The sequence below is a fragment of the Pseudoalteromonas sp. TAP-3C genome (assembly GCF_059888565.1).
Map to the genome: position 1 here is coordinate 519041 of NZ_JCBFEM010000002.1, position 57671 is coordinate 576711.

The following is a 57671-nucleotide window of genomic DNA, read 5'->3' on the forward strand; positions in this document are numbered from 1 at the left end:
GTTCAAGAAAATTTAACCACAGAGTTCACCGAGAAGTGAATAAGAGAATAACTCTGTGCAGCGCGAAGCGCCTTTGTGTTCTCTGTGGTGAATAAAAAGATAAGTTGTTCCTATAAGCCCGCAGGGGATATCTCAGGGTCAGCCCACAATTTGATAACATAAATCAATAAGATAATGTAAAAAATAGTTGAAGTGCACAGTCAATTTTGATCTTATATGTTTTTTCCGACCAAAGAAATTACAAAGTAAATCGACTATGCACTTGAGTAAATTATTACATAAAACATTTTCTAATACAGCGGGTATTATTGATAAGCGTAACCACTGCACATTAATAAAAGCGGTAGAAACACTCTGCCAACATAAGTTCTTATCCATTGCTGCTTTAGGGCGAAAACTAAAGAGCAACGCGAAGGTTAAACACACTATTAAACGAATGGATAGGTTATTTGGCAACCCTCGCGTCCAGCACTCCCGCTATCACTATTACCAAGAAATCACTCGTCGCGTGATTGGTCAAATTAGACGTCCATGCGTGACGATTGATTGGTCTGGGTTAACACCCTGTGGCGAGTTTCATTTATTACGGGCAGCAGTCCCAGTTAAAGGTCGAGCAATGACAATCTATGAGCAAAGTTTTCGTGAATGTGAATACATGAAGCAAAGCGTGCATAAGGATTTCCTCAAAACACTTAAATCAATATTGCCTTCTGATTGCAAGCCGATCATCGTTACCGATGCAGGATTTCGCAATCCTTGGTTTAAGCTAGTGCTTAAATTTGGTTGGGATTTTGTAGGCAGAGTGAGGCATCAAACACAATATCAAAAGCCAGAAGATGATACATGTTGGTCACCAGTCAAAACACTTTACTCAAAAGCAACTGCAAGACCCGCTTATCTATTTGAAACACAACTCGCTAAAGCCAATTCATTGAGTGGTCACTTTTACTTATTTAAATCAAAACCTAAACAAAGAAAGAAGAAAAATCTTCGAGGAAAAACTATTCGCAGTAGCGTAAGCTTGAAACATGCTAAAGGTGCGACGGAGCCATGGTTATTATTTACCTCATTGTGCAATATTAATTATTCAGCACAAGATATTGTTAAAATTTACAGTCAACGAATGCAAATAGAAGAGTCCTTTAGAGACTTAAAAAACACACGTGATGGCTTGAACTTACGTCATTGTCGTAGCTATGAAAAAGGCCGCTTGAATGTCGCATTATTGATTGCATTAATTGCTAATTTTATCCTTTGGCTAGCAGGTTTAACGGCAAAAATATTGAATGTGCATAGAAGCTTTCAGGCGAATACGATAAAGGATAGAAACGTGCTGTCTTGTTTTAGTTTAGGAACGCAATACTTCGAAAAATTTGGCTATAAAATAAAATTGAAAACGTTTTTAGAAGCACTCAACCAATTAAATAAGGATTGCCGTGAGTGCCTGTAGCTTGGATAAAAAATGTGGGGATCCCTCAGGACTTGACCCTCGATAGTAAATTTACGCCGTGCAAAAGAAATAAATCGGAAGTTTATAAAGGCGCAAGTAAGCGAGTGTAATTAAATCTTAATATGCAAAAGGTTTTCTTTTACGCCGCCTTGTAACTGTTATGTGTTTTTGTAATGTGTATTCTTTTACTTTTAAAAGGATATTTTCGATGAAAATGAAAAGTGCAATTTTATCAATGGCTATGATTGTTTCTTCTGGTTCTGCATTGGCTGCGGATGTTGAAGCTGGGGTGGTGAAAAAAGTAACCGATAGAAGTCAGCATGACTCCTTCTCTATGAATTACCCTTTAGATTTGTCAGTGATAAATTCATTTAGCAATGGTTATAAATTTGAGGCTCTAAAAGCAGAAAAGCCGGAGTTCACCACGATGGCTGCTTCGAAAGGGATTCAGTACTTTGAGGTGTTTGGTGTAGGTTCAAGCAAATCAGGTGGTTTTGAATACCTTTCTAAAGATCAGTCTAGTACTGCTAATGATAATGGTGGCAATCAAATTCGGGTTGCTGTACTCCAATATGGTTATGGAAATATCAATCAGGCTAGCTTTGATGGTCAAAACAAATCGCCATCTGAGACCGTAAGGCTTTGTGGTACTTTAGGTGTTGATGTTCATGCGTGCCGAGTCGGTGAAACGGTTACGGGTTGGTTGTATTATTTTGACTTTTACGGTTCTGAGGGCGGGTATTTCTCTGTTTCTTCGAACTCAATTGCCTCTCCTTTTGGTTACTGGAGTGACTCTGTCGGCATCCTATAACGATTATATAAAATGCTCCAGCTAAAGCTTTGACTGGAGCATTTTTCGTTTAAGCGGTCACATTAATTTTCTTAGGTAAAATATAGCCCTGATAACTTTTGAGGGCAGCTAGGGTTTCTTCATAGCCTTTGGTTGGTTGGCCGATACTACGGTTATACTCAATTCTACGTTCTAAAGCGCCCAAATAGTCTTTATTTTCTACTCCGACAAGAGTGTCACCTTTAAATTCAAACTCTTCAAAAGGGATATATTGCCATACACGATCATCTCCAGTGACTTTCGCTAGAGTTCTTATGTCTTCTTGAGACACGTTCCGCATATCAAGGACATTGGTATTCGATTCCTTATTTTCAGAATCTAAAGAAAGTGATTTTTGATTGGTAACATCTTGCTTTTTAACTACTTCGATAGCGTTGTAGTTACTAGAAATAGCTTGGGTATTTGATATATTCATATCGAGAGCTCCTTTTGTTTTGACGTAGATTTACAAGCAAGAATCACGCCCTTTTGTTGGCTAACGCGCTGCGCTTGTTGGCTCCCAAAGCCGTTCAGGATTCGTCAGGGTCACCCATTAGAAAGTTCCGGTCACAAGAGTAGGGTCAGGTCCTGACGAATCCCCACAATTTGATAATATAAATCAATAAGATAATGTAAAAAATAGTTGAAGTGCACAGCCAATTTTGATCTTATATGTTTTTTCCGACCAAAGAAATTACAAAGTAAATCGACTATGCACTTGAGTAAATTATTACATAAAACATTTTCTAATACAGCGGGTATTATTGATAAGCGTAACCACTGCACATTAATGAAAGCGGTAGAAACACTCTGCCAACATAAGTTCTTATCCATTGCTGCTTTAGGGCGAAAACTAAAGAGCAACGCGAAGGTTAAACACACTATTAAACGAATGGATAGGTTATTTGGCAACCCCCGCGTCCAGCACGCCCGCTACCACTATTACCAAGAAATCACTCGCCGCGTGATTGGTCAAATTAGACGTCCATGCGTGACGATTGATTGGTCTGGGTTAACACCCTGTGGCGAGTTTCATTTATTACGAGCAGCAGTCCCAGTTAAAGGTCGAGCAATGACAATCTATGAGCAAAGTTTTCGTGAATGTGAATACATGAAGCAAAGCGTGCATAAGGATTTCCTCAAAACACTTAAATCAATATTGCCTTCTGAGTGCAAGCCGATCATCGTTACCGATGCAGGATTTCGCAATCCTTGGTTTAAGTTAGTGCTTAAATTTGGTTGGGATTTTGTAGGCAGAGTGAGGCATCAAACACAATATCAAAAGCCAGAAGATGATACATGTTGGTCACCAGTCAAAACACTTTACTCAAAAGCAACTGCAAGACCCGCTTATTTATTTGAAACACAACTCGCTAAAGCCAATTCATTGAGTGGTCACTTTTACTTATTTAAATCAAAACCTAAACAAAGAAAGAAGAAAAATCTTCGAGGAAAAACTATTCGCAGCAGCGTAAGCTTGAAACATGCTAAAGGTGCGACGGAGCCATGGTTATTATTTACCTCATTGTGCAATATTAATTATTCAGCACAAGATATTGTTAAAATTTACAGTCAACGAATGCAAATAGAAGAGTCCTTTAGAGACTTAAAAAACACAAGTAATGGCTTGAACTTACGTCATTGTCGTAGCTATGAAAAAGGCCGCTTGAATGTCGCATTATTGATTGCATTAATTGCTAATTTTATCCTTTGGCTAGCAGGTTTAACGGCAAAAATATTGAATGTGCATAGAAGCTTTCAGGCGAATACGATAAAGGATAGAAACGTGCTGTCTTGTTTTAGTTTAGGAACGCAATACTTCGAAAAATTTGGCTATAAAATAAAATTGAAAACGTTTTTAGAAGCACTCAATCAATTAAATAAGGATTGCCGTGAGTGCTTGTAGCTTGGATAAAAAATGTGGGGATCCCTCAGGGTCAGATCTTGTCTTCAGACATCAAACTAATTCCCCCTACTCTTATTGAATAAAGCAGTAAAATTAACAAGGTAGATTAGTTGGTACAATGTGTTAGTTTAGCCTACTGACATGCACTATGGTTAAAAATAAAACGCAGCTGCGGTTTATAATACGCTCTGGTATTTGATATGAATCAAGTGGTGCGTTTAATCTAAATTTATAATACGACCATCTAAATATAAAGGATTTATTAATGCAATCAGTTAACCACTCGCAGGGTATACCTCAGGTTTTGGAAAACCTTCAAACACAACCAACGGGGTTAACCTCAGAACACGCAAAACAGCGTTTGCAACAAATAGGCAGTAACGAAATTGTTTTTCGTAAAACCCCTGCATGGCGAAGGCTTCTCGCGCAATTTTATGATCCTATGGTAATAATTTTACTCATTACAGCAAGCATTACCACGGTGTTAACCTTTTTAGGTGAAAACATGCTAGCTGATACCTTAGTTATTATTGCGGTGGTATTATTAAATGCCCTACTCGGTTTTACCCAAGAGGGCAAAGCCGAGGGCGCGCTCGATGCATTACGCAATATGTTAGTGGAATATTGTACGGTTGTGCGCTCAAACGAGCAACACCGTATAGCAGCACGAGAATTGGTTCCAGGTGACATTATTACACTTCAAGCGGGCGATAAAATTCCTGCTGACGTTCGATTTATACGTGTTAGCAGTTTTTATGTTGACGAGTCGTCGTTAACCGGTGAATCAATGCCTGTTGAAAAAATTATTGATGCAATAAGTGGTAAAAATTTAGTGCCGGGCGATCAACGAAACACGGGGTTTTCGGGTACCTTTGTTACTCAAGGTACAGCAAGCGCGGTCGTTATAGCTACGGGTAATAACACCGTCTTTGGCCACATCGCCAACCTCGTTAAAACCGCAAGTATTAAACGCACGCGACTGCAGCAAAAATTAAACGCCTTTGTACGAAGCTTAATTGTTGCCGTATTAATTATTGGCACATTAAACTTTTTTTATACGCTGTATTTAGGCTTTAGCATTAGTTATGGTTTTCTTGGTGCCCTGGATTCAGATCATAAGTGCATAACTTGAATTGGTAGGAAAAGTGGTCAGCTAAATATATGCTAATCGCTTTTTCTCCGACAAGAGATGCAACAATGAAAACATATAAACAACTGACCTATGAAGAACGATGCCAGATTTACGCGCTAAATAAAAGTGGGATGAGTCAAAATAAAATAGCGAAGCAACTCAATGTTAGCCAATCAACCATTAGTAGAGAGATAGCTCGTAATACAGGGTTACGTGGTTATCGTATTGAGCAAGCTCAACGATTTGCAGCTCAACGCAGAGCCGATGCATCGAAAGCCATTAAGATGACAGCCAAACTTATTGAACTGATCAACCTAAAACTAGACGAGAAATGGAGCCCTGAACAAATTTCAGGTTGGCTAGCACTCAATAAAGCGATCAAAATTAGCTATGAAACGATTTATCAGCACATCAGAAAAGATCGACAATGTGGTGGCCTGTTATTCAAAGCATTGCGTAGGAAAGGTAAAAAGTATCAATCTCGCAATAAAGATAAGCAAGCAGGACGCGGGTTTATAAAAAATAGAGTAAGTATTGATGAAAGGCCGCAAGTTGTTGATGATAAGAGTAGAATTGGCGATTGGGAAATTGATCTTGTCATAGGAAAAGGGCACAGCGGTGCACTAGTCACCATTGTTGAACGGAAAACGAGTTTTACCGTATGATAAATCAGCAGACACAGTTACAGCGGCAACGATTGCTTTATTAAAGCCGTACAAAAAAGCGGTTGTTACGATCACAGCTGATAATGGTAAAGAATTTGCCTATCATGAACGGATGACGGCAGGTTTAGGTTGTGATGTGTATTTTGCGGATCCTTATTGCTCGTGGCAACGAGGGCTAAATGAAAATACAAATGGACTATTACGGCAATATTGGCCAAAATCTACAGACTTCAAAAAGATAGAACAATCAGAAGTACAAGCCGTTTTAGTAAAACTAAATGATAGGCCAAGAAAGAAACTTAATTACAAAACCCCAGCCCAATTAATGGTTGAACACATGGCAGCAATTGCTGCTTAGCGGTTATGCACTTCGGGGTTGAATCTGCCAGTTGCTACACTTGCTAGTAATGCATTACGCTCTTTAGCTTTTGCCATAAAAGATGTGCCTAGTGATCAGGATAGCCTTAAACCCGATGATTTAACACACATGACTTTTGTAGGGTTACAAGGAATGATTGACCCACCACGCAGTGCCGCTATCGACGCAATAGCAAAATGTAAACACGCCGGTATACGTACCATTATGATCACAGGCGATCACCCTGAAACAGCCTTTGCGGTTGCCAAGCTTTTAGGAATTGATGCCAGAAAAGCGGTAACTGGCGCACAGTTAAGTACGCTTAATGAGGAGCAACTAAAGCAGTTAGTTGAAGAGGTGTCTGTATTTGCACGAGTTGCCCCTGAACATAAAAAAGCCATTGCACAGGCATTGCAAGCTAATAAGCATGTTGTTGCCATGACTGGCGATGGTGTAAATGATGCTCCAGCACTAAAAGCCGCCGATATTGGCATAGCCATGGGTAAAAATGGTACAGAGGTAGCCAGAGAAGCGGCCGATATGATTTTGCAAGATGATAACTTTGCCACAATTGTTGCCGCCGTAGAAGAAGGCAGACATAGTTGGAATAATTTGCAAAAAGCTATTTTATACACACTACCGACCAATGCAGCGCAAGCCATGCTTATTATCGGTGCTGTTATCTTAGCAACGCATATACCTGTATTTGGTATACGATTTGTACTCGAACCTGTACAAATATTGTGGATTAACTTACTCGACTCAGTATTGCTAACCATGCCACTAATGATGGAACGTAAAGAAAAAGGCTTACTCAATGCAAAACCGAGAGCGGCAGATGAGGGAATAATAAACTCACGATTTATGCAGCGACTGATAGTAATGGGGTTCGCTATTTCATTACCTGGGTTTGCTATTTATTATTATTTTGGCGCCCCTGGGGTTGTAGAGGGTCAACTTGTTGATGCAATGCTACTAACACAAACACAAACTGCTGCATTTTGGGGTATTTTATTAGCCCATATTGGCTATGTGGTCTCTGCGCGATCACTAGAGCGCTCAGCATTTACTTTCAGCCCGTTCAGTAATCCGTGGTTGCTAGGAGGCATAGCCATAAGTATATTAATTCGTTTACTGCCAACAATTATACCCGAGGCAAACGCGCTATTTAGAACCGCCGCATTTCCAATGCAGTGGTGGCCTTACATTTTAGCGTGTTTTTTACCTAGTTTTATTGCTATTGAATTACTTAAACTTTTTCAAACAAAAAAATAAAGCCGCTATTGCGGCTTTACTACTGTTTAAGGTTTAGGATAAGCAATACGATCCGACAAATAACCAACGCTGGTTGCAAAATAGTAAGAGCGATTCCAGTGCATAAACACTTTGTAATTATCGTACGCTAAATACATGCGTCCATTAATATCGTCAGGCATAACTAATGCCGCATCCACAGCAACATTAGGTAAATCGCTGCCATCGGCACGACGAACACCTAATGCTTGCCAGTCAGCTAAGGACCGTTCAGATTCATTCCAATACTCAAGCCACTGTTTGCGTGTTTTAGTGCCTCGCTTTAAAATATATTGTGTATCAAAATTTGCAGGTAATTTGACTTGACGACCCCACGTTAAGTTGTCATTCCAACCTTCTTGTTTTAGGTAATTAGCAATTGAGGCAAAGGCATCTTCTTTGGTTGTCCAAATATCTTTGCGGCCATCGTTATTATAATCGACGGCATAGGCATTAAATGAGGTTGGCATAAATTGAGTTTGCCCCATAGCTCCTGCCCACGAGCCTTTAAATTTATCAAGCGTGATATGCCCTGACTTTAAAATATCCAGCGCCGCCCACAATTGGCGTTTGTATAACGCTTCACGGCGTCCATCAAATGCCAGTGTCACCAAAGATGAAATAACATTATGACCACCTTGAATCGCGCCAAAATTACTCTCTAACCCCCAAATAGCCACAATAAAACGTGCTTGAACGCCAAAGTCTTTTGCTACTTTTTCTAAAATTTCTTGGTTTTCTTTGTATAGTTTACGCGCTCGGTCAATTTTCCACTGGGGTACGCGTTTTGGTAAATAGGTTTCTAGCGTTTCTTTTACTTCTGGTTGGTTTTTATCTGCTGAAATCACTTTTTCTTTGTAAGATGCGCTAGCAAATGCTTGCTCAATTAGCTGAGTGTCGTAGCCTTTCGCTATGGCCTCTTGCTTTAAATTAGTAAGATATTGTTGAAATTCTGCTTGCGTTTTTGCCATCACCGATGAGCTTAAACATACACCACACAATAAAACCGCTAATTTTTTAATCACTGTCTGCTCCATTTTGTTTTCTTAATTGACTCAGTAAGTTTTCCTCTGGTGGCGGTATTTGTAAATAATAGCCTTGGTCGCTAAGGGACTGTTTTAAAATGTCTAAATCCGCCACACCTAACTGAGTTCGCTTAGCTAGATTGATGATCATCACATAGTGAGGTTGACCAAACATGGTCATTAAAGGTTCCGGAACTTTACTAAAATCATCTCTTTTTTCAATAAATAAGAAAGTTTCTGCTTTTTTCTTACTTTTATATACCGCAGTTAGCATTATGGCCCTATAAAATCTTGCTTAACAGTGCTACACACTATAACATGACAGTAATAATAAGTTATAAAAATTAGCGTGAAAACTCTAATAAAAGCCTTGTTCAGCCTAGGTTTATATAAAGTTTCACGTTAACCAAATAATCCAGTTGAGCATCTATGTCGGACCAAATTTTTGAGTTAAAGGGTAACCTTTTTACCTTGTCAGTTTTACATCTTTACAGTACTGATATTACTCTTTTAGCAGAACAACTGTATGTAAAAATAGCCCAAGCCCCTAGGTTTTTTGAGGGTGCACCCATTGTTGTCAATTTAATTGAAGTAAAAAACAATAGTATTGATTTTATTCATCTAAAATCACTTATTGAACGCATGAGCTTTAATGCGGTGGGTGTGTGTAATGGCTCAGACGAGCAGCACAAACAAGCAAAAGCGGCAGGCTTATCTGTTCTGAACTACTCACAAGACATAAAGAGCGAGCCCACAAGAGTAGAGTCTAATACCTCGGTTGTTGAAAAAACCGTGTATTTACCTGCGCAAATTATTAACGGTGCAGTACGCTCTGGCCAACAAGTTTATGCCAAAGACCGCGATTTAGTGGTTTTAGGTGCGGTAAGCCATGGTGCAGAAGTGATTGCCGATGGCAATGTTCACATTTACGGAACCCTACGCGGCCGGGCAATAGCCGGTGCTAAAGGGCTCGAAAACGCATACATTTTTTGTAATAAATTAGAAGCAGAACTCGTTTCAATTAATGGTAATTACTGGATCAGTGACTCACTGCAAGGTGAGCACTGGGGTAACGCAGTTCAAATACAACAAAAAAATGAATCTTTAGAAATTTCAGCTTTGGTTAAAGGATAAATCTCATGGCAAAAATAATTGTCGTTACCTCGGGTAAAGGGGGTGTTGGTAAAACAACATCAAGCGCAGCAATTGGTACAGGCTTAGCGCTAAAAGGTTACAAAACAGTGATCATCGATTTTGATATCGGCCTACGTAATTTAGACCTTATTATGGGGTGTGAACGTCGCGTAGTGTATGACTTTGTAAACGTAATTAATGGTGAAGCCAACCTTAACCAAGCACTCATAAAAGACAAGCGTGTGGAAAAGTTATTTATATTACCCGCGTCACAAACCCGCGATAAAGATGCACTCACGCGCGATGGCGTTGAACGTGTGTTAAACGAATTAAAAGAAGATTTTGACTACATTGTTTGTGACTCCCCTGCAGGTATTGAGGCCGGTGCAATGATGGCAATGTACTTTGCCGACGAAGCCATAGTGGCAACAAACCCTGAAGTGTCATCGGTACGAGATTCTGATCGCATATTAGGTATTTTGCATAGTAAATCTAAGCGTGCCGAAGAAGGGCTTGAAAACATTAAAGAGCATTTACTGATAACACGCTATAACCCAGATCGTGTCTCTAAAGGTGAAATGTTATCTGTTGAAGATATCCAGGATATTTTAGCAATCGATTTGCTAGGCGTGATCCCTGAATCTCAAGCAGTACTTAGCGCATCTAACTCTGGACAACCTGTTATACTTGATAGCGAGTCAGACGCAGGTCAGGCTTATACCGATGCAATTAGTCGTCTATTAGGTGAAACGGTTGAGTTCAGATTTTTAGATGTAGAGAAAAAGGGTTTATTCAAACGGATATTTGGAGGTTAATGTGTCTTTACTTGACTACTTCCGCTCAGAAAAGAAAAATAGCGCGTCATTAGCAAAAGAGCGATTGCAGATCATTGTCGCGCACGAGCGTTCTCAGCGTGGAACACCTGATTACTTGCCGCAGTTAAAGCAAGATATTTTAGATGTCATTCGTAAGTACGTAAATGTAGGTGCCGATGCGGTTCAGGTTCAGTTTGATCAAAACGAAGACGATTTAGCTGTATTGGAATTAAATGTTACCCTACCGGATGATGATAAAAACGTACGTTCAAGTGAAACATAAAATTGTTTAACTTGCACTAAGCGTTTATGTCCTGATTAGTTAAAGCGATTAATATCATGTACTGATCATTAATCGCTCTTATCTTTACTCGTATACCCATACACTTTGTTTAAAATGACTATACTTTAAAGCGTTTCACTAACTCATTAAGTTGTGCTGCTAAACGTGATAACTCAAAGCTTGAAGCACTGGTTTGCTCTGCACCAGAGGCGGTTGAGTTAGATAGATCACGAATGCTCACTAAATTTTGATCTACATTGCGCGATACATTTGCTTGCTCTTCTGCTGCACTGGCAATAGACATGTTATGCTGGCTAATTTCTGCAACGGCAGTGGCTATCAGTTTTAATGCATCGCCAGCTTCACGGGCAATATTTAAAGTTTCAGTCGCACGTTGAAGGCTGCTGTTCATGGTTGTTACCGAGCGGTCACTCGATTGATTAACCGCTTTGATCATATCTTCGATCTCTACCGTCGACTGCTGTGTTTTATGCGCTAAAGAACGAACTTCATCCGCAACCACCGCAAAACCGCGACCGGTTTCACCTGCTCGCGCAGCCTCTATTGCCGCATTCAGTGCTAATAAGTTAGTTTGCTCTGCTATACCACGTATCACTTCAAGTACCTTGGTAATGTTTTTAACTTTTTCTGCTAACTCTGTCACACTTCCCGATGAATCTTTAATTTCTCGTGTTAGTTCGTCAATGGCTTGCACCGTTTGAGTTACTCTATCATTACCTTGTTGGGTTTGCAGATTAGCTTGCTCAGAAGCCTGTGATGCATTTTGTGCATCGTGTGCAACTGATTCCACTGCTGTAGTTAATTCATTGACGGCGGTAGCAGCTTGCTCTAATTCGCTGGTTTGTTGTTGAATAACACGCGAAGAGTCATCTGTTACGGCACTTAATTGGCTAGAGGTTGCGGCTAATTGCTCAGATGATTCAGAAATTGTGACTATAGAATCTCTTAACTCTGTTTGGGTGAGCACCAATTGTTGTAATAAATGTGCAGGTTCATCATTGCCTGTTATTTTAACTTGCTTAGTAAGGTCGCGTTTAGCAATGCTTTGCGCAAATTCCACAGCCTCAGTAATAGGTTTGACTATGCTGCGCGTAAGTACCAATGCACATAATATTATTAAAGCAATAACAATTATAAGCACAATAATAACAGCGATGGTTGCATTATTAGCATTCTCAGTGGCTTTTTCTGATGTCTCATCAATTTGTGACATTTCTATGTCTAACAATTCACGAAGTTTTGCAGTGATTTTATTGGTAAGCGGTAAAATACGCGATTCACGAATAGCTTCAATTTCTTTTTTGTTACCTGCTGCCACTAATTTATCGAACTCCGCGCTAAGTACTTCGTACTGCCGATTTAGCTGCATGTACTCGTTAAATACTCGCTCTATTCGTGGATCAGCAATAACTTTTTGATATTCACCTTGGTTTCGCTTTAAATTTGCAAGTGCCTCGTTTAATTTAACTTGATAACCTTGTAAACGAGCAGGATCGCCAATGTAACTGCTTACATTAGCAGCATGTATACGCGCTCTAAGAAACTCTCGATTTAAATCGTTAACATTATCAGATGCTGGTACTTTTACATTACTAATATAATTGATGTCATTACTAATATTTACAATACGGTTTATTGCAAAACTGCCTAAAATTACGGTTAAAATACCAATCAATCCAAACGCAATACTCGCTCGAACACCAATAGAATACTGTCTAATCATCATACACTCCTTGATAATAATTTTTAATTATCATTTTACTCAAACATTAAGGAAATAATTAATGCATTACCTAATTTAAAAAACGAGCTATGTTCAACATTTATATTAAATTCTGAGAGATCCCCACGAATTTAGCCTAAATTATCAATTTGTATAGTCAGAAGTGACAACTGGCTATACACATAAATAATGAACTGCCCATCAGGCTCATACCTAGGATCATCAACCACTTCTTTGCCAAGATAAATATAGGACAATACTCGTCGTTTTTTCTCTGTATTCGCTTGTAATGCCGCATCCCCTTGTTGTGCCGACACGGTGTACCCTATGCACCATAAGACAAACAACATTAACGCCGCTATGAGCAATAAATTATCAAACCTTTCTGCGCTTCTTGAATTTGCAAAGGCTAAACTAATGCCAAGTTTTGCATTCTTAGTGTCTCTGAAACTTTCTTCTATTTGCATACGTTGTTTATATAAAGTCACAATCCGTTGAGGCTTATCTGTAAATTGTGTAGGTAAATTAAACACAAGTAGCCAAGGCTCTTTGGCCTTTTGTTGTTGGTATTTAACCGTTGTACATTGAGATTGCCCACCCCGTTTTTTGATTTTTTTACGTCCCTTGTTTTTCCCTCTAAACAAAACACCTTGGCACGCGAAACGAACTGTTTTTCCGTAGTAAATCTGTGTCAGAAGGTGTGGTTTACCTGTTGCTTGCTCAAACCATGATTTACAATTTCGCCATGTCTCAAGGTCGCTAGATAAGGTCACATTGCCTCTGACGCGCCCAAGCCAATACCAGCCTTTATCTTCTATGGCTTTAAACCATGGCGTTCTAAAAATAGCATCAGATAAAATAATAGGCTGACAATCTGCAGGTAAACACTGTGCCAAGCTATCGAGTAAGTGTTGATGAGCCGCTTCGGTATTTAATTCGCTTTCAGGATACACTTTTTCATAGAGCGTTAACGCTCTTCCCCCCATTGGTATGCTTGCCCTGAGCACTTGAAATATTTCGCCGCCATTAATAGGTGACCAGTCAACGATAATAAGTGGGTGTTGTTGCTGGCCTACTAAGCATTCGGTCATATGCTCATAGAAACAAAGACGTTCTTGATGCAGGTTAGCATTACCAATCAAACGGTCTGCGCGTTTAATATCATGTTTTTTATCGGTATTAGAAAATGATTTTAATCCTCGGCCTAGGTAAGTGACAGTAACGCGCTGATCACGCAAGCCTGAGTTAACAAACGTAAAGACTGTATTTAAACGTGTTTTATGAATTTCAGGGTAGGCAATGGCAATATCTTTGTGTAATATTTCGGTGGCTTTCATGATTATGAGTGAGTTTTTTTATAGTGAAAAAATTTGATCACAAATAATCATGAGAGTCTACCATTAATTTTTATTTTGTGGGGATTCGTCAGTATTAAATTACAGCTTTAATAATAGCCCATATAGTTAATAACGAGTTAGGTATATTTGGCACATAAGTTCAAAAAATAAACATTTCATCAAGCGAGCATTTTTTTCACTCATGTATCCCACTCTTTTAGAGCATCTTTAACAAAGTCATAACGCCATGAACTGAGTAAGTCTGGTTTTATATGATGTGCTTTTTGTTTGTCAGTTAACTTCCAATTCCAACTGATCAATTGATTTATTTGCTTTTTAGAAGCCAAAACATCGTCTGGAATATTGTGCTCTTTGGCTACTTTAACTATTGTTTGTTTGATATCTTTGGCTACTTTTTTGTAGCTAGGAAAATCAATTAACCGCTTTAATACCGCCGGATGTTCCTCAAGAGGTATTGATTTAGCCTGCTCGATACACTTTAAAATCTCAACGCCAGAACGATTTACCTCAATAGGTTCTACACCCGGAATCTGTCTTAGCGCACTTAAACTCGAAGGGCCTCGTTTAGCAATTTCTAACATATTATGCTCTTTAAGAACAAAATTAAGCGCCAGATTTTTGCGAATTGCTTTATTTCGTCGCCACAAAGCTAACTCTTTAAGCACTGCTAGTTCATGTGGCTTAAGTTGCCACGCATTTTTAATCTCTTTATAAAGTAGCTCATCAGGTATTTGAAAAGCGCGCTTATTTGCTACTAATTCACTTTCATTAATTACAATATCAAATAAATTAGCCGCTTTTATTCCCTCTATAATTAACTCAAAACACGGCAATAAGTGAAACGTATCTGCAGCAGCGTATTCAAGTTGCTTTTGAGTGAGGGGGCGTTGTAACCAATTGGTGCGTGATTCACTTTTATCAATGTCAATATTCAATAAGGTTTTAACCATTAAGGCAAACCCCATACAGTTGCCCTTACCTAATAATTGTAATGCAAATTGAGTATCAAATAATGGGGCAGGGACAAAGCCAGCATACTTTTGAAATACTTCAATGTCCTCAGAAGGTGAATGAAGCACTTTTAATACGTGTGGATCTTTGAGTATTTGCCAAAAATCAAACAAGGAAAGCTCTGCAAGTGGGTCAATCAGCGCTAAATGTTCGCCATCATAAACTTGAATAAGTGCAACTTCTGGATACAAGGTACGACGGCGCATAAACTCGGTATCAATAGCAAGAATGGGTTTGTTTTTAATTTGTTCTACAAACGTATTAAGCTGATTTTGTGTTTGGATCAATTGGTAGTGCACTGAATCTCCTGCAATAAAAAAGCCGACTTATGTCGGCTTTTTTATAGTTGCTAATCTTTTAGGGCTCTTCTGAGAATTTTACCCACATTGGTTTTGGGTAACTCATCCTTAAACTCCACGAGTTTAGGAACCTTATAATTAGTTAAATTATCACGACAATGTTTTATTATATCTTTTTCAGTTAAAGAAGGGTCTTTTTTCACAACAAAAATTTTAACTTGTTCACCACTAATGTCATGCGGAATACCAATAGCAGCTACCTCAAGTACACCATCGTGCATAGCAACCACTTCTTCAATTTCATTAGGGAACACATTAAAGCCTGAGACAATAATCATGTCTTTTTTGCGGTCAACAATGTAGAAAAATCCTTCGTCGTCATAGGTTGCAATATCACCTGTTGCAAACCAGCCATCTTTTAAACATTCAGCCGTTGCATCTGGACGATTATAATAACCAAGCATCACTTGCGGACCTTTTACCCAAAGCTCACCCGGCTCACCTTTTGCAGCCTCTTCGCCGTTATCAAGCATTAGCTTAATATCAGTGCTTGGCGCTGGCAAACCTATAGAGCCATTGTAAGCATCAAGATCGTAAGGGCTAATTGTTACTAACGGCGAGCATTCAGTTAGGCCATAACCTTCCATTAATTTGGTGTTAGTGACTTTTTGCCATTTTTCAGCTACTGGACGTTGCACTGCCATGCCGCCACCCAATGACATTTTAAGGTGGCTAAAATCAAGCTCTGAGAACCCAGGCGTATTTAGTAAGCCGTTAAATAAGGTATTCACGCCGGTAATGGCGGTAAATTTATGCTGACCAAGCTCTTTTACAAACCCTGGCATATCACGCGGGTTAGTAATGAGTACATTTAACCCACCGTACTTCATAAAAGCTAAGCAGTTCGCCGTTAAAGCAAAGATATGATAAAGCGGAAGCGCCGTGATCACCACTTCCTTACCACGATCAAGTACATTGTCTAAACACCCTGACACTTGTTCAAGGTTCCCCACCATATTACCGTGGGTCAACATAGCGCCTTTAGATACACCAGTGGTTCCCCCTGTGTATTGTAAAAAAGCTAAGTCAGTTAAATTTACCTCTGGTCGCGTGTATTTACTTTCATCGGCTTTCAATAAATCATTAAAGTTGATGATATTAGGTAGCGTGTAGCTGGGCACCATTTTTTTGAAATGCTTAACCACAAAATTAATCAAATGTTTTTTAAAGCCCCCCATCATATCACCCACTTGAGTGACCACAATGTGTTTAACGTCAGTGTTTGGCAGTGCTTTTTCGAGGGTGTCAGCAAAATTAGCAAGAATAAATATTGCCGATGTTTCAGAATCTTTTAACTGATGTTCCAGCTCACGCACTGTGTAAAGTGGGTTAACATTTACCACTGTACACCCTGCGCGTAAAATACCTAAAATAGCAATGGGGGTTTGCAACAAGTTAGGCATCATCACGGCAATTTTGTCGCCTTTTTTTAGCCCTAAATCATTTTGTATATAGGCCGCAACTCGCTTCGTTGCCGAGTCAATTTCGTTATAAGATAAAGCTTTACCCATGTTAGTAAATGCAGGTAAATCTTTGTAATCAGTAAAACTTTTTTCAAACACTTCGAGTAACGAGTTGTAATGCTCAGGATCGATTGTTTCAGGCATACCTTCTGGGTAGCGCTTAAGCCAGATTTTTTCCACTCTTAGCCCCTGTTTATAATTATATTTTTATTAACCTTAATCTAAGTAAGGCACTTTCACAATTGAGCAAATACTCTAATCTGAAGATAATCCCACATTTACAACAAATATACAATTAACATGCACTACTTTGCAGCATAAATGCTTGAATATGTTCAAAACATAGCTCACTACTTTGCATATGGCAATGATGCCCACCAGGTACTTCTAATACACTCAAGTTATTGTAATACTTACTATACTTATCTAAATTTTGTTTTACAAATGGATAACCTTTGTCACCTAATAGTAATTGGCATGGTGCACTTAATTCTTTTATTGCACCAATACATTGCGCCTGATCAAATCGAAAACCTGAATGATTTTTAAGCTTAGGATCAGTGGTTAAATCAAAACCACTGTGCATTTGTTTGATGTTTCTGTCCATTAATAAAGCAATTTGTTTTTTATTTAGATCCGTTGTTTTTGCACGCGCTTGATAAATATGTTGTTTCGATAAGTATAGCCGAGGATTTTTATGAGTAAGCCGCGCTCGGTTAAGTATTGCGTTTCTCAGTTGTGAACACACTTCACTACTCTGTGTGGTAACACAGCCTATTCCTTCAATAAAAGAAACAGACTTGACGTACTCACTAAAGCAACTGGCAAATAACCCCGCGACCATCGCGCCCATTGAATGACCGACTAAGTGCACTTTTTTTATATTAAGCGCAGTAATAAATGCATAAACATCATCTACATAATCAATAAAATAATAATGGGCTTGCGGGCTTCGCCAAGATGATAAACCATGGCCTGCAAAATCAACGCAATACCATGTATGAGCAAGTTTTTGCTTATTAAGCATAGGTACAAAGCTCGCACTGTTATCAAGCCATCCGTGCAACGCAATAACAACCTCATCGCCGTCACCAAATTTTAAGCCATGCATATCAATATTATTTGCTTTAATTGAAAATGGTTGCAAAACAAACCTCACTTTATCATTTTGAATTACGTTTATAACATATAAAAAGTAATGCACAAATGCGTACTTCGCTTTTATAAGTCATTGCGTTTTCACTGCAATATACCGTTAAATTTACTATTTTTTATACATATTCATTTATTTATCCCGCTATCTGTATACAATAATAAATGCTATTAAAACAAGTACACTTAAAGGGTACAAATAATGAAAAAACAGTTCGGCTTACTAGCACTTTTATGTACAACAACAGGTACATTCGCTCAATCAGCGCCTAAAAATGTTATTTATATGATTGGTGATGGCATGGGTCCTGCTTTTACCACTGCTTATCGATATTACAAAGATGACCCAACCACTAAAGATGTTGAAACAACGGTGTTTGATGGTATTTTAACAGGAATGGCACGCACATACCCTGATGATCACACGGTTGTCACTGATAGTGCAGCAAGTGCAACTGCACTGAGTAGCGGCCATAAAAGCTATAATGGTGCCATTGCTGTTAATACAGCAAAAAAACCGGTTAAAACCATGCTAGAAATTGCTAAAGAACAAGGCATGACAACGGCTTTAGTGGCCACATCGCAAATAAACCATGCTACGCCTGCAAGCTTTGCCACTCATAATGAGTCAAGAAAAAATTACGATGACATTGCTAACGACTACATTGATAATAAAATTGTAGGTAAATTACCCGTTGATTTAATGTTAGGCGGGGGGACAAAGTATTTCATTCGTGATGATAGAAACCTAGTAAACGAATTTAAAGCAGCCGGTTATCAGTATGGTGATGATATTAAAAATCTTGGCCAAATTACACAAATCCCAGCCATTGGATTATACGCGCCAAAAGGATTACCATTTGCACTGGATGAAAACCCAACTAGGCTAAATCAACTTACCGCTAAAGCGTTTGATTTACTTAAAGATCAAAACGAAAAAGGATTTTTTGTGATGATTGAAGGCAGCCAAATTGACTGGTGCGGCCATGCCAATGATATTGCCTGTGCAATGGCTGAGATGGATGATTTTGCAAAGTCGATTGACACCGCTAAAACTTTTGTAGACAACAATCCGGATACAATTTTAGTCATCACCGCGGATCATTCTACCGGAGGATTAAGCATTGGCGCTCATGGCCAATATAAATGGGAAACCGATGTTATTAAAGGTGTTAAAGTCACTGCGGATACGCTGACCAATTTATTAATGGAATCAGATAATCTAAAAGCAATTTGGCAAGAAAATACAAATATTGAGTTTACAACTGAGAACGAAATTAAGCTTAATCAAGCGAAAAAAATGGGTGAAAAGGCGCTTAATTTGGCCATAAAAAGTATTATTAATGACCTAAGCTTTACAGGTTGGACGTCGAGCGGACACACAGCCTCTGATGTGCAAGTGTTTGCTTATGGAAAAAATAGCAATGACTTTATTGGCTCGCAAAACAATACTGATATAGCTAAAAAATTAATAGATTACATTAAGCAATAGTCTCTACGCGAAAAAATAAAAAGCCCGAATAAATTATTCGGGCTTTTATTTGATTTAATTAAGCGTATATATCAACACCAATTAAACTTTGAACTTCAGCTCTTCGCTCTAAATTGGCAAACTCAGTGTAAGTAGAAATTGCCTTGCTCACTTGCGCACTGGGTTTATCGTATATGGTTTGGCTGTATTGAGCTTCTTTACTATTGGTTTTTGTAAACTGTTTTGCAAGTTCAAGCCCCTCAGGGCTGCTCTTCACATAATCTGTATTGGTTTTTTGCGGTTGTGATTGCTCTGACACGCGCTCAGGTTGCGCAGGAACTACAGAAGTAGAACGCACCTTAGCAGGAATATCACCTGTAAAAAAGCCAGAACTTATAGGTAGCGTCATCGCGCCTCTCCAACCAATAACCTGAACAAATTATGATTTAAAATCGCTTAATTTGCAAACAATCTAACCTAGCGTTATTCGCGCCCTGGTAATTTTTTCCATGTTACCGTGTCGCGTACATATTTAGGCTGAGCATTACTGGCCTTTACGCCATTGCCCGCTAGGTACTGCGCATCAACTAAGGCTAACATGTATTGGGCATCAGGCAGTGTAATTTCAGCATGTACACTGACATTAGTAAATGCAGTTAATGCATCGGGATAAGTTTTAAATCCTGTTCCTACGCCTGTTGCTACTGTGTTTGTGTCTATTAATAGTGTATCTAACAACTCAGGCTTAAAAACTTGTTCTTCGCCTTGGAGTGTCATCAAACCATTTATGGCTTGGTATTTAGCAAAATATATTTCTCCCATGCGCGCATCAATACTTGAATAAACCACTGTATCGTCAAACTGTGAAAATGCGTGCTGTGCCATGATTGCTAAAGTAGAAACACCGACGAGGGGCAAGTTCGTTGAATATGCCAAACCCTGTGCTATTGCCACGCTAATACGCACACCGGTAAAGCTGCCTGGGCCTTGACCGAAACCAATCACGTCTAAATCTTTTAACTTACAGCCTGCTTTATTAAGTAGCTGGTCAATAAGAGGCAGAATTTTTTGGCTATGCTGCTGCGGGCACTCTTCAAAATGGTGATATATTTTACCCTGATAATGCAAAACAACTGATAGTGCCTCTGTCGAAGCATCTAGGGCGAGAATGTTACTTTTGATCATTTGTGTACTCAATTAATTTGTTTTAAAAATGTATTTGCATCTTCTAAGCTACGTGTACGGCGCATTGGCGGTAAACTCTTTAAAAATACTTGGCCATATTGGCGTGTTACTAAACGATTATCACAAATTACTAATACGCCTTTATCTTTGTTGTCGCGTATCAGTCGACCTACGCCCTGCTTTAAAGCAATAACGGCTTGTGGTAACTGAATGTGCACAAACGGGTCTTTACCCTGCATTTGGCAATCTTGCATTTTAGCTTGCAGCAAAGGGTCATCCGGTGCAGCAAATGGAAGCTTGTCGATAATAACACAGCTTAAAGTACTGCCTCGCACATCAACCCCTTCCCAAAATGACGCCGTACCGAGTAATACCGCATTTCCATGGCGGGTAAACTTTTCTAATATAATCCGTTTAGACATTTGGCCTTGCATATAAACTGGGTAATCCATTTGTGTAGTTAATCCCTCGGCCACTAAGTGCATCATGCGGTAACTAGTAAATAGCACAAAACAACGTCCTTTGGCTGATTTTATGAGTTCTAGGGTTAGCTTTACAATCGCATGGGGCATATTATCGGCGTGTGTTTCGGGTAAATAGCGCGGCAAACACAATAGGGCCTGATTTTGATAATCAAACGGGCTGTCTACCATCATACTTTGCTTTGGCTTTAACCCCAGACTGGCATTAAAATGAGTGAGCTTGTTATCGACCGACAAGGTGGCCGAGGTAAACACAAAACCAGCACCCGAGTCTTTCATCATCAAAGCAAATTTTGCCGATACATTTAAAGGCGTTATGTTGATAGTTAAGTAACGACGTGTGGTTTCATACCAATAACTAAACCCAGTCTGCGCGGTATCAAACACTCTTTCTAACTGGCCTTTAAAAACTAATACCCGCTCAAAAGGGTGTTCGATTTTGTCACTGCGCTCTAAGCAATGTTTTAAAACTTGATACACAAATTCTAAATCACTAATTACCCTATGTAGCGCCGAACAAATAAGTTTATTACTGAGCTTTTCACGCCAATCCCCTCGACTACCGTCAACACCAAACTGTAACCTTAAATCAGCAACACTGGTTTCTAGTTTGGTCAAGCTTTTACCTAACTGCAGCATATCGGGAATTTCTGCACGATAAATAGCCCGTAAATCGTTAATTAAGTCCACCAGCTTTTTAGTACTTATAGTTTCACCAAAGTAATCGCTGGCAATTTCACCTAACTGATGGGCTTCATCAAATATATAGGCATCAGCATTGGGCATTAGCTCTGCAAAACCCGACTCTTTCACCGCCATGTCGGCAAAAAACAGATGATGATTTATTATTACAACATCAGCATCTCCCGCGTTTAAACGGGCTTTTCGAATATAACATTCTTGAAAATCAGGGCATTCTTTACCTAAACAGTTATCCGCAGTAGAGCTTACATAAGGTAACACTTTGGCATCTTCTTCAATACCAATACAATCGGCTAAATCACCGGTGTTCGTTTCGCTGGCAAACTTAGCCACCATAGCAAGCTGATGCATAACATCGGGATCATCTGTGGGGACATGCGCTACATGCTGAGTAAGCCGATAGGTGCACAAATAATTTGAGCGCCCTTTGAGTAATGCGGTTTTTTTAGCAGCACCCAAGGCTTTTACTAATACCGGTAAATCACGGTGGTAAAGCTGTTCCTGCAGTGCTTTAGACCCTGTTGAAATAATGGTTTTGCCTTTAGATTTAAGCGCAGGAGCTAAATAGGCAAAGGTTTTACCTGTGCCGGTCCCTGCCTCAACAACAAGTTGAGCGCGAGTTTTTAATGCATCCTCAACCGCCACCGCCATCTCTATTTGAGGTTGGCGTGGTGTGTATCCATCTATTGATAAAGCCAAAGGCCCGGTTGCACTAAACAGCTGTTTGATAATACCAATCACTTTGTAAAAAATAATAGCCGGATTTTACGTAAGCTAGGCACCAAGGGCAAGAGAATACGCAAAGCAAAGGAGCAATGCACCTTTGCTTTAGTTATTATTGTGCGTCGATGGTCAAAGTAATACCGCTTACAGCGCTGTAGCCTCTTAGGTCAACATACCAGGTACCCGCTTGGGGATTGCTAATGGTGCAGCTTTCATTGTTGCCATTTTTATAAGGCCGACACTGATAAGAAGATGTTGATGATGGAGAGCCAAAATTAACATACAAGTCTGCATCCCCACTCCCCCCTGAAATAGAAATGTTTAGCGACGAATATCCCGCACTGACATTTTGACTAAAGCGAGTCCAATTACCCGCTGCCACACTGACATTCGCCTCAGTACGATTAACCGGTGTCGGCACATTATCGCCAATTTCATAACTACCGGTTAAGGAAACACCGGTAATAGCGCTCCAAGCTTCAACCATCACATGATATACCCCTGCTTGTAGATTAGTAATGGCGCATATTTCATCACTCGTTGCGGTGGTACTTTTACAATCAAAGTCTTGCAAAGTCGGAGGGCTTGCATATTTGACATAAAGATCGGCATCGCCACTGCCACCCGTGGTGGTGAAACTTAAATTACTGCTTCTTGCAGGGACCGACAAAGTATAAAAAACCTGTTGTTTGGCCAGCGCATTGATATCGGTAACTGTCACTGCGTTTTCTAATTCATTGTTCGCTGGAGGGTCAATATCCCCGGCATTTTTTGCCATTTCTGCAAGATAGCTAACAGCCAGCTTTGCAAACTTACTGGCATGATCAGCATCAAAATTACTGTCGCTGGCAGTATGGATCAGCGGATTAATGTCAGCCATGCGTGACTCAAAAGGCATAGAAGCCGCAAACCCCTGCTGATACCAAGACGCATGATCGGAACAACCATAGCCACATTGGTCAAAACCGTATGTGAGTGTTGGTAGGTAAGTATCAATCAATTGTCCTAAAAACTGATTTTGCGCGGCATTGGTATAATCTGTCATCATCACAATATCATCGCTGCTACCATGGTTACCGGTCATATCAAATTGCACCATGCCTACTACGTTTTTGCCCTGTGTTTTATAAGCCGTTGCAATCGCTTTAGAACCACGTAGACCCACCTCCTCCGCGGCAAAGCCCATTATTTTAATTGTTCGTTGTGGTTTATAATCGTTAACCATAATGGCGCGCAGTACTTCAGATAACACGGCAATACCGGAGGCATTGTCATCGGCACCAGGTGCTCGGCCATTACTCGGGTTCGATTGATTAATAGAGTCTAAATGGCCACCAATAACCACTATTTCATCCGCTTTTTCACTACCTGGGATGGTCACAATAACCGATGACTGCGCCCAACTATGGCTAAAATAGTCAACACTCATATCCGTACGGCTACTGGCTAACTGTTGCCAATAGTTTTTTAACCACTGCGAGGCATCAACGCCACTTTGCACTGAATAATAGCGATTATGAAAATTGCTCATTGAGTTAACGGTATTGGTTAGATCATTGGGGCTAATTGTATTAATAAGTTGCTGCACAGTTTGCCCATTATCGATGCTATAAGTAGCTGCAACGCTATTTTTAGCCAGGTTTTGTACTTGTGCTAGTTGTTCAGTATATAGCTGTGCTTCAGCCAATGAATCATGTGCTACAAAGCCACCGCAGCGATGGTAATTGTCGTGCATAAATTCACTTAAACTGGCGACCTCAGCTTGAGTGATACGCATAAAATTCACGGTTGCTAAACCAGAGTCTTGCACAGTAAGACGTTCTGCCTTGTGGTGATGAGCTGTTTGATGCAACTTATAATGTTTAGCTGCGATAGGGTCTATCGTGACCCAAATATTTTCAAAATCTTGGCCGATGCTCAGCGGACTTAGCAACAGTGACACTATACCTAGCAATGCACTGGGTGCAAAAATATTCATAAATATTTCCTTTTATAATCTGTGTTTATTAAATTTATTTGATAAAACAAACAGGTAAATAAGGGAGCGGATGCTCCCTTGGGTGAGGGGTTGGTTAATTAGCGGATATAGTCAAGGTTATACCGTTTGCAGCGCTGTAGCCTCTTAGGTCAACATACCAGGTACCCGCTTGGGGATTGCTAATGGTGCAGCTTTCATTGTTGCCATTTTTATAAGGCCGACACTGGTAAGATGATGTTGACGATGGTGAACCAAAGTTAACATACAAGTCTGCATCACCTGAGCCACCGGCAATCGATACATCTAATGATGAATACCCTGCGCCAAGCGCTTGCGTAAATCGAGTCCAACCATTTTGGCTTACGCTGAGGTTAGATTCAGTACGGTTAATAGGAGTCGGTGCGCCATTCCCGCCGTCAAAACTACCCGTAAGTGATACGCCTGATATTTGATTCCACGCTTCAACCATTACATAGTAAGTACCCGCTTGAACATTGCTGATAGCACAGCTTTCAGTGCTTGTTGAAGTTGTACTATTACAGTCATAAGTAGTGAGTGTTGGTTTAGCACCAAACTTAACATAGAGATCAGTATCACCAGTGCCACCTGCAGTATTAAACTGTAGGTTAGTCGCATTGGCTGGTACATCTAAAGTGAAAAACAATTGTTGTTTTTCAGTACCACTGATGCCGGTACGTGGCACACCATTGGTAAGTTCTTCATCTGCTGGTGGTGGGGTTGTTCCGCAACTACTGCCTGCACTAAGGCTTGAAGTAACGCCAACCGCAGCAAGTGCACTTTGCACATCCACTGGCTCATAGCTTAAATCACAGGCCGCATCCATTGCGCCATTACCCGCTAAATCCCAGTTGGTACTGGCAGTCCAATACAATTGGTTAGCGCGTGCCATTACCACAAATGCTTTTTTAGTATCCCAACCAGCTGTGGTTGCTAGGTTATAAAACGCTTTATTAAACACGCCAGAGCTGTAATGAACATCCATGCCTGAATAATAATTTGCTTGGTTATCAATCGAGCTGCCATCTTGGGTCGGATTATTCATATAACGCAATGCGCCATTGCCTTTGAAAATTTCTTGCCCAACTAACCAATCATTACTGCCTTTCATATAAAACTCAGCAGCTTCACCTGCCATATCAGAAAATGCTTCGTTTAAGCCACCTGACTTACCGCTGTATATCAGCCCTGAGTTTTGCTCAGTAAAGCCATGACTTACTTCATGGGCAGACACATCTAAACTAACCAACGGATAAAATGTATTTTGGCCGTCACCGAATGTCATTGCACTGCCATCCCAAAATGCATTTTCATAATTGTTGCCATAATGAACACGCATTGTTAATTGAAACGATAGGGGCGCGGTGCCAAGCCAATCGTTATACATATTGTAAATTACATTACCAAAAAAGTGGGCATCGTTAAGTGGAGAATACGCCCCATTAACTTCCTTAAAGGTGTTTTCGGGACACGTAAATGAAAACGCCGTTGAACCACTAGTCCCACCGTTTAAATTAATGGTTTTTACATTAGCACTATTCATCGTGCAGTTATTGCCAGATTGCGTCACATCCAAACTATCAAAGTCAGTACCATAAATGTATTTGCCTGTTTTTAAATTACCGCCAGGACCTGTTGCGCTGGCATGTTGCAGATTATCGAAGCTATGTAACAACTCACCTGAATGCGCATCGATGATCTGATACGGACGAGCAGGCTCTGCGCCATAGGTTACATACGTTACTTCGTAGACTAAATGGGCAATATTGTCTTCATCAATCCAAATTGCCAAACGAGATTGTTCGTTGTGTTTTTTAAGACCGACAGCTTTTGTCGCTGCGGATGAGCTTTGTTGACCACGTGCGATTGCCATTTTTTTAGCTAGTTTAGGCACAACCGTATTTATATCACTGCTGATATCATAAACCGCAGCACCATGGGCATGTTTTAATTGCCCATTATTGTTAAATGTTAAACTCACGGTATCACCAATGACTGGCAATCCTTTATATTGCTGTTGATAACGACGAGTAATATCACCGTTATTGCTTTTTAGTTCTTTTAAAACGACCAAGTCGCTACCATCTTCTAAGCCGATTAACTGCTTTGGACTTGCCAAAAGAACAGCCGAGGCACGTGTTTGTAGTGCTTTATTTAAGTCTACTTGCTCATTTAGGTATTGTTTATTTGCAGCCATTGCTGTGGATATTTGTGTTAAAGCCAGAACACCCATAGTTGCTAATGTGATTTTAGATAAATTCACGGTTACACTCCATTATATTTTGTTAATAGTATTTTTATACTAACCGGCACTACCTGTTCCCGATTAAGGATCAGCGTAGTTCACAAAATAACCAAGTGAAAATTAAACAAAAAATTTACAATTAAAGTATGAGCTAATAAAAATAAGATTATAAAAATCAAAGGAAAGGGAATTAGAGCGGATAAATAGAAAATTTTAATGATGGGATTTGTAAGATTAAATTTACAATTTGTTATTAAAGTGTAACGAGGAAAGAGAAAAGATGGGCATTAATAAGGCTATTATGCCCATGTATCTAGATGTTTATTGTCATCTTCATCTGGTTTGTTGTCTTTATTATCGGCGGCAGAAAGTAATTTTTTCTTTTTTTCTATCTCCCTCTTTTTTTGCTCTTCTAGCTCAATTTGCTTAGCTCTGGCGCCGTGCTGCACCCCCGCAATATGAAAAGCACTTTTAGATTCAACCGCTAAACGTGTAATAGGCCCTAAATAAGGGATCATCATATCCATTTGTGCCTCCAGGGAAGTAAAAACACTATTTTAATTATTATCGACAGTTATAAGATATTCTTTAATTAAAGGATATTTTACTTGCCATTACATTAGATAATATGTTTTTATAATGTCAATTAATTGATAATTACACAAACAATTGCTAATTACAAAGCGATGTTTGATTAGGATAAAAAATGCTTAATTCACTGACAGTAGTACATCACCACCATCATTCATCGGAATAACCTGTCAGGTCTTTCGCTGAGAGGTTGTTCCTAAAAGGAAACCTCTGGCGAGTCAACATACTAAGATTCATTTTCGCCCTGAGGTTTCCCTCGGGGTTTTTAGTTTTTAAATTAAAGGAAAATGAGTAATGAATAACAGTAATCGTCTTCGTATTGCCATCCAAAAAGGTGGCCGCCTATCTAAAGATTGTCAAGACTTGCTTAAACAACTGGGTGTAAAACTCAACCTTCGTGAGCAGCGCCTCATCGCACACTCAACTAACATGCCAATTGACGTACTGCGCGTGCGCGATGACGACATTCCTGGTTTAGTCATGGATGGCGTATGTGATTTAGGTATTGTTGGCGAAAATGTATTAGTGGAAGTACAAGCAGAAAGAGCGCGCCAAGGTGTGCCTAGCGAAGTAACTAAATTATCAAAATTAGACTTTGGTTACTGTCGTTTAGCCCTTGCATGGCCACAAGAGCTTGGTAAACAAGATAAAAGCTGGTTTGAAGGCAAACGTATTGCAACCACTTACCCTGAAATTTTAAGCCAATACTTAAAAAATGAAGGTATTAACGCCAGCACGGTAATGTTGACAGGCTCTGTTGAAGTGGCGCCACGTGCGGGTCTTGCTGATGCTATTTGTGATTTGGTATCAACAGGTGCAACACTTGAGGCAAACGGTTTAATGCAGGGTGATACCATTTTAGAGTCGAACGCCTGTTTAATTCAAAACACCCAACTGCAAGATACTGACAAACTGGCGCTTATTAATAAACTTATGCCTCGCTTACGCGGCGTTAAACAAGCTAAAGAAAGCAAATACATCATGTTACACGCGCCAAAAAATAAGCTGGATGAAATTTGTGAAATTTTACCAGGCTCTGGGCAGCCTACATTATTGGCACTGGCCGGCAATGATGACTATGTAGCACTTCACATGGTGAGCAGCGAAACCCTATTTTGGGAAACCATGGAACAGCTTAAAGCGCTTGGTGCAAATTCTATTTTAGTTATGCCTATTGAAAAAATGATGGAGTAGCAGCCATGCTTCGTTGGAATGAGCAATCAGCACAAGTTCAAGCAGCGGCGCTTATGCGCCCTGCTGTATCAGCAAGTGAAAAAGTACAAAGTATTTGCCAAACAATTATGGCAAAAGTAAATGCGCAAGGCGATGCGGCTTTAATAGCGATGGCTAAAGAATTTGATAACCGAGTAGAGCCGCGTTTACGCGTTCCACTTGATGAAATTAATGCCGCTGAGAAGATGCTAAGCCCTGAGCTTAAATATGCAATTGATACCGCTTATGCAAATGTAAAATGTTTTCACCAAGCGCAACTGCCTAAAGATATTAAGTTATCGACTCAACCAGGGGTTGAATGTGAACTGAAATATCAAGCCATCGAAGCGGTTGGTATTTATGTACCCGGTGGCAGTGCGCCATTGCCATCGTCGGTTATAATGCAAGGTGTATTAGCGCAATTAAGTGGGGCTAAAACGGTGGTACTGGCCACCCCTGTACAGGGTGATAAAGCAATTAATCCGGCTATTTTATACGCGGCTAAATTATGTGGTATTACCACTATTATTGAAAGTGGTGGCGCAGGCGCTATTGCCGCAATGGCTTATGGCACGCAGTCGGTGCCTAAAGTAAACAAAATATTTGGTCCTGGTAATAGCTTTGTCACTATGGCAAAGCAATTGGTTGCACAAACTATTCCTGGGATGGCGATTGATATGCCCGCAGGTCCATCTGAAGTGTTAGTAATAGCAGATGAACGCGCAAACCCTGAGTTTATTGCTGCCGATTTACTCTCTCAAGCAGAGCACGGCGCTGACTCACAAGTTATTTTGTTGTGCAACAGCGAAACCATTATTGAACAAACGCAAGACGCACTTGCTCGTCAACTTGCTAAATTAAGTCGAAAAGACACCGCTGAGCAGGCGTTGGCTAATTCGTCACTAATTTTAGTTGATTCAATAGCGCAAGCATTCGATGTATCGGCGCAATATGGGCCTGAACACTTAATTTTACAATTGGCTGATGCAACACCTTATTTAGATAAAGTGAAAAATGCCGGCTCTGTGTTTGTAGGCGACTACACACCAGAATCAGCAGGTGATTACGCATCAGGAACGAATCACGTATTACCTACTTATGGCTATAGTGCGACCTATTCAAGCCTTAATTTACTTGATTTTTTTCGCACGTATACCGTACAAACTATTAGTAAAAGTGGCTTAACTGAGCTTTCAAAAGCTATTTTACCCTTAGCAGATGCAGAAGGCCTTGATGCCCACGCTAATGCGGTTTCAATTCGTTTAGAGGCTATAAAAAATGAGCAATGAAACCTCCCAAGCAACCGGTTTGTTGCCTGATAATATTGCAGCACTTGCAGCTTATAGCTCAGCTAAAAGTGAAAAATTAACAGGCACCACGTGGCTCAATGCCAACGAAAGTCCGTATGCAAAAAACCTTGAATTAACAATTGAAGACTTAAATCGTTACCCCGATCCACAGCCCCAATTGGTTATAGACCGCTATGCAAATTATGCCGCTCTTGAGGGTGAAAACGTATTAATGACCCGCGGAGCAGATGAAGGCATAGAGCTTTTAGTGCGCACTTACTGTAAGCCAACAAAAGATAGTATTGCCTTATTTTTACCAACCTATGGTATGTATAAAGTAACGGCTGATACGCACAATGTGGCTATTAACGCCCTAACACAAGCACTTTTACTTACAGGCAGCGTTGATGAAATAGTCACAGCCGTTGGTAGCTCAAAACTGGTGTTTATTTGCAACCCAAATAATCCAACGGGCAGCCTAACACCACTGAATAAAATCAAAGCCATTGCAACAGCACTAAAAGGTAAAGCGCTGGTAATTGTTGATGAAGCCTATATTGAGTTTTGCCCAGAGCACAGCGCTACGGCACTGATCAGAGAATTTGGCAATGTGGTCGTGCTGCGCACCCTCTCAAAAGCGTTTGCACTAGCAGGCCTTAGAACTGGTTTTACCCTTGCTCAAGCCAGTGTACTAGCACCTATTCGTAAAGTGATTGCACCCTACCCGGTTTCGAGCGTGGTAGCGAGTATTGCAGCGCAAGCCATTGCACCCGATGCCATCACGTCAATGCGCCGCCAAGTGAGTATTTTAAACAGCTTAAAGTTAAAGCTTATCTCTTGGTTAAACGCCTCCCCTGCCGTATTAAAAGTACTTGCTGGGGAAGGTAACTTTGTCACTTTAAAATTAGCCAACAAAGATTACTTTAAACAAGCGCTTAAACAAGGCTTGGTAATGCGCGCCTTCACTTTATTTAATGAAGACGACTGGCTACGTATTTCAATTGGCAGTGAGCAAGAATTAGAACAAGTAAAAATTTGGTTAGATGGCCTGCAATTGCCAAAAGCCACAGCACAACAGGAAGTATCATGAGTAACCCCTATTTATTTATAGATCGCGATGGCACTATTATTGAAGAGCCAATCACCGACAAACAGGTAGACAGCCTAGAAAAACTGGCGTTTTTACCGGGTGTCATTCCTGCCCTATTGCAACTGCAAAGTGCTGGTTATCGCCTAGTGATGGTATCTAATCAAGATGGTTTAGGCACAGACAGCTTCCCCACTGCCGATTTTGACATTGCCCAAGACAAAATGATGGACATACTACAAAGCCAAGGCATTAGCTTTGATGACGTTCTTATTTGCCCGCACTTCGATGAGCAAAACTGTGATTGTCGTAAACCTAAAACAGGTTTACTCACTGAGCTTATGCGCTCTGGCAAAGTAGATTTAGCACGCTCGTATGTTATTGGCGATCGCCAAACCGATATTGGCCTTGCGCAAAACTTATGTTGTGAAGGTATTTTATACGATGGTAGTTGGCCTGCCATTGTCACTAAGCTAACAACGGCAAACCGTGAAGGTCGCGTAACACGCAACACCAAAGAAACACAAATTGATGTTGCGGTTAACCTTGATCAGACTAAGAATGGCAGCATTGAAACTGGCCTTGGTTTTTTTGATCACATGCTAGATCAAATTCGCACACACGCCAACATTGGTTTAAACATTAAAGCCAAAGGTGACTTACACATAGACGAACACCACTTAGTTGAAGACATTGGTATTGCCTTAGGGGTTGCCCTTAAACAAGCGCTGGGCACAAAATCGCAAATAGCCCGTTATGGTTTTGCGCTGCCGATGGATGAATGCAAAGCCGAGGCACAAATTGATTTATCTGGCCGCGCTTCATTTGTATTAAATGCTAATTTTAGTCGTGAAAAAGCCGGTGATTTAGACGTACAAATGGTGGAGCATTTTTTCAAAAGTTTAAGCGATAACGGCGCAATTAGCCTTATTTTGTCAGTAAGTGATGGTAACTGTCATCACCAAGTTGAGGGCTTATTTAAAGCGTTTTCTCGTGCTCTGCGCATGGCAATTGCACAAGACACTAGCCAACAAACAGCCAGCTCTAAGGGATGTTTATGATTGCAATAATTAACACCGGCTGTGCCAATATCAATTCAGTACGGTTTGCATTTGAGCGTTTGGGACAAACCCCTACCGTTATCACCTCACCTGAGCAATTAGCAAACTATGAACGCGCTATTTTACCCGGTGTAGGTCATGCATCTGTTGCTATGAAACGCCTTGTTGATAATGGTTGGCAGCAAGCTATTAATGAATACCAACGCCCACTTATGGGGATTTGTTTAGGTATGCAGTTGCTTTGTGAAAGTACCGAAGAAGGCAACGTGCAATGCCTAGGTAAAATTCCTGGGCAAGTAAACGCGCTTAATGTAGGCAATTTAACCTCACCGCATATGGGCTGGAACAACCTAAGCATCAACAAAGCACACCCGTTGACTCAAGGCTTGCATGAAGACGATCAGGTTTATTATGTGCACAGCTTTGCGCATACCGTAAACAGTGCCACTTTAGTCAGTAGTGAATACGGGCAAACATTTTCAGCTATTGTCGCTAAAGATAACTATGCCGGTATGCAATTTCACCCTGAACGCAGTGCAAAAGTCGGCACCCGTTTATTACAAAACTTTCTAGATTGGCAGTTATAAACGACTGTAAATATAAATAAAAGAGACACACAGTGATTATTCCAGCATTAGACGTATTACAAAATCAAATTGTACGATTGTATCAAGGTAAATATGATACCGCACAGTTTTACCCCTTTGAACTTGGCGCTCGCTTAAAAGAGTATGCCGACAGTGGCGCAATTAAGTTGCACCTTGTCGATTTAGAAGGCGCACGCGATCCGAGTAAAAAACAGTGGCAGCATATTCAAGCAGCCACAAAATCGCTCAATGTTCCCTACCAAGTTGGTGGCGGTATTCGCGCAGAGCAAGACGTGAGCGATTGGTTAAATACTGGCGCCAATCAAGTGGTGATTGGCTCTATGGCGGTTGAAAAGCGTGAACAAGTAAAAGCATGGATTGAACAATTTGGTGCCAAGCACTTTGTTATCGCCCTTGATGTAAATAAAACAACCAACGGCTGGGCACCAGCAACTCACGGTTGGTTAAACGAATCTGAGTTTGGATTATTTGAACTGATTGATTTTTATTTTGAACTTGGCATTATTGATTTTTTATGTACGGACATCAGTAAAGATGGCACCATGACGGGCCCTTCTTTTGAACTATACGAAGACTTAGTAAAACACAACCCTGATATTAAAGTACAAGCGTCAGGTGGGGTAAGTTCGTTAGAGGATATCAAAAAGCTCAATGAACTGGGAATTGATGGCGTAATTTTAGGTAAGTCTTTATTAGATGGCGCCTTTAGCGTAGAAGACGCGCTTAAATTAGGTTAATTTAAAATTTAAAAAAGGCACAGATGCGAGCGCATTTGTGCCTTTTTTGTATAAAACTCTAAGTTTATTTATGCTTACTCGGTAACATAGAGCCCAATACACCATCTTGTTTTATTAAACCATGATAAAGCGCAGCGCTTACATGCATAAAAATAAACAATAAAAATGCATAGGCAATGAAGCCATGGGCTTCACGAAAAAAAGCATAGATTTCAATGTCTTTACTTACTAAACTAGGTAAAGTAAACAAACCAAAAAAGCTCACATGACGGCCATCAGCGCTTTGCATAAACCAGCCTGAAATCGGCATTAAAACCATAGATGCATATAAACCAACTTGAGTTAAATGCGCTGCCAGTGCTTGTACTTTTGGCACACTTGGCGGCAATGCAGGGCTGGTGGTGACTACTTTATTGATTAATCTGATCGCAACTAATATTAGCGCTAACACACCAAACGACTTATGCAGCTGTATGGCTTCTACTTGCCAAACCGCTAAACTTTGTACCATCGACAAACCAAGAAATAACATAGACAATATAATTAACGCCATTGCCCAGTGAATAAGCATACTCGACGCTGAGTATTTAGTTATTGTTTTCATTACTTGTTCCTGTGATTAATTATTTAAAAGTACTTCTTTAGCACGACGACGAAATGACTCTGCATAGGCAGCACCACGGGCACGTAAAATAGGATCGGCGCTTGGCGCTAAACCTGTAGGTAACACAAGTGGATCAAAGTTCATGTTTTCACATACACCGCCTTCTTGCGGCTGAAGGTTTGAAATAACTAATGTTCCCGCATTAATGGTTTTGCGTGATTCTGGCCATAAAACAGTTGGGTTATTTTCATCATCACCTTCGGTTGCAAAGCTAAACAGCATATCGAACTTAACCGGTGCTTGTGCTACTTGGTCTTTAAGTTGTAACTGTAATGCATCGGCTGAATCATTATTAAGTGGTTGAATGTTTTCATCACTTAATTGTGGTTTAGCAATCCAGCGAACTGCGTGCTTTTCATTATTTTCATCAACCAAATAAAATGCATTAATACTGTGGTATTGCTCAGTGGCAAAACTGCTAGTTGGTTTGTAGCTGGCTTTCCAGTTATTAAAAGCAGCACTTTCTGGGTGTGCCTCAAAAAAGGCTTTTATTTTTTCAGGGCTACGCTTTTTGGTTACCGGATCAGGGGATAGTGCTTGTAACTGTTTAAAAAACGCATCAGGCGTAGCTACCGCCATAACCGGCGGTGTGTTCATTGCTACGCGCCACTGTTGGTTATCATCGGTAGTTATTGAAAACGCTAAACTGCGCACCGGTGCTTTTAAATCAGGTGCGGTTGGGTTGTTACCTGCAATAGAAAAACGACCTACAAAAGGGGTTGCCCCCAAATCAAAGACCTTGGCTTTTGAATACTTTGCAAGTTCGCCAGTTGACTGAAAAGCCCCCGCTAAACAAATACCTTTTGCATGCGCTCGGCGAAACCCCTCATGGGCTTGTTCACCTTGCTGTAAATTAACAAAACGCTGCGCAGTAACTGCATCACGATTAAATACACCGATGAAATACAAAATAGTCAGTGCAAATAAGGTGATAATTGCAATTAAAGTGATTTTTTTACCCATGGTAGGATTTGACCTCGTATGATTATTTTTTTGATGATTATGTTTATAATTTTTCATAGTTAAATTACGTTTTGAAGTAATAGCTAACCATTACTTGGTTTGAAGCGCTTTTATTAAGTTGTAACATCATGACACTCACAAGACCGAGCCCGCACAATTAATATTTCACTTCAATTAATAAAAATCCCACTTTAAGTATTTTAAATTCCAAAAATATAATCTTTATCGGCCTGCGCTTTAAAAATATCTCATCAAATTTGTGCAATAGCATTACACCGTTATTTGTGTAATTTTACTGTTACAAAGGTAGGGTGTATTAGTATGCTTTATCTCTTTAAGTTATAGCTTTAACGATTAACATGGTGAGCGTTTTATTATATAGTGGGGCTAAGAATTCATTGCATAGTAATGCATTTAGATTCATTCATTAAATTAACTATTCATTTTTATTAAAAATATAACATATCAAGTGCAGTCTATGTGTCTTCTAATGAGTTATACCAATAACAAACGTAATCATATTACAATCCAGAATTTTAAAAACGAGGTATTCACATGTTATCAAAACGCATAATTCCTTGTTTAGACGTAAAAGACGGCCAAGTCGTTAAAGGCGTTAAATTTAAAGGCCATGAAGTAGTTGGCGATGTACTAACCCTTGCCAAAGCATACAGCGAAGCCGGTGCCGACGAGCTGGTGTTTTACGAGATCAGTGCAAGCGTTGAAAAACGCTTACTTGATGTTAATTGGGTTGAAAATATAGCCCGCCATATTGATATTCCATTTTGTGTAGCCGGTGGCATTAAATCGGTAGCCGATGCTGCCCGTGTGCTTGAACGCGGCGCGGATAAAATCAGCATTAATAGCCCAGCTATCGCTCGCCCTGAGCTTATTAAAGAGCTACATGATGAGTTTGGTAAGCAGTGTGTAGTTGTTGGCATTGATAGTTTTTACGATGAAACAACGGGTGAATATCTGGTTTATCAGCTTACTGGCGATCCTAATGCTTCAAGCCGCACTCGTTATAAAACTCAAGAATGGGTTAAACGCGTGCAAGATTTAGGCGCTGGCGAAATTGTTTTAAACTGTATGAACCAAGATGGCGTTCGTAACGGTTACGACAACGAGCAACTGAGTAAAATACGCGAGCTTTGCGATATTCCTTTAATTGCCTCTGGCGGTGCTGGCAGCATGCAAGACTTTGTTGATGTATTTCAACAAAGCAAAGTAGATGGTGCACTCGCAGCGAGTGTTTTTCATAAAAATGTGATTAACATCAGCGAATTAAAAAAATTTTTAATCGATAACCAAGTGGCAGCCAGACTATGCAAATAACACTAGAAAACCAAACTCACGTTGATTTCGCTAAAAGCGAGATGATCCCTGCCATTGTTCAAGATGCCCGCTCTGGGGTTATTTTAATGCAAGGGTTTATGAACAGCGAAGCGCTTGCTGTTACACTTAAAAGTAATAAAGTGACTTTTTATTCGCGTTCTAAATCACGTTTATGGACCAAAGGTGAATCATCAGAAAACTACTTAAACGTGGTTTCTGTGCACACCGATTGCGATTACGATTCAATTTTAGTATTGGCAAACCCACAAGGCCCAACCTGTCATTTAGGCACGCAAAGCTGTTTTGGTGATGATGCAAAACCGAGCTTAAGCTTTTTAGCACAACTTGAAGATGTTATTGTTGCACGTAAAAACGATGATCCCGCTAAAAGCTACACGGCGTCACTGTTTGCAAAAGATTTAAGCCGAAGTTGTCAAAAAGTAGGGGAAGAAGGGGTAGAAGTGGCGCTTGCAGCAATGAAACACGACAACAATGAACTTACCAACGAGTCGGCTGATTTGTTGTATCACCTCGTTGTATTGTTACAGCGTCAAGGGTTAGCACTCACTGATGTTGTTACTTGCCTACAAGGGCGGCATAAATAAACACCGCCATTACTGTGCGCGCCATTATGCGGCGCACTTTACTGTTACAAAACGATAAATTCGCTTTAAATTAGCCCTTGCCAATAGCATTTATTCTCTTCCTTAGGTATTCTTAATAGCAATTACAAAAGGATAGCGCACTATGAAAACTTATATATCGCTTATACTCACTGGCCTTATTTTATCTGGCTGTAGCAGTTTAACTCACGAACAAAAAGCTAAGTTAGACAATTTAACGCCCTGTGAAAAAATGGATGGCTTAATAACTGCATTCGATAATCGCTTTGATGCGTTAAAAGACACTAAAGTAAAAAACTCATATTTAGATGTGTGGAGCGCAAAGTACAACGTATTTGGCAATAACTGCCAAGTGACTAGTTTTAACAAACAAACTGTGACCTATCGTTGTCAAGAAAATTACAAAGACCAGCAACAAGCGGTTGCCATGCATCAACAAGCGGTTGAACTTACTCGCCAATGTTTAACTAAAACTAACAACTGGCTAGAAACACAAAAAGAGTCAGAAACATCACTGCGTACTACCTTTGTACTTGATGAAAGCTCACCGGTTATTTCTGTTTATACCAGTAAAACCTTATCAAAAATTAAAACCTGGTCTACTGCTTTAGAAGTCGGTAAGTCCGTTGCCACGAAGTAATCAGTCGTGCAATAAACATTAATAGTGAGAATATATGCGCCAAAAACCCGATAAACAATCCACTCATTTAAAAACAGACTGTATTGGTGAATGTTATAGAATGAATGGCTACTGCAGCGGGTGCGGGCGCACAAGTGAGGAGATATTCGACTGGGTTATTCTCTCAGACGAACAAAAACAGGCTATTTTGACCTCCCCACGCGAGGACGTCAAAAAAGACTCGCCCTAATCTGTTAACCGTTAAGGCGCATTACGTTGCGACGGGTCGCGTTTAAAATCTTTAATTAGTTTTTTAGGATCAAGCTGCTCGCGTTGCTTGCTTGCCCCCTCTGCCCACCACAGTAACTGATTAAACGTGCGCGAAAAATAATCGTGCCACGAGGCCTGCTCTGCCTCATTGCTTACTTTACCATTTTCAATGAATACATCCTGCGCTTTGGGCACATGGATCATTGCAGACACCGGCAAACAACCCAGTTCACTTAAAAAACTACGCATACCTACAGCGGCACGCACACCGCCCCACTGCCCTGCTGAATACGTCACAATCGCACTGGGTTTATAAGCAAATAACGAACTACCAAAATGGTTTAAAATATTCGCCAGTGCGGGGCTCATAGAATGATTATACTCAGGGCTGACCATAACAAAGCCATCGCTGGCTTTAATTTTCTCAGCGAGCGCATCAAGCATTTGTGGCGCTTCGGCCTTGGCATAAGCAAAATGAGGTTTAAACACTGGGTCAAAATCGTAATCAAGTGGATCAATAAGCTCTACGTCATGCTCACTGTAGCGCTCAAGCAAACAGTTTAGGCATGCTTTAGCAACACGCTCACCTAAACGGGCAGGCTTTGGTGGGGTACTTTTTCTGACTGAACCTAAAAAGATGAGTAGTTTCATGTACTGGCACTCCATTTTATTTAAATCAATATACGACTATAAACGTAAATTTTCGGTAGGTCATAAATAAAACCTACCTAACAAGTAAAACATAAAATGCATAGTTAAACATTAATATGGATCACGCTTTAACCCACTAGCTAACGTTACTAAGCTTTATCGAGCGCTTGGCTTATATCGGCAATAATATCGTCGATGTTTTCAATCCCCACCGATAAACGAATTAAATCGCGGCTTACACCCGCATTTGCCAGTTCTTCATCGTTTAATTGACGATGTGTGGTAGATGCTGGGTGACACGCCAGCGATTTAGCATCGCCAATATTCACCAAACGTAAAATCATATTCAGGGCATCAATAAACCGCGTACCAGCTTCAAGGCCACCGGCAATACCAAAACTTAAAATACCTGACGCCTTACCACTAGTAATTTTTTGGCTCATTTCGTTATACGGGCTTGATTTTAATCCCGCGTAATTAACCCACAGCACCTTAGGATGATTCTCTAAATATTCAGCAATTTTTTGCGCGTTTTCGCAGTGGCGATCCATTCTTAACCCTAACGTTTCAAGGCCAATTAAAATATCAGAGGCATTTTTAGGCGCAAGTGCCGCACCGGTATTTCTCAGTGGTACAACACGGCAACGACCAATAAACGCCGCTTCAGCAAACGCATCGGTATACACCACATTATGATACGACGGATCCGGCTCGTTCATCATCGCAAAACGCGTGGCGTTAGCTTTCCAATCAAACTTGCCTGAATCAACAATCATGCCTCCAATCGCGGTACCATGGCCGTTAATGTATTTAGTCAGCGAATGCACCACAATATCAGCACCGAGTTCAAATGGGCGGCATAAATACGGCGTAGCCACGGTGTTATCTACAATCAGCGGCACCCCTTTACTGTGGGCAATTTTCGCAAGGCGAGCAATATCGACAATATTCCCAGCAGGGTTACCAATCGATTCACAAAATACCGCACGGGTGTTTTCATCAATGGCGTTTGCAAAGCCGTCAAAGTCATCCGCTTTAATCATTCGCGCTTCAATACCTTGGCGCGGCAAGCTGTGGGCAAATAAGTTATAGGTGCCGCCATATACTTGGCTGGTACTGACAATATTAGTGCCCACTTCACATAAACATTGAATTGCGTAAGTAATCGCCGCCATCCCCGAGGCCACCGCCAACGCACCAATACCGCCTTCCATCGCCGCAATACGCTGCTCAAGCACCGCATTGGTCGGGTTCATTATGCGGGTATAAATATTACCCAGCACTTTTAAATCAAATAAATCAGCACCGTGCTGGGTATTATCAAACGTATACGATGAAGTGTTATAAATCGGCACCGCCGCCGATTTAGTTGTAGGTTCAGACTCATAACCGTGATGCAGCGCTAAAGACTCAAGTTTCATAATTATTTCCTTCAATATAGTTACCTCTAACGTAGCATTTAATGGTTACAAAGTGCACATGAAATATACTAAAGAATGTTGAAGGAAATAGATTTAGGTTAAAAACGGTAAACAGCACAAAGTTGTTAGCTAATTAAAGTAACGCAAAAGCTAGCGGTCTAGCTTGCCGCATCAAATCATCTAGTTAACCAGCTCAGCTTCTCATGCTATTAGAAACTCTATGCAAAAAATATAATTGCTTATCAAGCAAAATTTAGGTGTAATGGATAGATAATAAATGCTGAGCAACGCAGGGAAAGCTAAATTATAACAGGTAAGCTGATTTAGCTTAGGTCATAAAAGCCTTTCTTTTATATGAAAGTCCATAACATAAATAACGCCAACTCTGACACACCGAGCAGGTAACGCCTCAGCCCAACAAGCGACACTACAACACAAACAGCGTGTCGCATAAATACAAAAATGTTATGTGCTAGTCAGAAAGCTTAGGAGAATTATGGAATTTCTAACTCATGAATGTGGTTACTTACCCGAAAATGTGGTCTCAATTTTTTGTAGCGACGAAGTGAGAGAAGATGATCAGCCTATCTGGCAAATGCTGATTTCTCATAAAGCAAATGAAGATGACTTAGAAAATAACCATTTATTGGAAAATGTAGGTGACTTAATTTGGCAGACTTCAGTCCAGATTCAATGCTGTCCATATTGTGGAGAGAAGTTAGAACGAGAACTTACTCAGCAAAAACAACTTTACTATTATCATTTCGGTGCCTGCTAGTTAGGCTGTTGATCTCTGTTTTTTAAGTATGCCTGTAAATGTCAGATTCTCACATAACAAGGCGCTCAAAGTACAAGGAAGTTTATGAGTCTATGTCCTCGCTGTGAACATAAAATAAATGTTTTCAACCTTTCTCTATCTGCACTCCCATTTTACTTTAAATGTGTCAGTTGCAAGACGAGATTGAAACTTATCAGCTCAAAATTATTATGGGCTACATTGTTGTTGTATTTGGCAGTCGTGGTTACATTGATAATGTATATTCCGATTCTTAATGAATACGGTTTAGGCGTAATATTAGCCGTATCAGGCTGGTTCTTTGTTTACTATAAAGTGTCACCTTACATACTCAGTAAAGATAACGTGGCACTGTATGGTAGTGACTAACTAAAAACAACTTTGACTTATATCTCCCCCAAAAGCGCAATGCCTCTTCGCCCTCTATGTGTATAAATCACTTAAAGGCCATATTTAACAAAGAGAAGTGAATGGGAGGCTTTGGGCTACGAGGCACGAGTAAAATGCAAATGCCTATAAATACGCGATATAAAATCGCTGCTACGAAAGACATTTACTGCTAAAAACAATTTTTGCACCACAGAGAATTCCGAGGCGCTTTGCGCTACACAGAGGTGGATTGATATCTTTTAAGCATTTCTCTGTGAACTCTGTGTCCTCGGTGGTAAATACTTATTTAGGCTTAACTCTGGCGCGATATGAAATACGAAAAATGGGGTCGCGCGAAAAATGGGGTCGCGCCCTGACGAATCCCCACAATTTGATAATATAAATCAATAAGATAATGTAAAAAATAGTTGAAGTGCACAGCCAATTTTGATCTTATATGTTTTTTCCAACCAAAGAAATTACAAAGTAAATCGACTATGCACTTGAGTAAATTATTACATAAAACATTTTCTAATACAGCGGGTATTATTGATAAGCGTAACCACTGCACATTAATGAAAGCGGTAGAAACACTCTGCCAACATAAGTTCTTATCCATTGCTGCTTTAGGGCGAAAACTAAAGAGCAACGCGAAGGTTAAACACACTATTAAACGAATGGATAGGTTATTTGGCAACCCTCGCGTCCAGCACTCCCGCAACCACTATTACCAAGAAATCACTCGCCGCGTAATTGGTCAAATTAGACGTCCATGCGTGACGATTGATTGGTCTGGGTTAACACCCTGTGGCGAGTTTCATTTATTACGGGCAGCAGTCCCAGTTAAAGGTCGAGCAATGACAATCTATGAGCAAAGTTTTCGTGAATGTGAATACATGAAGCAAAGCGTGCATAAGGATTTCCTCAAAACACTTAAATCAATATTGCCTTCTGAGTGCAAGCCGATCATCGTTACCGATGCAGGATTTCGCAATCCTTGGTTTAAGTTAGTGCTTAAATTTGGTTGGGATTTTGTAGGCAGAGTGAGGCATCAAACACAATATCAAAAGCCAGAAGATGATACATGTTGGTCACCAGTCAAAACACTTTACTCAAAAGCAACTGCAAGACCCGCTTATTTATTTGAAACACAACTCGCTAAAGCCAATTCATTGAGTGGTCACTTTTACTTATTTAAATCAAAACCTAAACAAAGAAAGAAGAAAAATCTTCGAGGAAAAACTATTCGCAGCAGCGTAAGCTTGAAACATGCTAAAGGTGCGACGGAGCCATGGTTATTATTTACCTCATTGTGCAATATTAATTATTCAGCACAAGATATTGTTAAAATTTACAGTCAACGAATGCAAATAGAAGAGTCCTTTAGAGACTTAAAAAACACAAGTAATGGCTTGAACTTACGTCATTGTCGTAGCTATGAAAAAGGCCGCTTGAATGTCGCATTATTGATTGCATTAATTGCTAATTTTATCCTTTGGCTAGCAGGTTTAACGGCAAAAATATTGAATGTGCATAGAAGCTTTCAGGCGAATACGATAAAGGATAGAAACGTGCTGTCTTGTTTTAGTTTAGGAACGCAATACTTCGAAAAATTTGGCTATAAAATAAAATTGAAAACGTTTTTAGAAGCACTCAATCAATTAAATAAGGATTGCCGTGAGTGCTTGTAGCTTGGATAAAAAATGTGGGGATCCCTCAGGGTCGCGCCTTGCCTTTTGCCACTTTCTTTTTTAATAACCGCTCAAGGCACTTTGCAGTCAATGAATAATAAAAACGCCAATGTTAACTGATACTGCCTTTTTTCGTTAGGTTTCGCTACACTCAACCCAACCTACTGAAAACAAAAAAGGCGCTTCCAGTTAAGGTAAGCGCCTGTTTGTTATTTTAACTGCTGCTTATTTTACGATTTTCATTTCGTCTAATAAGTTTTGTGCATTGTCTACTTTATCCATTACCCACAGCATGTAGCGTGAATCAACATGGATTGAGCGATTTAGCGCTGGGTTGTAATCCCAGTCACCAATGATGCTTTCGTACACACCGTCAAACAGTAAACCTACCAGCTCAGCCTTGCCATTAAGTGTTGGTGAGCCTGAGTTACCGCCGGTGGTATCTACATTTGATAAGAAGTTAACTGGTACGGTATTCATGCCACCGGTGTAGTCGCCAAATATTTTAGCCTTAATTTGCTGTTGCAGTTTTTCAGGCGCATTAAATGGGTCAACATCGGTGTTTTTTGCCAGTAGCCCTTCAAGTGTTGTGAACGGTGTTGCCACTAAACCGTCTTGTGGTGAATAACCGCCTACCGTTCCATAGGTTACACGTAATGTGCTGTTGGCATCGGCGTAAACCGGTTTGTTTTGTGCTTTATTAAAGGCAATAATTGCACTCATTAACTCTGGGCGAGCGGCTTGTAACTTACCTGCAAGCGCTTTTGACTTATCTTCCTCAGCTTTCATCACCGTGAATATAGCTTTAGCATATTGCATGAATGGGTCTTGGCTTTGGTTAAGCTGGCTTAGCGTTTGCTCAAATAATGAATTACGTACAATTTCGTTATCTAGCGTTGATTTAGCATACATTTCATCTAGCAATGCGCTTTGTTTTGCTTTATCAAACCCATTTTCTAAAGCAAAGGCTTTATCAATTTCGCTAAAACGCTCAGCCTTAGGTAACGCTGCATATTGCTCTAAAAAGTGCAATAAGATTGCTTTATCTACGTTTGCGTCAAAACGACGAGTCATGCGCTCAAGACCTGATTTAATATTCGGTAAATCACGCTCTTGATAACCCGATTCACGCTCACTGTTTGGCTTTTGCTTTTCATAGGCTAAGCGGTATAAGCGACGTGCCGTGCTGATCATTTGTGAACGGTGAACGTAGCCTACCATGCGGTCGCGCTCATTATGCTGTTGCGATTGTGCAACAAGTGCCGATAGTTCATTAAGCACGTTACCATAGCGCTGTTTACGCTCGCTATCGCTGTTGATCCAGTTTGTAAGTTCTTGTTCAAACTGCTTTTTACGCTCAAACATAGTGCCTTTTTTAAAGCTTTCGATCATTGAGCCATAATTTTTAATGTAGTTGTTATAACCTGCTATGGTGCTTTCATAAGCGATGCGCGCTTTGCTACCATCTTCTGAGTTTTCTTCAATCAGTGACACGTATTTAGTATTGTGCAGTCGCGCTTTAGGGTAGCTGGTATTAAATACATAATCGACCTCTGCCGCAATACGGTAGCGGTTGGTTCGCCCTGGGTAGCCGGTTACCATTACAAAATCGCCCTCTTGCACACCTTTAGCACTGACACTTAAGTAAGATTCAGGCTCAAACGGCACGTTGTCTTCGCTGTATTCTGCTGGCTTGCCATCTTTACCTACATAAGCGCGGTAAAAACCAAAATCGCCAGTGTGACGCGGCCACATCCAGTTATCAATATCGCCACCGTATTTACCTACGCCCATGGCAGGTGCATACGCTAAACGTACGTCTTTTATTTCCAGCGATTTAATAAGGTAAAACTCTAGCCCACCATGAAACGAATACACATTACACCGGTAACTTTCATCGGCTTCACACTCTGCAACGAGTGCTTTTTCGTTGTTTTCTAGCGCGTCATAACGTGCTTTTGCGCTCAGTTTTTCAGTGCCTTTAATTACTTTGTCGGTTACGTTAGTCACGGTTTCGGTTACGTACACACGAGAGCCCGGCGCTGCCGGTAAATCTTCAGCCGGTGTGTTTGCTAAAAAGCCGTTTTTAAGTATGTTGTTTTCAGGCGTTGAGTTGTATTGCACCGAACCATAAATACAGTGATGGTTAGTAACAACTAAGCCTTTTGGCGATACAAATGAGGCTGTACAGCCACCTAAGCTTATAACCGCATTCATTGGAAATTCGGTAAGTTTAGAAATTGAATCAACGCTAATTTCCAGCCCTTTGGCTTTTAAAATTGATTCCAGCTCAGGAAGTTGATGAGGTTGCCACATACCCTCATCGGCAGTCGCGAAATTAGAAAGTGCCAGTGAACAGGTTGCTACCAACGTGGCAACAAGAGGTTTTAAACGCATTATAGAATCCCTTTTATTATTGAACCTGCAGATTACTCATTAAGTATGAGTCAGGTCAACTGCGCTGAGATAAATTGTTACAATATAGCGCCCAATAAACAAAAAAGGAGCCTAAGCTCCTTTTTATAGTAACAACAAACTGTTTTATTTGTCTTTTTCTACATCGTTTGGATGCCCTACTCCCATCCACGCTTTAAACAGCGCTTTTTGCTCTGAGGTGGCATTTTTATTCGCAACCACTTTTTTAGGTTTATCGAAATCTTTCGACAACACCAACTCACTCGACATTAATTTATCGCGACGAATAAAGTCAACGGTGACTTTATCGCCTGCTTTAAAAGTTTCTAGGCTGGCTGTTAAGTCTTTTCCGACATGCTTTTTATTAATAGCGACGAGCTTGTCGTCGGTAGTTAAGCCACCTTGCCATGCTGCACCATCGCGGCGTACATGGGTAAGCGTCAGTAACTCGCCAGTATTTTTAGTAAACGCATCTAAGCTTGGTGTGGCCTTGGCTTTTTCAGGCAATTCAAAGCTTAAACCTACTTTTGCCAGTAGTGCATCAAAATCAAGGTTAGCTGGTGAGCTAACATTTGCCTGCCACCACGCGCTGTAATCACGCCCAGTTAGTTGTTTTAAAATAGCCAGAACGTCTTGCTTGGTAAACCCTGCGGGTAATTTATGCTGCTTATAAAGTGCGTTGTGTACATTTTTATAGCTGATTTCACCTTGGCTTTTTTCAAGCAGATCGATATCTAACGCCATCGACAATAACGAACCCTCAAGGTAGATATTAGTGCCATAATTACGTGCATGATCGCCACCTTGGTTAATCCACTTATCAAAACTGGTTTCGCTGGCACTTTGTACTTCGCGCCCTGGGGTTGTGAGGTGGCGGTTAATGGTTTTGCTTAATACGTTAAAAAATTCATCAGTGGTTTGAATACCCGCGCGCACTAATAAATGATCTTCAAAGTAGCTAGTAGAGCCTTCAGCAATCCATAGCAATTTTGAATAATTAATATTGGTGTAATCGTAGGGCGCAAGCCCTTTAGGACGATACGCTTTTACATTCCAGGTATGAATAAATTCGTGGGCCGCGGTACTGATAAAACCTAAATAATCTTCACGTTTAGCAAAACGATCGCGGGGCCGTTGAATAATTGTTGAGTTTAAATGCTCAGTTGCCCCGCCAGCACCCGATGTAGCGTGTACCATAAATACATAGCGTTCATACGGGTAGCTGTCCCAAATGACATTTCCGGTGGCTACTAGCTTTTTCAAATCGGTTAGCATCAGTTCAATGTCGTAATTGCCCTCACCCCATACCACCAGTTCGTACTCACGACCATCAACTTGAAAGGTTCGCAGCTCGTTAATACCGGTTTCGATTGGCGAGTCTACTAATACATCGTAGTCACTGGCTTTAAAACTGTGTTTATTTTTATAGTTTTCCATGCCCGATACAGAGCGCCATGCTTTAGGTACATTTAACTCTACCGTAACAGGCTCTTGGCGAAATGATTCGCTAAACATAAAAAAGCCAGATGCATCAACAAAGGCATGGCTGTCATCTATGTGGCGAGCACGTTTACCAAGCTCATTGGCGTATATCTGATAACCTACGTTTACTTGGGTTGGCTGGTTTAAATGCACGCGCCAAGTGCTGTGGTTTATTTTTTCCCACTTTAATGCGTTACCTTGCCCATCGCTGGCTTTAAAGTAACGTACACCATTGGCAAGATTTAAAATTTCGTAACGGCCTGTGCGCCATGCAGGAAGCTTTACATCTAAATAAGACTGCGCCGTTTTGGGAAATTCTACATTTACATCCCCTAAATGATGCGCTGGCTGAGAAATATTTAAAGCGTAATTAACATCTGCAAACGCAGGCGCGCAGCAGGCGGCTAAAGTGGATAAGGCAAGTAGCTTTTTCATGAGGGCTCATTTATGTGACAAATTATTTTATCAAGGTTAACAAGCCGCTATTTAAAAGTGAATTAAAAACGATAAAGTCATTTGAATATTATGTAACTCTATATCAAAATTTTTAAGTTTTTGATCTCATACCTACTATTAATACGTTTTTGTTGTAAACTAAAACTATAAAGAAATAAATGATAATGGTGTGTAGGTGTCTAAAAGCTCCAATACGGTGGAACACAAACTAAAACAAGCTATCGATAGCAGAAAAGTAATTGAAAGTGCGCGTAAACACCAGGTGGATACCCTTTCAAACTTTGCCGCTAAATTATCCTTAAGCTGCAAAGGGCTCGATATTGAGCTTGATAACCGCTTGGCAAAATTTCGAAGCGCGTTAAATAAAGGAATGGGCTTTGAATACTTCTCTCCTTTGGTCGATGACATTTTAGCTTTGCTAAAAAACCAAGAAGCGATTCAGCTCAGTCAACAACGCGACCTTTTAACCAGCGTACAAAGTGCCGGTAAACAACTACAACAAACTAAAGGCCTGCCGGATGAGACCCGCAGAACGTTGCGCCACTTGCTTGATAACGAACTAGAAAATATACAATCAGTGCATGGGTATATTCCTGTATTAAACCAACTAATCACCTTTTATCACCACGCTTTAATTGCTAAAAGCACGCATACCTTTGAACCTATCAATCTAAATCCCCTGACTGAAAAGCTGTTTAGTCTAGTCAGTGAGTTAGTACTTGAAGAAAAAGCAAACGAAGCCCTGTGTTTAATAAAAAAACGGATTGCTAAAAATAAAGCGGTTGATCAGCTGCTTGACGCTGCAATAGACGTTATTACATTGATTGTTCAAAGCATTCACGTTGAGCGTGAGTCGGCGCAGAGCTTTTTAGCCTCTTTAAACCAAACACTTGAAGAGCTACATCGCTCGTTGGTCTCAACCAGTGAACATTCTGAGTCGATGAATATTGAGTTTGAGTCAATTAATCAGCGAATTAGTGCCAAACTGACAAACCTCAACACCCAAACCAAAAATGCCACATCGATTACAGTGTTAAAACAGCTGGTTGAAAATGAGCTGCGCTCATTAAGTGAAGATATACTCGAAAAAGAAAAGCTTGAACAAAAAGACCGCAAAATGTTAATTGCCAATTTTGCGCAAATAAACGAGAGAATTAACAATTTAGAAACTAAAGTATGTGACTATAAAAAACGTTTAAATGAGCAGCGCGCTAAAAGCTTACTCGATAGCCTTACAAAACTCCCAAACCGCGCTGCCTTTGATGAGCGTTACAATTACGAAATTAATTTATTTAACGCGCAACCCTCAGACATTACTTTAGCCGTTATTGACGTTGACCATTTTAAATCGATTAACGATCGGTTTGGCCACACCGCAGGTGACATAACGTTGCAAGTGATTGCCAAAGCGTTGCAAAAGGCCGTAAGGCAAACAGATTTTATTGCCCGCTATGGTGGCGAAGAATTTGTGCTGTTAATGCCGCGCACTTCCCTTGATAATGCAAACGATCACCTCAATAGAGTAAGGCAGTCGATTAAAAAGATCCCATTTAAATTTAAAGACAAACAAATTGAAATCACAGTGTCACTAGGTGCCACCCAATTTAAACAGGGCGATACACCCATAAAAGCGTTTGATAGAGCCGATGAAGCTCTATACGATGCTAAAAACTCAGGCCGGGACCGTCTGTGTATTAGTAAATAGTGTTATGCATTTTACCTTTGAGTATAGAGCATAAAAACGTAGTAAATTTACCCCAGAAGTATCAAGGAGAATGTCCATGCTAATACAGTTAAATCCAACTGGCGTATTAGATTTATTATCGCAGCTAGAAGTAGACCTACTTGAGCAATCATCAACAAGTGAACGTTATAGACTATTTAGAAATTGCGTGTTAGCGGTGCTGAACGTCGGCAGTCATACTGATGTAAGTAGTGATATATATGATAAATATAAAGATTTTGATATTCGCTTGGTAAGCCGTGAACGCGGTATAAAAATTGAGTTAGAAAACCCTCCACAAACAGCCTTTGTTGATGGCCATATTGTAACGGGCATACACGAGCATATATTCTCGGTCATTCGCGATATTTTGTTTATTTGCCAAAAGTATGAAAAAAACCTTCAAGAAACCAAAGCGATTACCCACATGGTTTTTGACATGCTTAGAAATGCAGAAGCGCTTAAAGTAAATAGTGAACCTAACATGATTGTATGCTGGGGTGGCCATTCTATTAATGAGGGAGAGTATAAATACACCAAACAAGTCGGTTATGAGCTTGGCTTACGTGGACTGAACATTTGCACCGGTTGTGGCCCTGGTGCAATGAAAGGCCCGATGAAAGGCGCTACTATCGGCCATGCCAAGCAGCGTATTAAAAACAATCGTTACCTAGGCCTCACTGAGCCCAGTATTATCGCTGCTGAACCCCCTAACCCGATTGTAAATGAACTGGTTATTTTACCCGACATCGAAAAGCGTTTAGAGGCGTTTGTTCGCACTGCGCATGCGATTATTATTTTCCCCGGAGGGGCAGGCACAGCAGAAGAATTACTGTATTTATTGGGTATTTTGTTACACCCTGACAACGAAAAACAATGCTTACCTGTTATTCTTACTGGCCCTAAACAAAGCAAAGCCTACTTTGAAGAGTTATGTCAATTTATTCAGATGACCTTGGGGGATGTAGCGCTGAATAAATTTGAAGTCATTATTGATAACCCACAATTAGTGAGTCAAAAGCTTAAATCGGCCATGAATGGTGTTCGTGATTACCGCAAAAGCCAAGGCGATGCGTATTATTTTAATTGGACATTAAAAATAGAAAATGATTTTCAACAGCCTTTTTATCCCTCTCATGACGCCATGGCATCGCTGGATTTACATCTTGATCAACCCAAACAACAGCTGGCAGCTAATTTACGCCGTGCGTTTTCGGGAATAGTGGCGGGAAATGTAAAAGAGGAAGGTTTAAGTGCCATTAAAAAACACGGTCCTTATGTACTTAGTGGCGAACCTGATCTAATGAAAGCCATGGACACACTTTTACAAGCGTTTGTAGAACAAGGTAGAATGAAGCTTCCTGGTAGTAAGTATATTCCTTGTTATACAATAAAAGCGTGAGTTTATAATTGAATCCTCATTTACTCCTTATTGATGCGCTTAATTTAATTAGGCGCATTTATGCTGTTGATGCTAACCAAACGCATCACAGCGACGAACACATGTTAAAAGCATGCTGCGCTCGAGTAGCGCAGGCCTGCAAAAAGCTCTTAACAACCACCAATGCAACTCATGCAATTGCGGTATTCGATGGCGATAAAAGCTGGCGCTATCACTTTTACAAAGACTATAAGCACTCTCGAACGCCTATGCCTGACACCTTAAAAGAAGCATTGCCACAGTTTAAAGCCGCCATTGAAGAAACGGGTATTGTGGTATTTGAACCGACTAACGATGAGGCTGATGATATTATTGCGACACTCGCCCACAAAGCGGCTAACAATCAAATAAGTAATACAATAGTATCAACCGATAAAGGCTTTTTACCGCACTTAAGTGAGTATATTAACGTTTACGATTACTTTAAAAAGTATCACCTCACCGAGCAACATATTCAAGAGCGCTTTGCTGTGGCTCAGCACAAACTAGTGGACTTTTGGGCGTTAGCGGGAGATAAAACTAATGATATTCCTGGTGTAAAAGGCATTGGTATAAAGTCAGCGCAGCAATTAGTGAATAAGTACAATACACTAGAAGAGGCGTTAAATGATGAATTATTAAGTGCACGACTACAAAAAAAGCTCGCTGATGATATGGATATGTTTGTTATCTCTAAACAATTGGTGAGTTTGCGTACAGATATACATTTAGGCTTTAGTTTAAAGCAACTAAGGCTTAATTAGTCGCAAGTTAATAGCACTGATCAGATGCAATACGTATACTAACGCAAGTTTTTTTGGTCTGGGTAGGCAATGTTTAAAAAGTTTTTTAGGTATTTAATATTAGGATTGGGATTATATGCACTGATAGCCACATCGGTTATTATGTTTTATAAAGACGATCCACAAGCTATGATTTGGCAAGACCGGGAAGCATTCAATAAACGCTACATAGAAAAATTGCGTTTAGAAGATGCCTTTACGCTAAACGATGTGCTTGAATATTTAGGTAGCCCCGATCTCACCTATGCTAAACGTGATGGCGAGCAAGTGTGGCAAGTGATTTTTTATCGTACCCAGCATAAAACCTCTGATGGTATTACAACGATGGATGAATGCACTGGATTATTATTTAAAAACGGTCAGTTAGTCATGTGGGGCCCAAGTGCTTATGAAAAATACCTTGAGCACAGTGATGGAAAAATTTAATGCAAGCGCCACTGTCGGGTAAACTAAATAAGCTACTCGAAAGCACCCAATTGCTTTTAGGCGCCTATAATAACAAAAGTCAGTGGCATACAGTTTATCCTCTTGTTTGTAAGCTTTCAGAGCAGTACGCAAAATTATACAAACACAATCCAGCGGCGCTACAAGCTCAGCTTAATCTGTATAAAACACATTATAGTTACGCCACTAATTTAGTGGTTAATCAGTGTGTTTTAACCTGTGCATTGTGTAGCAGCCAAAACTATGACGAACACCTAACAGAGCTTTATATTAGTGCCTCGTTGGTAGAGCACCTTTGTGTTGCTAACCAGCTAAATAAATTAGCTCAGCGGCAAATATTTAACGAAACCGATACTAAAATGTGGCAGTTACGCCATAAACTCGCTGCAAAAGTACTATTAACAGCGCAACAGAGCGCAAATCAAATTGCGCATATATTAGCTAAGCTCAGTAAATACAAACACGCATTATTAGATAAGCCTAAAATAATGCTTTATGACGGTGCTAGTGTGCTTATTGCTTTAGCTAATATTTTAGCGCTAAATATCACCTATAGTACTAAACAACCAATTAACTTATACAAAGCGGTGGCTGAATTATACTTAAGAACACCAAATTCATTTGCGCAAACATTGTTAAAAAAGTTAGTAGCACACGTAGGGGAATATCTACCTGGCAGCCAAGTAATATATGCAAACCAAACTATGGTGTATCTGGCCACAGATACTGCAGGTCGACATATTATTGTTAATAACGGCGACACTAAAATGGCTTGGTATCGTGTAAAAGCATCATTAGAAGATACAGCTGCTGCTTGGGAGTGTAATGATAACCGCCTATATTTAAAAGTATGGGACAGTGAACACCTCAATATTGGGCATAGTGAACACTCTGATCAAATGCCTTTGTATCAATTAATAAAACAAATAAAAACTCAAAAAGAATACAGCTTTAAAGCGTTAAATACCTTGCTTACCCCCTATCCTGGGGTTATAAAATCAGTGTGTTTGGCAGTAAAACACTATAATAAAGAAGGCTTACCTGCTAAAGATTTAAGACATAGCTTATCTATGGTCGGTTACGATAAAGCACCGGCTATTATTCAGGGCGTAATGTTTGAGCAATTAGTAAATAGCATTGCTCATCCTTTACATGCCTTTGTATGCACCCGCATAGACTGTTTAGTTAAAATTTTAGCACTATTAGTAAAATATAATACACATATACAAATCGAACGTATTAGCGTCAGCCTATATGCGTATTTATATTATGTATTGATACATCACAGTACTGAGATTTCTAGAAAAATTACGGTTGCTAAAATGCCAAATCAATCATTAGATATGCCATTTAGTATTTTTTTAGGTGTGAATAAGGTTGATGCCCCGCATTTAAATAGTGAACTTAACGAATTACTCAGTGATGACCCTTGGACGTTGGCTTTGTTAAATGCAGAGCAGTTATCTAAAAAACGACTTGGTAACGCTGATAAACTATGGACAGCATTAAAAGTTGTTGCCCAGCATGTACTTAAACCACAGCAAACATTAACTGCATGGCAACAACAAGTATTAAATCAGCAGCTCGCCTTTCATGGCTGGGAAAATGAAGCAGATTTTTTTCAATCTTTGCAACAATTAGGCTTGCACGATAGTATTTAGCTAACTTATTGTGGCTATAAATAAAATCTATACCCTGTATTAACCGTATAAACTGGCAAAATGTTCGATAAATTGATATAAATGCCGACTTAGATTTAGCTCTCCTGTCATGTAAATAGTCTAGACTCTCTCTGAGTACTATTTATTTATATGTGTATCCAACTCTTTAAAGGAAAAGTTCATGGCCAAACAAACCATAACAGTGATCAAAGGCGACGGCATTGGCCCAAGCATTATCGACTCAGCACTTGAAATACTAAAAGCCGCAGGATGCGATTTTGATTATGAATTTGTTGACGCTGGCCTAGCGGCGCTTGAAAAAACAGGCGAATTGCTTCCACAAGAAACAATTGACACCATAGCTAAAAATAAAATAACCTTAAAAGGTCCATTAACAACGCCTGTAGGCGAAGGTTTTACCTCAATTAATGTAACGCTTCGTAAGCAATTTGGTTTATATGCCAATGTACGTCCAGTTAAGTCGTTTGCCGGCACTAAAGCACGCTACGACGATATTGATATCATTACAATTCGTGAAAATACCCAAGGTATGTATTCAGGTGCGGGTCAAATAGTATCTGAAGATGGCACTGAAGCTGAAGCAAAATCAGTTATTACTCGCGAAGGCGCAGAAAAAATCGTTACCTTTGCATACGAGCTGGCTGTACGTGAAGGCCGTAAAAAAGTAACCGCAGTACATAAAGCCAATATTTTAAAATCAACATCGGGTTTATTTTTAAAAGTAGCCCGTGAAGTCGCTGAGCGTTACCCAGAAATTGAATTAACAGAAATGATTGTTGATGCAACCTGTATGAAACTAGTCATGACCCCTGAAGAGTTTGACGTTATTGTTACAACTAATCTGTTCGGCGATATTTTATCTGATTTATGTGCTGGTTTAGTCGGTGGTTTAGGCATGGCTCCTGGTGCTAACATTGGTGAAGATACTGCTATTTTTGAAGCTGTTCACGGCAGTGCACCTGATATTGCCGGTAAAAACCTTGCCAACCCAACGTCAGTTATTTTAGCGTCTATTCAAATGCTGGAGCACTTGAAAATGGGTGACACAGCTGAGCGTATTCGCAGCGCTGTTGCTGATGTTATTAAATCAGGCGATCGTACTACTCGCGATTTAGGCGGGAACCACGGTACAACTGATTTTACTCAGGCAGTTATTGACCGTCTATAATTAATAGTATTGCGTTAACAAGCCAGCATTGCTGGCTTTTTTATCGCTATTAAACGCTATAACTAATAACTCATTGCCAAAAAAGCGATTACTCAAAGAGCACAAGCTGCATAATTTCTTCTTTTAAAGTAAAAAACCCTCTTATCAACTGTACTTTATTACTGAAAAGCATCAAAAAATGAATTTTTAATCCAAAAAATACGCTTTCGGGTTGACATGGGTGTGCAAAAGCCTTAAAACTAACCACATACAAAAATTATAATTTAATAGCATGTTATTTTTAAAGAGCAAAACACCATGAATACACAACTTCGCCTTCTAGTCTTACTCGTACTGGTCTTAGTGATAAGCCCAGCGGGGATGTATTAAAAGGTGAAACATGCTTTTTAAAACCCTCGCACTAGGCGGGGGTTTTTTTTTGCATAAATCAGTCAACAGAGGAATGAGGATGAGTAAACAAGAATATAATGGCTCTGAGTTAGTTGTTAAATCATTAAAAGAGTTAAAGGTTAAATATATATTTGGCTACCCCGGTGGCTCAGTATTAGACCTTTATGATGCACTTTTTCAGCAAGACGATATTGAGCATATTTTAGTACGTCATGAACAAGCTGCTACACATATGGCCGATGGCTATGCAAGGGCAACCGGTGAAGTCGGTGTGGTATTGGCAACTTCAGGACCCGGCGCAACCAACTGTGTAACGGGTATCGCCACCGCCTATATGGACTCTATCCCTATGGTGGTGTTATCAGGCCAAGTACCAACTAACCTCATTGGCGATGATGCGTTTCAAGAAACCGATATAGTGGGTTGCTCTCGCCCTATTGTAAAACATAGCTTTAACTGTCGAAGCCCCATTGAAATTCCAAATATACTTGCCAAAGCTTTTTATATTGCAAGCTCAGGTCGCCCAGGTCCTGTGGTAGTTGAACTACCTAAAGATATGCTTAACCCAGATCTTACTTTTGCTTACCACTTCCCAGCTACAACTGAACTTAGAACCTATAACCCCAACACCAAAGGGCACTCAAAGCAAATTCGTAAAGCCGTTACTGCTATTTTAGAAGCAAAAAAATTAGTCATTTATTCTGGTGGTGGTATTGTGCTTTCAAATACATCGGAGCAACTAACGCACTTAGTCGAATCGCTTAACGCGCCTATCACAAATACTTTAATGGGACTTGGTGGAATATCAGGCATACATCCTAATTTTATTGGTATGCTGGGCATGCATGGCACACTCGAAGCAAATAAAGCGATGGCTAATGCCGATGTTATTTTAGCGCTAGGCGCACGATTTGATGACCGGGTCACTAATAACGTACAAAAATTCTGCCCGAATGCCACTATTGTACATGTAGATGTAGACCCCACATCTATTTCAAAAACCATTAAGGCGCATATTCCCGTTGTTGGTTGTTTAGCCACAGTGCTTGATCAGCTGCAAACTGCTATTGATAAAAGTGCAATTAAAATTGATCGCAGCGCACAAGAAGATTGGTGGCGTCAAGTGATCAGCTGGCGCGAACAAAAGTGTTTAAGCTACAGTAATGAGGGTGACAAAATAAAACCACAAGCCGTTATAGAAGCTATTTATGAGGCCACTAATGGGGATGCTTATGTAAGCTCTGACGTGGGTCAACACCAGATGTTTGCAGCGCAGTATTACCCATTTAAACACCCGCGCCAGTGGATCAACTCAGGAGGCCTTGGCACAATGGGTTTTGGCTTGCCTGCGGCCATGGGCGTTAAGCTGGCGTTTCCTGATAAAGAATCGCTATGTGTCACTGGCGACGGCTCTATTCAAATGAACATTCAAGAACTATCAACGTGTTTGCAATATAACTTAGCGGTAAAAGTGATTTCACTAAATAATCGCTCATTAGGTATGGTTAGACAATGGCAAGACATGATTTATGGAGGCAGACACTCATCGTCTTATATGGAGTCACTGCCTGACTTTGTAAAACTTGTCGAAAGCTATGGTCACGTGGGTATTAGAGTAAATACACTTGATGAGCTACAACCAGCAATAGCCAAAGCAATGTCCATAACCGATAGATTAGTGTTTTTAGATATTTTAGTAGATGAAAAAGAACATGTTTATCCAATGCAGATTAAGCTTGGAGGCATAGATGAGATGTGGTTAAGAAAAGGAGTAAAAGCATAATGCGTCGTATATTATCTATTTTATTAGAAAATGAACCCGGTGCGTTATCGCGTATAGTGGGGCTGTTTTCTCAACGTGCATACAATATTGATAGTTTAACTGTGGGGACAACCGATGATGAATCACTCTCTCGTATTACCATCACCACTAAAGGTGATGATAGGATTGTTGAGCAAATAACAAAACAAGTTAACAAACTCGTTGATGTGCTTAAAGTAATCGATTTAACCGACATGAGTCACATAGAGCGTGAACTGTTATTAGTTAAAGTTTTTGCTAAAGATGAAGCCACGCGAGCCGCAGTGACTCGAGTAGTTGATGTATTTCAAGGTGCTATTTTAGATATGGGGCGTCAAAGTTACAGCCTACAACTGGTAAGCAGCACTGATAAGATAGAGTCATTTTTAGATACTTTACGCCATGAAACTGATGTTATAGAGGTAGTACGTTCAGGTGCGGTTGGCATTGGCCGAGGAGATAAGGCACTAAGAGCTTAGTTGTAACAAAAATGACAAAGGGGCTTGTTTAGCCCCTTTGTTATTTTTAATAGAATAAACGTTATTGGTTTACTTGATCTTTTAAACCTTTACCTGGTTTAAAGCTTGGGATAGTCGCTGCTGAAATTTGAATTTCTGCACCCGTTTGTGGGTTACGACCAGTACGTGCAGCACGTTCTTTAACTGAAAACGTACCAAAACCAACTAATGCAACAGAATTGCCTTCTTTTAGTGAAGACGTTACCGCGCCCGTGAATGCATCAAGTGCACGCGTGGCAGCCGCTTTAGAGATTTCTGCGTCAGTAGAGATTTTTTCGACTAGTTGAGCTTTGTTCATTATTAGATTCCTATTCATTATTATTTTGCCTTCGCGAGACCTATCTTTATGCATTTTTGAAGAGTTAGCAACAGCAAATTACGTTTTTTATCTAAAATACTAAAAAAAGAGTAAAATTATAATAATTCAGTGTAAAATTCAGCAAGTTAAGTTAACAAAGACTTAATTTAAGCACAATTTCAGTGCAACTTTGCTCAGCTCACTCTGTTTTTTCTATGACTAAGGTTACTTGCCCGACCTCTACACCAAACTTAACTATTGAGGTTCGGTTTATCAAGCGTGTATCTGTTACTAGGTACATCC

At 40.1% G+C, this 57671-nt stretch carries 52 protein-coding genes and 1 pseudogene (1 of these 53 cut by a window edge); 31 read left to right on the top strand and 22 right to left on the bottom strand.

Annotated features, from left to right (window positions below; translation table 11 throughout):
* Positions 1-256: 256 nt before the first annotated feature.
* Together AC6H44_RS18175 and AC6H44_RS18180 are read left to right on the top strand one after the other, a co-directional pair.
* Positions 257-1450 (top strand): IS4 family transposase, encoded by a 1194-nt coding sequence (locus AC6H44_RS18175; protein WP_500738643.1) that lies wholly within the window; start codon positions 257-259, stop codon positions 1448-1450.
* 208 nt (positions 1451-1658) lie between these two features.
* Positions 1659-2261, top strand: a complete 603-nt coding sequence (locus AC6H44_RS18180; RefSeq protein ID WP_500738644.1) for a DUF4879 domain-containing protein — start codon at positions 1659-1661, stop codon at positions 2259-2261.
* A gap of 49 nt (positions 2262-2310) precedes the next feature.
* Here the strand turns inward: AC6H44_RS18180 and AC6H44_RS18185 are convergent, their stop codons facing one another.
* Entirely contained in the window at positions 2311-2715 is a 405-nt protein-coding gene (locus AC6H44_RS18185; RefSeq protein WP_500738645.1) for a hypothetical protein, read from the bottom strand.
* Positions 2716-2991: 276 nt separating this feature from the next.
* On the opposite strand from AC6H44_RS18185, the gene AC6H44_RS18190 reads away from it, so the two are divergent.
* The 4 genes and pseudogenes from AC6H44_RS18190 to AC6H44_RS18205 all read left to right on the top strand — a co-directional run bounded on the left by AC6H44_RS18190 (position 2992) and on the right by AC6H44_RS18205 (position 7615).
* Positions 2992-4185 (top strand): IS4 family transposase, encoded by a 1194-nt coding sequence (locus tag AC6H44_RS18190; RefSeq protein WP_500738264.1) that lies wholly within the window; start codon positions 2992-2994, stop codon positions 4183-4185.
* Between the two features lie 265 nt (positions 4186-4450).
* Positions 4451-5317 carry an HAD-IC family P-type ATPase gene (locus AC6H44_RS18195; protein ID WP_500738646.1) on the top strand — a complete coding sequence of 289 codons (867 nt, stop codon included), beginning with the start codon at positions 4451-4453 and terminating at the stop codon, positions 5315-5317.
* A 65-nt stretch (positions 5318-5382) separates the two neighbouring features.
* Positions 5383-6340, top strand: a pseudogene (locus tag AC6H44_RS18200) (IS30 family transposase).
* A gap of 18 nt (positions 6341-6358) precedes the next feature.
* Positions 6359-7615: a cation-translocating P-type ATPase gene (locus tag AC6H44_RS18205; protein WP_500738648.1), complete on the top strand. Its 1257-nt coding sequence runs from the start codon at positions 6359-6361 to the stop codon at positions 7613-7615.
* 26 nt (positions 7616-7641) lie between these two features.
* Here the strand turns inward: AC6H44_RS18205 and AC6H44_RS18210 are convergent, their stop codons facing one another.
* Both AC6H44_RS18210 and AC6H44_RS18215 read right to left on the bottom strand, forming a co-directional pair.
* Entirely contained in the window at positions 7642-8658 is a 1017-nt protein-coding gene (locus AC6H44_RS18210) for a lytic murein transglycosylase (protein WP_500738649.1), read from the bottom strand.
* Positions 8651-8932 (bottom strand): YcgL domain-containing protein, encoded by a 282-nt coding sequence (locus AC6H44_RS18215; protein ID WP_500738651.1) that lies wholly within the window; start codon positions 8930-8932, stop codon positions 8651-8653. The genes AC6H44_RS18210 and AC6H44_RS18215 overlap by 8 nt, the downstream gene beginning before the upstream one ends.
* 155 nt (positions 8933-9087) lie before the next feature.
* Between AC6H44_RS18215 and minC the strand changes: the two genes are divergently transcribed.
* Genes minC through minE form a run of 3 tightly spaced genes read left to right on the top strand, consistent with a single transcriptional unit; the run spans position 9088 to position 10890 of the window.
* Positions 9088-9792 (top strand): septum site-determining protein MinC, encoded by a 705-nt coding sequence (gene minC / locus AC6H44_RS18220; protein WP_500738652.1) that lies wholly within the window; start codon positions 9088-9090, stop codon positions 9790-9792.
* A 5-nt stretch (positions 9793-9797) separates the two neighbouring features.
* Positions 9798-10607, top strand: coding sequence for a septum site-determining protein MinD (gene minD, locus AC6H44_RS18225; RefSeq protein ID WP_500738653.1), 810 nt, complete (start codon positions 9798-9800; stop codon positions 10605-10607).
* Between the two features lies 1 nt (position 10608).
* A complete protein-coding gene (minE, locus tag AC6H44_RS18230; RefSeq protein ID WP_500738654.1) occupies positions 10609-10890 on the top strand; it encodes a cell division topological specificity factor MinE in 282 nt (93 codons plus the stop codon).
* Positions 10891-11008: 118 nt separating this feature from the next.
* Here the strand turns inward: minE and AC6H44_RS18235 are convergent, their stop codons facing one another.
* From AC6H44_RS18235 to AC6H44_RS18255, 5 genes are all read right to left on the bottom strand, one after another.
* Positions 11009-12637 (bottom strand): methyl-accepting chemotaxis protein, encoded by a 1629-nt coding sequence (locus tag AC6H44_RS18235; protein WP_500738655.1) that lies wholly within the window; start codon positions 12635-12637, stop codon positions 11009-11011.
* Between the two features lie 128 nt (positions 12638-12765).
* Positions 12766-13971, bottom strand: coding sequence for an IS4 family transposase (locus AC6H44_RS18240; RefSeq protein ID WP_500736204.1), 1206 nt, complete (start codon positions 13969-13971; stop codon positions 12766-12768).
* A gap of 200 nt (positions 13972-14171) precedes the next feature.
* Entirely contained in the window at positions 14172-15302 is a 1131-nt protein-coding gene (gene rnd / locus AC6H44_RS18245) for a ribonuclease D (protein ID WP_500738656.1), read from the bottom strand.
* Positions 15303-15352: 50 nt separating this feature from the next.
* Positions 15353-17005, bottom strand: coding sequence for a long-chain-fatty-acid--CoA ligase FadD (fadD, locus tag AC6H44_RS18250; protein WP_500738657.1), 1653 nt, complete (start codon positions 17003-17005; stop codon positions 15353-15355).
* Between the two features lie 115 nt (positions 17006-17120).
* Positions 17121-17972 (bottom strand): alpha/beta fold hydrolase, encoded by an 852-nt coding sequence (locus AC6H44_RS18255; protein ID WP_500738659.1) that lies wholly within the window; start codon positions 17970-17972, stop codon positions 17121-17123.
* Positions 17973-18179: 207 nt separating this feature from the next.
* On the opposite strand from AC6H44_RS18255, the gene AC6H44_RS18260 reads away from it, so the two are divergent.
* Positions 18180-19469 (top strand): alkaline phosphatase, encoded by a 1290-nt coding sequence (locus AC6H44_RS18260; RefSeq protein WP_500738660.1) that lies wholly within the window; start codon positions 18180-18182, stop codon positions 19467-19469.
* Positions 19470-19527: 58 nt separating this feature from the next.
* On the opposite strand, the gene AC6H44_RS18265 is transcribed toward AC6H44_RS18260, so the two are convergent.
* The 6 genes from AC6H44_RS18265 to AC6H44_RS18290 form a co-directional block, all read right to left on the bottom strand.
* Positions 19528-19857 (bottom strand): hypothetical protein, encoded by a 330-nt coding sequence (locus AC6H44_RS18265; protein ID WP_500738661.1) that lies wholly within the window; start codon positions 19855-19857, stop codon positions 19528-19530.
* 74 nt (positions 19858-19931) lie between these two features.
* Positions 19932-20633 (bottom strand): tRNA (adenosine(37)-N6)-threonylcarbamoyltransferase complex dimerization subunit type 1 TsaB, encoded by a 702-nt coding sequence (gene tsaB, locus AC6H44_RS18270; RefSeq protein ID WP_500738663.1) that lies wholly within the window; start codon positions 20631-20633, stop codon positions 19932-19934.
* 8 nt (positions 20634-20641) lie between these two features.
* Entirely contained in the window at positions 20642-22558 is a 1917-nt protein-coding gene (gene yoaA, locus AC6H44_RS18275) for a DNA repair helicase YoaA (protein WP_500738664.1), read from the bottom strand.
* Positions 22559-22652: 94 nt separating this feature from the next.
* The gene (locus AC6H44_RS18280; RefSeq protein ID WP_500738665.1) at positions 22653-24518 is read right to left on the bottom strand and encodes a M28 family metallopeptidase; all 1866 of its coding nucleotides are present in this window, start codon (positions 24516-24518) and stop codon (positions 22653-22655) included.
* A gap of 94 nt (positions 24519-24612) precedes the next feature.
* Positions 24613-26799 carry a M4 family metallopeptidase gene (locus tag AC6H44_RS18285; RefSeq protein WP_500738667.1) on the bottom strand — a complete coding sequence of 729 codons (2187 nt, stop codon included), beginning with the start codon at positions 26797-26799 and terminating at the stop codon, positions 24613-24615.
* 281 nt (positions 26800-27080) lie between these two features.
* Positions 27081-27308 (bottom strand): hypothetical protein, encoded by a 228-nt coding sequence (locus tag AC6H44_RS18290; protein ID WP_500738668.1) that lies wholly within the window; start codon positions 27306-27308, stop codon positions 27081-27083.
* Positions 27309-27666: 358 nt separating this feature from the next.
* Between AC6H44_RS18290 and hisG the strand changes: the two genes are divergently transcribed.
* Genes hisG through AC6H44_RS18320 form a run of 6 tightly spaced genes read left to right on the top strand, consistent with a single transcriptional unit; the run spans position 27667 to position 33366 of the window.
* Positions 27667-28566: an ATP phosphoribosyltransferase gene (gene hisG, locus AC6H44_RS18295; RefSeq protein WP_500738670.1), complete on the top strand. Its 900-nt coding sequence runs from the start codon at positions 27667-27669 to the stop codon at positions 28564-28566.
* Between the two features lie 5 nt (positions 28567-28571).
* On the top strand, positions 28572-29873 hold the full coding sequence (hisD, locus tag AC6H44_RS18300) for a histidinol dehydrogenase (protein WP_500738671.1): 1302 nt from the start codon (positions 28572-28574) through the stop codon (positions 29871-29873).
* The gene (gene hisC / locus AC6H44_RS18305; protein WP_500738673.1) at positions 29863-30963 is read left to right on the top strand and encodes a histidinol-phosphate transaminase; all 1101 of its coding nucleotides are present in this window, start codon (positions 29863-29865) and stop codon (positions 30961-30963) included. The genes hisD and hisC overlap by 11 nt, the downstream gene beginning before the upstream one ends.
* The gene (hisB, locus tag AC6H44_RS18310) at positions 30960-32021 is read left to right on the top strand and encodes a bifunctional histidinol-phosphatase/imidazoleglycerol-phosphate dehydratase HisB (protein ID WP_500738675.1); all 1062 of its coding nucleotides are present in this window, start codon (positions 30960-30962) and stop codon (positions 32019-32021) included. Before hisC ends, hisB begins: the two co-directional genes overlap by 4 nt.
* Positions 32018-32608 (top strand): imidazole glycerol phosphate synthase subunit HisH, encoded by a 591-nt coding sequence (hisH, locus tag AC6H44_RS18315; RefSeq protein WP_500738676.1) that lies wholly within the window; start codon positions 32018-32020, stop codon positions 32606-32608. The genes hisB and hisH overlap by 4 nt, the downstream gene beginning before the upstream one ends.
* A gap of 32 nt (positions 32609-32640) precedes the next feature.
* The gene (locus AC6H44_RS18320; RefSeq protein WP_500738677.1) at positions 32641-33366 is read left to right on the top strand and encodes a 1-(5-phosphoribosyl)-5-[(5-phosphoribosylamino)methylideneamino] imidazole-4-carboxamide isomerase; all 726 of its coding nucleotides are present in this window, start codon (positions 32641-32643) and stop codon (positions 33364-33366) included.
* A gap of 64 nt (positions 33367-33430) precedes the next feature.
* On the opposite strand, the gene AC6H44_RS18325 is transcribed toward AC6H44_RS18320, so the two are convergent.
* Together AC6H44_RS18325 and AC6H44_RS18330 are read right to left on the bottom strand one after the other, a co-directional pair.
* Positions 33431-33970, bottom strand: coding sequence for a cytochrome b (locus AC6H44_RS18325; RefSeq protein ID WP_500738679.1), 540 nt, complete (start codon positions 33968-33970; stop codon positions 33431-33433).
* Between the two features lie 15 nt (positions 33971-33985).
* The gene (locus AC6H44_RS18330) at positions 33986-34993 is read right to left on the bottom strand and encodes a catalase family peroxidase (RefSeq protein WP_500739141.1); all 1008 of its coding nucleotides are present in this window, start codon (positions 34991-34993) and stop codon (positions 33986-33988) included.
* Positions 34994-35548: 555 nt separating this feature from the next.
* Here AC6H44_RS18330 and hisF point away from each other — a divergent pair.
* The 4 genes from hisF to AC6H44_RS18350 all read left to right on the top strand — a co-directional run bounded on the left by hisF (position 35549) and on the right by AC6H44_RS18350 (position 37820).
* A complete protein-coding gene (hisF, locus tag AC6H44_RS18335; RefSeq protein ID WP_500738681.1) occupies positions 35549-36328 on the top strand; it encodes an imidazole glycerol phosphate synthase subunit HisF in 780 nt (259 codons plus the stop codon).
* Positions 36319-36933: a bifunctional phosphoribosyl-AMP cyclohydrolase/phosphoribosyl-ATP diphosphatase HisIE gene (gene hisIE / locus AC6H44_RS18340; protein ID WP_500738682.1), complete on the top strand. Its 615-nt coding sequence runs from the start codon at positions 36319-36321 to the stop codon at positions 36931-36933. Before hisF ends, hisIE begins: the two co-directional genes overlap by 10 nt.
* Before the next feature lie 142 nt (positions 36934-37075).
* Complete coding sequence (locus AC6H44_RS18345; RefSeq protein WP_500738683.1) at positions 37076-37591, top strand: hypothetical protein; 516 nt, start codon at positions 37076-37078, stop codon at positions 37589-37591.
* 100 nt (positions 37592-37691) lie between these two features.
* Positions 37692-37820 (top strand): DUF1289 domain-containing protein, encoded by a 129-nt coding sequence (locus AC6H44_RS18350; RefSeq protein WP_500739142.1) that lies wholly within the window; start codon positions 37692-37694, stop codon positions 37818-37820.
* 11 nt (positions 37821-37831) lie between these two features.
* Here AC6H44_RS18350 and AC6H44_RS18355 read toward each other — a convergent pair whose 3' ends face one another.
* A complete protein-coding gene (locus AC6H44_RS18355) occupies positions 37832-38491 on the bottom strand; it encodes an NADPH-dependent FMN reductase (RefSeq protein WP_500738685.1) in 660 nt (219 codons plus the stop codon).
* Between the two features lie 149 nt (positions 38492-38640).
* Positions 38641-39912 (bottom strand): O-acetylhomoserine aminocarboxypropyltransferase/cysteine synthase family protein, encoded by a 1272-nt coding sequence (locus tag AC6H44_RS18360; protein ID WP_500738686.1) that lies wholly within the window; start codon positions 39910-39912, stop codon positions 38641-38643.
* A 496-nt stretch (positions 39913-40408) separates the two neighbouring features.
* Between AC6H44_RS18360 and AC6H44_RS18365 the strand changes: the two genes are divergently transcribed.
* The 3 genes from AC6H44_RS18365 to AC6H44_RS18375 all read left to right on the top strand — a co-directional run bounded on the left by AC6H44_RS18365 (position 40409) and on the right by AC6H44_RS18375 (position 42768).
* Complete coding sequence (locus AC6H44_RS18365; protein ID WP_500738688.1) at positions 40409-40690, top strand: hypothetical protein; 282 nt, start codon at positions 40409-40411, stop codon at positions 40688-40690.
* A 255-nt stretch (positions 40691-40945) separates the two neighbouring features.
* A complete protein-coding gene (locus tag AC6H44_RS18370; RefSeq protein ID WP_500738689.1) occupies positions 40946-41077 on the top strand; it encodes a hypothetical protein in 132 nt (43 codons plus the stop codon).
* A gap of 497 nt (positions 41078-41574) precedes the next feature.
* Positions 41575-42768: an IS4 family transposase gene (locus AC6H44_RS18375; protein WP_500737382.1), complete on the top strand. Its 1194-nt coding sequence runs from the start codon at positions 41575-41577 to the stop codon at positions 42766-42768.
* Between the two features lie 225 nt (positions 42769-42993).
* Here AC6H44_RS18375 and AC6H44_RS18380 read toward each other — a convergent pair whose 3' ends face one another.
* Positions 42994-45165 carry a S46 family peptidase gene (locus tag AC6H44_RS18380; RefSeq protein WP_500738690.1) on the bottom strand — a complete coding sequence of 724 codons (2172 nt, stop codon included), beginning with the start codon at positions 45163-45165 and terminating at the stop codon, positions 42994-42996.
* A 144-nt stretch (positions 45166-45309) separates the two neighbouring features.
* Positions 45310-47100, bottom strand: coding sequence for a M61 family metallopeptidase (locus AC6H44_RS18385; protein WP_500738692.1), 1791 nt, complete (start codon positions 47098-47100; stop codon positions 45310-45312).
* A 196-nt stretch (positions 47101-47296) separates the two neighbouring features.
* Here AC6H44_RS18385 and AC6H44_RS18390 point away from each other — a divergent pair, with 196 nt between their 5' ends.
* From AC6H44_RS18390 to ilvN, 8 genes are all read left to right on the top strand, one after another.
* A complete protein-coding gene (locus tag AC6H44_RS18390) occupies positions 47297-48826 on the top strand; it encodes a GGDEF domain-containing protein (protein ID WP_500738693.1) in 1530 nt (509 codons plus the stop codon).
* A gap of 76 nt (positions 48827-48902) precedes the next feature.
* Positions 48903-50246 carry a nucleotide 5'-monophosphate nucleosidase PpnN gene (gene ppnN, locus AC6H44_RS18395; protein ID WP_500738694.1) on the top strand — a complete coding sequence of 448 codons (1344 nt, stop codon included), beginning with the start codon at positions 48903-48905 and terminating at the stop codon, positions 50244-50246.
* Between the two features lie 8 nt (positions 50247-50254).
* Positions 50255-51028 (top strand): flap endonuclease Xni, encoded by a 774-nt coding sequence (gene xni, locus AC6H44_RS18400; protein WP_500738695.1) that lies wholly within the window; start codon positions 50255-50257, stop codon positions 51026-51028.
* A 69-nt stretch (positions 51029-51097) separates the two neighbouring features.
* Entirely contained in the window at positions 51098-51493 is a 396-nt protein-coding gene (locus AC6H44_RS18405) for a DUF3192 domain-containing protein (protein ID WP_500738696.1), read from the top strand.
* Entirely contained in the window at positions 51493-53172 is a 1680-nt protein-coding gene (locus AC6H44_RS18410) for a hypothetical protein (RefSeq protein ID WP_500738697.1), read from the top strand. Before AC6H44_RS18405 ends, AC6H44_RS18410 begins: the two co-directional genes overlap by 1 nt.
* A gap of 181 nt (positions 53173-53353) precedes the next feature.
* Complete coding sequence (locus tag AC6H44_RS18415; RefSeq protein WP_500738698.1) at positions 53354-54361, top strand: isocitrate dehydrogenase; 1008 nt, start codon at positions 53354-53356, stop codon at positions 54359-54361.
* Positions 54362-54809: 448 nt separating this feature from the next.
* Entirely contained in the window at positions 54810-56534 is a 1725-nt protein-coding gene (locus tag AC6H44_RS18420; RefSeq protein ID WP_500738700.1) for an acetolactate synthase 3 large subunit, read from the top strand.
* On the top strand, positions 56534-57031 hold the full coding sequence (gene ilvN, locus AC6H44_RS18425; RefSeq protein WP_500738701.1) for an acetolactate synthase small subunit: 498 nt from the start codon (positions 56534-56536) through the stop codon (positions 57029-57031). The genes AC6H44_RS18420 and ilvN overlap by 1 nt, the downstream gene beginning before the upstream one ends.
* A gap of 61 nt (positions 57032-57092) precedes the next feature.
* Here the strand turns inward: ilvN and AC6H44_RS18430 are convergent, their stop codons facing one another.
* Entirely contained in the window at positions 57093-57368 is a 276-nt protein-coding gene (locus tag AC6H44_RS18430) for an HU family DNA-binding protein (protein ID WP_500738703.1), read from the bottom strand.
* A gap of 199 nt (positions 57369-57567) precedes the next feature.
* On the bottom strand, positions 57568-57671 hold the final stretch of the coding sequence (locus AC6H44_RS18435; RefSeq protein WP_500738704.1) for a DUF3833 domain-containing protein. Its footprint extends 439 nt past the window's final position; only the last 104 of its 543 coding nucleotides appear in the window; its start codon lies off the right edge, out of view — the gene reads right to left on this strand; the stop codon is at positions 57568-57570.

Coding starts and splice junctions, on each gene's coding strand:
- AC6H44_RS18355 (WP_500738685.1), bottom strand. CDS start 38,491: ATGAAACTACTCATCTTTTTAGGTTCAGTCAGAAAAAGTACCCCACCA.
- hisH (WP_500738676.1), top strand. CDS start 32,018: ATGATTGCAATAATTAACACCGGCTGTGCCAATATCAATTCAGTACGG.
- AC6H44_RS18175 (WP_500738643.1), top strand. CDS start 257: ATGCACTTGAGTAAATTATTACATAAAACATTTTCTAATACAGCGGGT.
- AC6H44_RS18190 (WP_500738264.1), top strand. CDS start 2,992: ATGCACTTGAGTAAATTATTACATAAAACATTTTCTAATACAGCGGGT.
- AC6H44_RS18405 (WP_500738696.1), top strand. CDS start 51,098: ATGTTTAAAAAGTTTTTTAGGTATTTAATATTAGGATTGGGATTATAT.
- AC6H44_RS18410 (WP_500738697.1), top strand. CDS start 51,493: ATGCAAGCGCCACTGTCGGGTAAACTAAATAAGCTACTCGAAAGCACC.
- AC6H44_RS18185 (WP_500738645.1), bottom strand. CDS start 2,715: ATGAATATATCAAATACCCAAGCTATTTCTAGTAACTACAACGCTATC.
- AC6H44_RS18290 (WP_500738668.1), bottom strand. CDS start 27,308: ATGGATATGATGATCCCTTATTTAGGGCCTATTACACGTTTAGCGGTT.
- AC6H44_RS18195 (WP_500738646.1), top strand. CDS start 4,451: ATGCAATCAGTTAACCACTCGCAGGGTATACCTCAGGTTTTGGAAAAC.
- AC6H44_RS18325 (WP_500738679.1), bottom strand. CDS start 33,970: ATGAAAACAATAACTAAATACTCAGCGTCGAGTATGCTTATTCACTGG.
- AC6H44_RS18375 (WP_500737382.1), top strand. CDS start 41,575: ATGCACTTGAGTAAATTATTACATAAAACATTTTCTAATACAGCGGGT.
- AC6H44_RS18280 (WP_500738665.1), bottom strand. CDS start 24,518: ATGAATATTTTTGCACCCAGTGCATTGCTAGGTATAGTGTCACTGTTG.
- hisB (WP_500738675.1), top strand. CDS start 30,960: ATGAGTAACCCCTATTTATTTATAGATCGCGATGGCACTATTATTGAA.
- ilvN (WP_500738701.1), top strand. CDS start 56,534: ATGCGTCGTATATTATCTATTTTATTAGAAAATGAACCCGGTGCGTTA.
- hisC (WP_500738673.1), top strand. CDS start 29,863: ATGAGCAATGAAACCTCCCAAGCAACCGGTTTGTTGCCTGATAATATT.
- hisIE (WP_500738682.1), top strand. CDS start 36,319: ATGCAAATAACACTAGAAAACCAAACTCACGTTGATTTCGCTAAAAGC.
- ppnN (WP_500738694.1), top strand. CDS start 48,903: ATGCTAATACAGTTAAATCCAACTGGCGTATTAGATTTATTATCGCAG.
- AC6H44_RS18330 (WP_500739141.1), bottom strand. CDS start 34,993: ATGGGTAAAAAAATCACTTTAATTGCAATTATCACCTTATTTGCACTG.
- AC6H44_RS18360 (WP_500738686.1), bottom strand. CDS start 39,912: ATGAAACTTGAGTCTTTAGCGCTGCATCACGGTTATGAGTCTGAACCT.
- AC6H44_RS18365 (WP_500738688.1), top strand. CDS start 40,409: ATGGAATTTCTAACTCATGAATGTGGTTACTTACCCGAAAATGTGGTC.
- AC6H44_RS18430 (WP_500738703.1), bottom strand. CDS start 57,368: ATGAACAAAGCTCAACTAGTCGAAAAAATCTCTACTGACGCAGAAATC.
- minC (WP_500738652.1), top strand. CDS start 9,088: ATGTCGGACCAAATTTTTGAGTTAAAGGGTAACCTTTTTACCTTGTCA.
- AC6H44_RS18265 (WP_500738661.1), bottom strand. CDS start 19,857: ATGACGCTACCTATAAGTTCTGGCTTTTTTACAGGTGATATTCCTGCT.
- AC6H44_RS18380 (WP_500738690.1), bottom strand. CDS start 45,165: ATGCGTTTAAAACCTCTTGTTGCCACGTTGGTAGCAACCTGTTCACTG.
- tsaB (WP_500738663.1), bottom strand. CDS start 20,633: ATGATCAAAAGTAACATTCTCGCCCTAGATGCTTCGACAGAGGCACTA.
- AC6H44_RS18385 (WP_500738692.1), bottom strand. CDS start 47,100: ATGAAAAAGCTACTTGCCTTATCCACTTTAGCCGCCTGCTGCGCGCCT.
- AC6H44_RS18235 (WP_500738655.1), bottom strand. CDS start 12,637: ATGATGATTAGACAGTATTCTATTGGTGTTCGAGCGAGTATTGCGTTT.
- AC6H44_RS18260 (WP_500738660.1), top strand. CDS start 18,180: ATGAAAAAACAGTTCGGCTTACTAGCACTTTTATGTACAACAACAGGT.
- AC6H44_RS18345 (WP_500738683.1), top strand. CDS start 37,076: ATGAAAACTTATATATCGCTTATACTCACTGGCCTTATTTTATCTGGC.
- AC6H44_RS18240 (WP_500736204.1), bottom strand. CDS start 13,971: ATGAAAGCCACCGAAATATTACACAAAGATATTGCCATTGCCTACCCT.
- hisG (WP_500738670.1), top strand. CDS start 27,667: ATGAATAACAGTAATCGTCTTCGTATTGCCATCCAAAAAGGTGGCCGC.
- AC6H44_RS18415 (WP_500738698.1), top strand. CDS start 53,354: ATGGCCAAACAAACCATAACAGTGATCAAAGGCGACGGCATTGGCCCA.
- minD (WP_500738653.1), top strand. CDS start 9,798: ATGGCAAAAATAATTGTCGTTACCTCGGGTAAAGGGGGTGTTGGTAAA.
- AC6H44_RS18420 (WP_500738700.1), top strand. CDS start 54,810: ATGAGTAAACAAGAATATAATGGCTCTGAGTTAGTTGTTAAATCATTA.
- AC6H44_RS18370 (WP_500738689.1), top strand. CDS start 40,946: ATGTATATTCCGATTCTTAATGAATACGGTTTAGGCGTAATATTAGCC.
- AC6H44_RS18350 (WP_500739142.1), top strand. CDS start 37,692: ATGAATGGCTACTGCAGCGGGTGCGGGCGCACAAGTGAGGAGATATTC.
- hisF (WP_500738681.1), top strand. CDS start 35,549: ATGTTATCAAAACGCATAATTCCTTGTTTAGACGTAAAAGACGGCCAA.
- hisD (WP_500738671.1), top strand. CDS start 28,572: ATGCTTCGTTGGAATGAGCAATCAGCACAAGTTCAAGCAGCGGCGCTT.
- AC6H44_RS18215 (WP_500738651.1), bottom strand. CDS start 8,932: ATGCTAACTGCGGTATATAAAAGTAAGAAAAAAGCAGAAACTTTCTTA.
- AC6H44_RS18180 (WP_500738644.1), top strand. CDS start 1,659: ATGAAAATGAAAAGTGCAATTTTATCAATGGCTATGATTGTTTCTTCT.